56 protein-coding genes and 1 other RNA gene (1 of these 57 cut by a window edge) are annotated in these 56,101 nt (G+C 68.2%); 31 read left to right on the forward strand and 26 right to left on the reverse strand.

The window, feature by feature from the left end; genetic code table 11:
• From O7R11_RS13975 to O7R11_RS13990, 4 genes are all read right to left on the reverse strand, one after another.
• The coding region (locus O7R11_RS13975; RefSeq protein WP_337998151.1) for an SLC13 family permease at positions 1–581 on the reverse strand (581 nt) is incomplete at its 3' end.
• A gap of 561 nt (positions 582–1,142) precedes the next feature.
• Positions 1,143–4,199 (reverse strand): efflux RND transporter permease subunit, encoded by a 3,057-nt coding sequence (locus tag O7R11_RS13980; protein ID WP_337998152.1) that lies wholly within the window; start codon positions 4,197–4,199, stop codon positions 1,143–1,145.
• 12 nt (positions 4,200–4,211) lie between these two features.
• Positions 4,212–5,318, reverse strand: coding sequence for an efflux RND transporter periplasmic adaptor subunit (locus O7R11_RS13985; RefSeq protein ID WP_337998153.1), 1,107 nt, complete (start codon positions 5,316–5,318; stop codon positions 4,212–4,214).
• A gap of 135 nt (positions 5,319–5,453) precedes the next feature.
• On the reverse strand, positions 5,454–6,785 hold the full coding sequence (locus O7R11_RS13990; protein ID WP_337998154.1) for a cryptochrome/photolyase family protein: 1,332 nt from the start codon (positions 6,783–6,785) through the stop codon (positions 5,454–5,456).
• Positions 6,786–7,042: 257 nt separating this feature from the next.
• On the opposite strand from O7R11_RS13990, the gene O7R11_RS13995 reads away from it, so the two are divergent.
• From O7R11_RS13995 to O7R11_RS14015, 5 genes are all read left to right on the forward strand, one after another.
• The gene (locus O7R11_RS13995) at positions 7,043–7,717 is read left to right on the forward strand and encodes an energy-coupling factor ABC transporter permease (protein ID WP_337998155.1); all 675 of its coding nucleotides are present in this window, start codon (positions 7,043–7,045) and stop codon (positions 7,715–7,717) included.
• Positions 7,714–8,016 (forward strand): energy-coupling factor ABC transporter substrate-binding protein, encoded by a 303-nt coding sequence (locus O7R11_RS14000; protein WP_337998156.1) that lies wholly within the window; start codon positions 7,714–7,716, stop codon positions 8,014–8,016. Before O7R11_RS13995 ends, O7R11_RS14000 begins: the two co-directional genes overlap by 4 nt.
• A 103-nt stretch (positions 8,017–8,119) precedes the next feature.
• Positions 8,120–8,878, forward strand: a complete 759-nt coding sequence (gene cbiQ / locus O7R11_RS14005) for a cobalt ECF transporter T component CbiQ (protein WP_337998157.1) — start codon at positions 8,120–8,122, stop codon at positions 8,876–8,878.
• Complete coding sequence (locus O7R11_RS14010; protein WP_337998158.1) at positions 8,871–9,707, forward strand: energy-coupling factor ABC transporter ATP-binding protein; 837 nt, start codon at positions 8,871–8,873, stop codon at positions 9,705–9,707. The genes cbiQ and O7R11_RS14010 overlap by 8 nt, the downstream gene beginning before the upstream one ends.
• The gene (locus O7R11_RS14015) at positions 9,704–10,528 is read left to right on the forward strand and encodes an ABC transporter substrate-binding protein (protein ID WP_337998159.1); all 825 of its coding nucleotides are present in this window, start codon (positions 9,704–9,706) and stop codon (positions 10,526–10,528) included. The genes O7R11_RS14010 and O7R11_RS14015 overlap by 4 nt, the downstream gene beginning before the upstream one ends.
• On the opposite strand, the gene O7R11_RS14020 is transcribed toward O7R11_RS14015, so the two are convergent.
• The 16 genes from O7R11_RS14020 to O7R11_RS14095 all read right to left on the reverse strand — a co-directional run bounded on the left by O7R11_RS14020 (position 10,513) and on the right by O7R11_RS14095 (position 25,624).
• Complete coding sequence (locus tag O7R11_RS14020; RefSeq protein WP_337998160.1) at positions 10,513–11,157, reverse strand: GntR family transcriptional regulator; 645 nt, start codon at positions 11,155–11,157, stop codon at positions 10,513–10,515. The genes O7R11_RS14015 and O7R11_RS14020 overlap by 16 nt on opposite strands.
• A 2-nt stretch (positions 11,158–11,159) precedes the next feature.
• On the reverse strand, positions 11,160–12,566 hold the full coding sequence (locus O7R11_RS14025) for a tetratricopeptide repeat protein (protein WP_337998161.1): 1,407 nt from the start codon (positions 12,564–12,566) through the stop codon (positions 11,160–11,162).
• Entirely contained in the window at positions 12,563–14,452 is a 1,890-nt protein-coding gene (locus O7R11_RS14030; RefSeq protein WP_337998162.1) for a Crp/Fnr family transcriptional regulator, read from the reverse strand. The genes O7R11_RS14025 and O7R11_RS14030 overlap by 4 nt, the downstream gene beginning before the upstream one ends.
• Before the next feature lie 95 nt (positions 14,453–14,547).
• Positions 14,548–14,790 (reverse strand): hypothetical protein, encoded by a 243-nt coding sequence (locus O7R11_RS14035; protein ID WP_337998163.1) that lies wholly within the window; start codon positions 14,788–14,790, stop codon positions 14,548–14,550.
• A 28-nt stretch (positions 14,791–14,818) separates the two neighbouring features.
• A complete protein-coding gene (gene panC / locus O7R11_RS14040; protein ID WP_337998164.1) occupies positions 14,819–15,682 on the reverse strand; it encodes a pantoate--beta-alanine ligase in 864 nt (287 codons plus the stop codon).
• Between the two features lie 21 nt (positions 15,683–15,703).
• Positions 15,704–16,528, reverse strand: a complete 825-nt coding sequence (gene panB, locus O7R11_RS14045; RefSeq protein ID WP_337998165.1) for a 3-methyl-2-oxobutanoate hydroxymethyltransferase — start codon at positions 16,526–16,528, stop codon at positions 15,704–15,706.
• Between the two features lie 133 nt (positions 16,529–16,661).
• Positions 16,662–16,817, reverse strand: coding sequence for a cbb3-type cytochrome oxidase assembly protein CcoS (gene ccoS / locus O7R11_RS14050; protein ID WP_337998166.1), 156 nt, complete (start codon positions 16,815–16,817; stop codon positions 16,662–16,664).
• Positions 16,814–19,153, reverse strand: a complete 2,340-nt coding sequence (locus tag O7R11_RS14055; RefSeq protein ID WP_337998167.1) for a heavy metal translocating P-type ATPase metal-binding domain-containing protein — start codon at positions 19,151–19,153, stop codon at positions 16,814–16,816. Before O7R11_RS14055 ends, ccoS begins: the two co-directional genes overlap by 4 nt.
• Before the next feature lie 194 nt (positions 19,154–19,347).
• Positions 19,348–19,848 (reverse strand): FixH family protein, encoded by a 501-nt coding sequence (locus tag O7R11_RS14060; RefSeq protein WP_337998168.1) that lies wholly within the window; start codon positions 19,846–19,848, stop codon positions 19,348–19,350.
• An 8-nt stretch (positions 19,849–19,856) separates the two neighbouring features.
• Positions 19,857–21,284 carry a cytochrome c oxidase accessory protein CcoG gene (gene ccoG, locus O7R11_RS14065; RefSeq protein WP_337998169.1) on the reverse strand — a complete coding sequence of 476 codons (1,428 nt, stop codon included), beginning with the start codon at positions 21,282–21,284 and terminating at the stop codon, positions 19,857–19,859.
• Positions 21,285–21,288: 4 nt separating this feature from the next.
• On the reverse strand, positions 21,289–22,176 hold the full coding sequence (gene ccoP, locus O7R11_RS14070) for a cytochrome-c oxidase, cbb3-type subunit III (RefSeq protein ID WP_337998170.1): 888 nt from the start codon (positions 22,174–22,176) through the stop codon (positions 21,289–21,291).
• A 9-nt stretch (positions 22,177–22,185) separates the two neighbouring features.
• Positions 22,186–22,350, reverse strand: a complete 165-nt coding sequence (locus O7R11_RS14075) for a cbb3-type cytochrome oxidase subunit 3 (RefSeq protein WP_337998171.1) — start codon at positions 22,348–22,350, stop codon at positions 22,186–22,188.
• Positions 22,351–22,360: 10 nt separating this feature from the next.
• On the reverse strand, positions 22,361–23,092 hold the full coding sequence (gene ccoO, locus O7R11_RS14080) for a cytochrome-c oxidase, cbb3-type subunit II (protein WP_337998172.1): 732 nt from the start codon (positions 23,090–23,092) through the stop codon (positions 22,361–22,363).
• A 13-nt stretch (positions 23,093–23,105) separates the two neighbouring features.
• Complete coding sequence (ccoN, locus tag O7R11_RS14085) at positions 23,106–24,557, reverse strand: cytochrome-c oxidase, cbb3-type subunit I (protein ID WP_337998173.1); 1,452 nt, start codon at positions 24,555–24,557, stop codon at positions 23,106–23,108.
• Between the two features lie 67 nt (positions 24,558–24,624).
• Positions 24,625–25,422 (reverse strand): methyltransferase domain-containing protein, encoded by a 798-nt coding sequence (locus tag O7R11_RS14090; RefSeq protein ID WP_337998174.1) that lies wholly within the window; start codon positions 25,420–25,422, stop codon positions 24,625–24,627.
• Between the two features lie 13 nt (positions 25,423–25,435).
• Positions 25,436–25,624, reverse strand: coding sequence for a hypothetical protein (locus O7R11_RS14095; RefSeq protein WP_337998175.1), 189 nt, complete (start codon positions 25,622–25,624; stop codon positions 25,436–25,438).
• Positions 25,625–25,794: 170 nt separating this feature from the next.
• Between O7R11_RS14095 and rpmH the strand changes: the two genes are divergently transcribed.
• The 9 genes from rpmH (at position 25,795) to O7R11_RS14140 (ending at position 33,684) form a co-directional block, all read left to right on the forward strand.
• Positions 25,795–25,929, forward strand: coding sequence for a 50S ribosomal protein L34 (gene rpmH / locus O7R11_RS14100; protein ID WP_337998176.1), 135 nt, complete (start codon positions 25,795–25,797; stop codon positions 25,927–25,929).
• Between the two features lie 28 nt (positions 25,930–25,957).
• Positions 25,958–26,374: a ribonuclease P protein component gene (rnpA, locus tag O7R11_RS14105; RefSeq protein WP_337998177.1), complete on the forward strand. Its 417-nt coding sequence runs from the start codon at positions 25,958–25,960 to the stop codon at positions 26,372–26,374.
• Positions 26,371–26,658, forward strand: a complete 288-nt coding sequence (yidD, locus tag O7R11_RS14110; RefSeq protein ID WP_337998178.1) for a membrane protein insertion efficiency factor YidD — start codon at positions 26,371–26,373, stop codon at positions 26,656–26,658. The genes rnpA and yidD overlap by 4 nt, the downstream gene beginning before the upstream one ends.
• Positions 26,659–26,667: 9 nt before the next feature.
• A complete protein-coding gene (gene yidC / locus O7R11_RS14115) occupies positions 26,668–28,425 on the forward strand; it encodes a membrane protein insertase YidC (RefSeq protein ID WP_337998179.1) in 1,758 nt (585 codons plus the stop codon).
• Entirely contained in the window at positions 28,426–29,082 is a 657-nt protein-coding gene (yihA, locus tag O7R11_RS14120) for a ribosome biogenesis GTP-binding protein YihA/YsxC (protein ID WP_337998180.1), read from the forward strand. It abuts the gene before it with no gap.
• Between the two features lie 42 nt (positions 29,083–29,124).
• A complete protein-coding gene (gene argB, locus O7R11_RS14125; protein WP_337998181.1) occupies positions 29,125–30,033 on the forward strand; it encodes an acetylglutamate kinase in 909 nt (302 codons plus the stop codon).
• A gap of 1 nt (position 30,034) precedes the next feature.
• Positions 30,035–30,823 (forward strand): inositol monophosphatase family protein, encoded by a 789-nt coding sequence (locus O7R11_RS14130; RefSeq protein WP_337998182.1) that lies wholly within the window; start codon positions 30,035–30,037, stop codon positions 30,821–30,823.
• A 206-nt stretch (positions 30,824–31,029) separates the two neighbouring features.
• Positions 31,030–32,832: an extracellular solute-binding protein gene (locus tag O7R11_RS14135; RefSeq protein WP_337998183.1), complete on the forward strand. Its 1,803-nt coding sequence runs from the start codon at positions 31,030–31,032 to the stop codon at positions 32,830–32,832.
• Positions 32,833–33,162: 330 nt separating this feature from the next.
• Entirely contained in the window at positions 33,163–33,684 is a 522-nt protein-coding gene (locus O7R11_RS14140; RefSeq protein ID WP_337998184.1) for a hypothetical protein, read from the forward strand.
• 101 nt (positions 33,685–33,785) lie between these two features.
• Here O7R11_RS14140 and O7R11_RS14145 read toward each other — a convergent pair whose 3' ends face one another.
• Both O7R11_RS14145 and O7R11_RS14150 read right to left on the reverse strand, forming a co-directional pair.
• On the reverse strand, positions 33,786–34,211 hold the full coding sequence (locus O7R11_RS14145; RefSeq protein ID WP_337998185.1) for an STY0301 family protein: 426 nt from the start codon (positions 34,209–34,211) through the stop codon (positions 33,786–33,788).
• Complete coding sequence (locus O7R11_RS14150) at positions 34,205–34,975, reverse strand: BPSL0067 family protein (protein WP_337998186.1); 771 nt, start codon at positions 34,973–34,975, stop codon at positions 34,205–34,207. The genes O7R11_RS14145 and O7R11_RS14150 overlap by 7 nt, the downstream gene beginning before the upstream one ends.
• A gap of 281 nt (positions 34,976–35,256) precedes the next feature.
• Between O7R11_RS14150 and O7R11_RS14155 the strand changes: the two genes are divergently transcribed.
• The 4 genes from O7R11_RS14155 (at position 35,257) to fliN (ending at position 39,728) form a co-directional block, all read left to right on the forward strand.
• A complete protein-coding gene (locus O7R11_RS14155) occupies positions 35,257–36,369 on the forward strand; it encodes a microcin C ABC transporter permease YejB (RefSeq protein ID WP_337998187.1) in 1,113 nt (370 codons plus the stop codon).
• 3 nt (positions 36,370–36,372) lie between these two features.
• Positions 36,373–37,401 carry an ABC transporter permease gene (locus tag O7R11_RS14160; RefSeq protein WP_337998188.1) on the forward strand — a complete coding sequence of 343 codons (1,029 nt, stop codon included), beginning with the start codon at positions 36,373–36,375 and terminating at the stop codon, positions 37,399–37,401.
• 7 nt (positions 37,402–37,408) lie between these two features.
• Positions 37,409–39,007 (forward strand): ABC transporter ATP-binding protein, encoded by a 1,599-nt coding sequence (locus O7R11_RS14165; protein ID WP_337998189.1) that lies wholly within the window; start codon positions 37,409–37,411, stop codon positions 39,005–39,007.
• A 241-nt stretch (positions 39,008–39,248) separates the two neighbouring features.
• Positions 39,249–39,728, forward strand: a complete 480-nt coding sequence (gene fliN / locus O7R11_RS14170; protein ID WP_337998190.1) for a flagellar motor switch protein FliN — start codon at positions 39,249–39,251, stop codon at positions 39,726–39,728.
• Between the two features lie 21 nt (positions 39,729–39,749).
• Here the strand turns inward: fliN and O7R11_RS14175 are convergent, their stop codons facing one another.
• The 3 genes from O7R11_RS14175 to O7R11_RS14185 all read right to left on the reverse strand — a co-directional run bounded on the left by O7R11_RS14175 (position 39,750) and on the right by O7R11_RS14185 (position 42,769).
• The gene (locus O7R11_RS14175; protein WP_337998191.1) at positions 39,750–40,109 is read right to left on the reverse strand and encodes a MarR family winged helix-turn-helix transcriptional regulator; all 360 of its coding nucleotides are present in this window, start codon (positions 40,107–40,109) and stop codon (positions 39,750–39,752) included.
• Between the two features lie 256 nt (positions 40,110–40,365).
• On the reverse strand, positions 40,366–41,415 hold the full coding sequence (locus tag O7R11_RS14180; protein WP_337998192.1) for a TAXI family TRAP transporter solute-binding subunit: 1,050 nt from the start codon (positions 41,413–41,415) through the stop codon (positions 40,366–40,368).
• Positions 41,416–41,446: 31 nt separating this feature from the next.
• Positions 41,447–42,769, reverse strand: a complete 1,323-nt coding sequence (locus O7R11_RS14185; RefSeq protein WP_337998193.1) for an MATE family efflux transporter — start codon at positions 42,767–42,769, stop codon at positions 41,447–41,449.
• A gap of 183 nt (positions 42,770–42,952) precedes the next feature.
• On the opposite strand from O7R11_RS14185, the gene O7R11_RS14190 reads away from it, so the two are divergent.
• From O7R11_RS14190 to O7R11_RS14200, 3 genes are all read left to right on the forward strand, one after another.
• The gene (locus O7R11_RS14190) at positions 42,953–43,618 is read left to right on the forward strand and encodes a MarC family protein (protein ID WP_337998194.1); all 666 of its coding nucleotides are present in this window, start codon (positions 42,953–42,955) and stop codon (positions 43,616–43,618) included.
• Positions 43,619–43,868: 250 nt separating this feature from the next.
• Positions 43,869–45,515: a trypsin-like peptidase domain-containing protein gene (locus O7R11_RS14195; RefSeq protein WP_337998195.1), complete on the forward strand. Its 1,647-nt coding sequence runs from the start codon at positions 43,869–43,871 to the stop codon at positions 45,513–45,515.
• On the forward strand, positions 45,512–46,411 hold the full coding sequence (locus O7R11_RS14200; protein ID WP_337998196.1) for an AbiTii domain-containing protein: 900 nt from the start codon (positions 45,512–45,514) through the stop codon (positions 46,409–46,411). The genes O7R11_RS14195 and O7R11_RS14200 overlap by 4 nt, the downstream gene beginning before the upstream one ends.
• 381 nt (positions 46,412–46,792) lie before the next feature.
• Here O7R11_RS14200 and O7R11_RS14205 read toward each other — a convergent pair whose 3' ends face one another.
• Entirely contained in the window at positions 46,793–47,311 is a 519-nt protein-coding gene (locus O7R11_RS14205) for a c-type cytochrome (RefSeq protein WP_337998197.1), read from the reverse strand.
• Positions 47,312–47,466: 155 nt separating this feature from the next.
• Here O7R11_RS14205 and O7R11_RS14210 point away from each other — a divergent pair, with 155 nt between their 5' ends.
• From O7R11_RS14210 to cysK, 10 genes are all read left to right on the forward strand, one after another.
• On the forward strand, positions 47,467–48,237 hold the full coding sequence (locus tag O7R11_RS14210) for a 3-deoxy-manno-octulosonate cytidylyltransferase (RefSeq protein ID WP_337998198.1): 771 nt from the start codon (positions 47,467–47,469) through the stop codon (positions 48,235–48,237).
• 32 nt (positions 48,238–48,269) lie between these two features.
• Complete coding sequence (locus O7R11_RS14215; RefSeq protein ID WP_337998199.1) at positions 48,270–49,151, forward strand: prephenate dehydratase; 882 nt, start codon at positions 48,270–48,272, stop codon at positions 49,149–49,151.
• A 253-nt stretch (positions 49,152–49,404) separates the two neighbouring features.
• An RNA gene (ffs, locus tag O7R11_RS14220) (signal recognition particle sRNA small type) lies at positions 49,405–49,500 on the forward strand.
• 46 nt (positions 49,501–49,546) lie between these two features.
• Positions 49,547–51,307 carry a DNA polymerase III subunit gamma/tau gene (locus tag O7R11_RS14225; protein ID WP_337998200.1) on the forward strand — a complete coding sequence of 587 codons (1,761 nt, stop codon included), beginning with the start codon at positions 49,547–49,549 and terminating at the stop codon, positions 51,305–51,307.
• Positions 51,304–51,627 (forward strand): YbaB/EbfC family nucleoid-associated protein, encoded by a 324-nt coding sequence (locus O7R11_RS14230; protein ID WP_337998201.1) that lies wholly within the window; start codon positions 51,304–51,306, stop codon positions 51,625–51,627. The genes O7R11_RS14225 and O7R11_RS14230 overlap by 4 nt, the downstream gene beginning before the upstream one ends.
• A gap of 202 nt (positions 51,628–51,829) precedes the next feature.
• Complete coding sequence (recR, locus tag O7R11_RS14235) at positions 51,830–52,426, forward strand: recombination mediator RecR (RefSeq protein WP_337998202.1); 597 nt, start codon at positions 51,830–51,832, stop codon at positions 52,424–52,426.
• Positions 52,427–52,571: 145 nt separating this feature from the next.
• The gene (locus tag O7R11_RS14240; protein WP_337998203.1) at positions 52,572–53,015 is read left to right on the forward strand and encodes a hypothetical protein; all 444 of its coding nucleotides are present in this window, start codon (positions 52,572–52,574) and stop codon (positions 53,013–53,015) included.
• A gap of 40 nt (positions 53,016–53,055) precedes the next feature.
• Positions 53,056–53,988: a hypothetical protein gene (locus O7R11_RS14245; RefSeq protein WP_337998204.1), complete on the forward strand. Its 933-nt coding sequence runs from the start codon at positions 53,056–53,058 to the stop codon at positions 53,986–53,988.
• Positions 53,989–54,299: 311 nt separating this feature from the next.
• Entirely contained in the window at positions 54,300–55,472 is a 1,173-nt protein-coding gene (gene metB, locus O7R11_RS14250; protein ID WP_337998205.1) for a cystathionine gamma-synthase, read from the forward strand.
• A 291-nt stretch (positions 55,473–55,763) separates the two neighbouring features.
• Positions 55,764–56,101 carry the start of a cysteine synthase A gene (gene cysK / locus O7R11_RS14255; protein WP_337998206.1) on the forward strand. It continues 619 nt past the right edge of the window, so 338 of the gene's 957 nt are visible here — the first part of the coding sequence; the start codon lies at positions 55,764–55,766; the stop codon falls past the right edge of the window.

A 56,101-nucleotide genomic window follows, 5' to 3' on the forward strand; every position in this document is an offset into this window, starting at 1 on the left:
ACGCAGATGCCGAAGTTGAGCGCCGCCTTCTTCTCCACCTCGGAGCGGCCCTCGCCCTCCTGCACCATCTTCACCATGGCGAGGCCGATCGGCATCATCAGCGCGGCGCAGGCGGTGTTGGACATCCACGCCGAAAGGAAGGCGGTGGAGAACAGGAAGCCGAGCAGCAGCATCTTCGGGTTGGTGCCGCAGATCTTCAGCGTCCACAGCGAGAAGCGCCGGTGCAGGCCCCACAGTTCCATCGCGTGCGCGATGGTGAAGCCGCCGAAGAACAGCCAGATGGTGTCCTGCGCATAGTTGGGCGCGATCTGGCCCGCGGAGATCACCCCGAACACCGGGAACAGGACCAGCGGCAGCAGCGCGGTGAAGGCGATCGGAATCGCCTCGGTCATCCACCAGATCGCCATCAGCAGGCTGATGCCGATGGTCTTCCAGGCCGGAACGCTCAAGCCCGGAGGCGGAGCCGTGAACAAGGTGTAAAGCAGAACCGCCACACCCAAACACAAACCAATGATTTCCTTCTTGCGGTCGGCGGTATACCCGGCATCCGCCGGGGCGGCCGCGCTGGACGAAGTCGTCATGTTTTCCCCCAACAAAAATTGCACCGACGGGTCCGCCGCGTGGTCATATCCCGCACGGCACGGAGGACCCCGTCACATGACGTGATTACCAGAAAGCGCAGAGTTGACAAGTCATTTAACGGTAAGCTCTTTTAGGCAATAAAGTATATACGGCATAAATATTGACGTTCTTGCGCACATACCCTTGATGGACCTGGGATTTTTTGAAGTCAATATAAGAAAAAGAAAATTATTGCCGCGATGATATAAAGGTTTAGAAACATTCTATCTAGACTAATATACTGTTTTTTAACGAAAAAATATAATGACATGGATAGAAAACGACGAATTGTTCCTTGCCGTCGTTCTCTTTGATGGCGAAGTCATGCGTAAATAAAGGCAAAAAATACCGGATTGTGCGGATCTGTGGCGAAGGCCGCGCACGGCCGCGGTTCGGCTGCCGAAACGCCATGACTTCCGGCCGCCGCCACCGCCGCCGCACCAGTGTGGCCGCACATGGAAAACCCCGCCCGGATCGCTCCGGGCGGGGTTGGGAAGGTTGTGCCGCCGGGCGGGGAGGCCTCAGTCCGGCACCTTGGGCCGCGCCAGGAACTTGGCGCGATGGTCGTCGGCGAGGAAGGTGTAGATCACCGGCAGCACGAACAGGGTGAACAGCGTGCCCACCGACAGCCCGCAGGCGATGATGATGCCGATGGCGAAGCGGCTCTCCGCGCCCGCGCCGGTGGCGAAGGTCAGCGGCAGCACGCCCGCCACCATCGCCGCGGTGGTCATCAGGATCGGCCGCAGCCGCAGCGACGCGGCGTGCGCCACCGCCTCGGCCTTGGACTTGCCGCCCTCCTGCTCCACCTTGGCGACCTCGCAGATGAGGATGCCGTGCTTGGTGATCAGGCCGATCAGGGTGACCAGGCCGATCTCGGAATAGATGTTGAGGGTGGTCATCCCCAGGACGATCGGCGTCATCGCGCCGACGATCGACAGCGGCACCGAGGTCATGATCACCAGCGGGTCGCGCACGCTTTCGTACTGCGCGGCGAGCACCAGGAAGATCACGATCAGCGCGAAGACGAAGGTGGCGACCAGCGCGCTGCCTTCCTGCTTGTACTGCCGCGACTGCCCGGCGTAGTCGAAGTAGAAGCCCTTGGGCAGCACCTCGGCGGAGATCTTGTCGAGGAACTGCACCGCCGTGCCCAGCGAGACGCCGGGCATCGGCACCGCATTCAGGGTGAAGGCGTTGAGCTGGTTGAACTGGTTGAGCTGCTGCGGCTGCGGCGTCACCTCCGCCGAGACGACGCTGGACAGCGGCACCACGCCGCCCGAACGCGTCGGCACGTAGGCCCGGTCGATCAGGCCGGGGTCGAGACGGTAGGCGCGCGGCGCCTGCGGGATCACCTTGTAGCTCTTGTTCATGATGTCGGTGCGGTTGACGTAGCCGTCGGCATAAAGCGCCGACAGCGTCGTGCCGATGTCCTTCATCGTCACGCCGTAGGCGCCCGCCTTGTCGCGGTCCACGGTGACGGCAAGCTCCGGACGGTTGAACTTCAGGTCGAAGTCGTAGAACACGAAGAGGCCGGAGGCCTTGACCTGCTTTTCCACGTCCTGCATCACGCCGTAGAGGGTGCGGTAGTCCGAGGTGGTGGTCACCGCGTACTGCACCGGCATGCCGTCGGTGCCGGGCAGCGGCGGCAGCTGGAAGGCCGACATCTTGAGGCCGGGGATGCGGTTGAGCTTCGCCTGCATGTCGTTCTGGATCTGCGTGGCGTTGCGCGAGCGCTCGCTCCACGGCTTCAGCACCAGGCCGCCGATGCCCTTGTAGGTGGCGTCCATGCCGGTGACGAAGAAGAACATCTGCTTCTCCGGCAGCTCGTCGATCAGCCGCGTCGTCTCCGGCGCGTAGGAGACCATGTAATCGACGTTGGCCGAGGCCGGGCCGGTGACGTCGGCGATGACGAAGCCCTTGTCCTCGGTGGGCGCAAGCTCGCTGGCGCTGAAGCGGAAGAACAGGGGCAGCGACAGCAGCACCATCGCCGCCAGCACCAGGGTGCTGGCGGGCGTGGCGAGCGATTTCGCCAGCGTGCGCTCGTAGGCCGCGGCAAGGCGGCCGAAGGAGGCGTCCACCAGCTTCACCAGGCGTTCCTCGCCGGTCTGCGGCTTGAGGATCTTCGAGCACATCATCGGCGACAGGGTGAGCGCGACGACGCCCGAGACCATCACCGCGGAGGCCAGGGTCAGCGCGAACTCCAGGAACAGCGCGCCGGTGAGGCCGCCGAGGAAGGCGATCGGCGCGTACACCGCGGCCAGGGTGATGGTCATGGTGATCACCGGCCCGGCGATCTCGCGGGTGCCGAGAATCGCCGCGTCGAACGGGGTGTGGCCCTCCTCGATGTGGCGGTGGACGTTTTCCACCACCACGATCGCGTCGTCCACCACCAGGCCGATGGCGAGAACGAAGGCGAGCAGCGTCATCAGGTTGAGGGTGAAGCCGAGCGCCAGCATGACGATGCCGACGCCGATCAGCGACAGCGGAATGGTGACGATGGGGATGATCACCGAGCGGAACGACGCCATGAACATCAGGATCACCAGGATCACGATGATCGCCGCCTCGGCGAGGGTCTTGATCACCTCCTGGATCGACTCCTGGATGAAACGCGTGGAGTCGTAGTTGACGTTCATCTTGATCGCGGGCGGCAGGTTGGCCCGCACGTCGGGCAGCACCTTGTAGATGCCCTGCACCACGTCCAGCGAGTTGGAATCCGGCGTGCCGTCGATGGCGACGAACAGCGCCTGCTCGCCGTTGGCGATGACGCGGGTGTTGGTGCTCTCCGCCCCCAGCGTCACCTTGGCGATGTCCTTGAGGCGCACCGGCCCGGCATCGGTGGTGCGGATCACCAGGTTCTCGAAGGCGGGCACGTCGCCCACCGTGGTGCCCGCCTTGATGTCGATGGCGTCGTAGTAGCCCTTCAGCGCGCCGGCGGCGGCCTGGTAGTTGTTGGCGGTGAGCGCCGCGGTGACCTCGGCGGCGGTCATGCCGCGCTGCGCCATCGCCTCGGGGTCGAGCCACACCCGCATCGCGAAGGTCTGCGCGCCCAGAAGCGTCACCGAGGCGACGCCCGGCACGGTGGCGAGCTTGGGGCGCACCACGCGGTCCACATAATCGGTGATCTGCGGACCGGCGAGCTCCGGGCTGGTGAAGGAGAGGTACATCAGCGCGGTGCCGCGGCCCGCCTGCTTGACGATCACCGGCTCTTCGGACTCCGCCGGAAGCTCCGACTTCACCGCCGAGACCTGGCTCATCACCTCGGTCATCGCGGTGTTGGGGTTGAAGTTGAGGCGCACCCGCGCGGTCACCACGCTGGTGCCGCCGCGGCTGGTGGAGGTGATGTAGTCGATGCCGTCGGCCTTGGCCACCGCCTTCTGGATCGGGTCGGTGACGAAACCCTGGATCAGCGCCGCGTCCGCCCCCGAATAGGTGGTGGTCACGGTGATCACCGTGGTGTCGATCTTGGGGTACTGGCGCACCTGCATGCCGGTGAGGGCCTTGAGACCCAAAAGCAGGATCAGCAGGCTGACCACCGATGCGAGGACCGGCCGCTTGATGAAGATATCGGTGAAACGCATGTGCGGGCGTCCTCAGTCCAGGCCGACGTCGGGCTTGGATCGCAGAACCGTCTTTTCCGCAACCTTCACCTTCGAACCGTTGGAGAGGCGCACCGCGCCGGAGGAGACGATCTCCTCCCCGGCCTTCACGCCGCCCTCGATCTGCGCCAGATTGTCGTGGCGGTCGATCACCTTCACCACCACCTGGTGGGCGCGCGGCTCGCCCTTGTCGTCCGGGCGCACCACGTAGATGAAATCGCCGTAGAGCGAATAGCTCACCGCGGTCTGCGGCACCACCAGGCGGTTCTCCTCCACCGGCAGCACGGCGCGCACCTTGGCGTACATGCCCGGCCGCAGCAGCCCGTCGGCATTGGGGAAGGACGCCTGCACCGCGATCAGGCCGCTCGCCTGGTCCACCTTCGGCTCGATGGCGGAAAGCCGCCCGCTGAAGGTGCGCTCCGGATAGGCATCGACGGTGATCTCCACCGCCTGCCCCACCGAGATCTGCGGCAGGTACTTCTGCGACACCGAGAAGTCCATCAACATCGCCGAAAGGTCCTGCAGCGTCGTCACCTGGGCGCCCGCGGTGACGTACTGGCCGATGTCGAGGCGGTTGATGCCGAGAACGCCGGCGAACGGCGCCTTGATGTCCTTTTTCTCTATGGTGCGTTCGAGGCGGCTGACCTCCGCCTCGGACATCGAGAGGTTGGCCTCCGCCTCGTCCAGCTTCGCCTGCGAGGCGGCGTCGGTGCGCCGCAGGCTGCGGTAGCGCTCGGCGGTGAGCTTGCTGAGGCGCACCTGGGCGCGCGCCGATTGCAGCTGCGCGCGCTCCACATCCGTATCCAGCCGCGCGAGAGAGGTCCCCGCCGTCACCGCCTGGCCGGAGGTGAAGCCGATGGCGACGACGCGGCCCGCCACCTCGGCGGCCACGTCCACGCCGTTCACCGCTTCCAGCCGTCCGGTGGCGGGGATCGCCCGCGCCCAGGAGCGGGCCTCCACCTTCACCACATCGACGGAGACCACGGGCTCGGGGCGGTTCTTCAGGTAGGCGTTGACCGCGCGCTCCTTGAACATCGCAAACCCGAACAACCCCGCCAGCGCCACGGCCACACCGGACACCACCACGACACCGCGCTTCATGACCCCTCCGTCGCAACTGCGATACCCAAACCCCGGCCCGCGCGCGGGCACAGAACTCCTCACATAAGACGCCGCATGGCGCCGCGCCAGACCGGAGGAGGCGGCAGTTTCTCCGGAGTCGCGGAAAAACACAACCTAGTTATGTGAATTTTTTGCAAGGCCGCGCCAGGCGTCGAGCGCCGCCGCCCGCGCCGCGCCGTGCTCCACCATCGGCGGCGGTCCCGCAACCGCGCCCCAGCGCGCCCGGTAGGCCCCCTCGGGGTCGAACTTCTGCGCCTGGAGGACCGGGTTGAAGATGCGGAAATAGGGCGCGGCGTCTGCGCCGGAGCCCGCCACCCACTGCCAGCCGAAGGGGTCGAGCGCCGGGTCGGCGTCCACCAGGGCATCGTCGAACCAGGCGAGCCCGGCGCGCCAGTCGCAGCGCAGGTGCTTGACCAGGAAGGAGGCGGCGACCATGCGCCCGCGGTTGTGCATCCAGCCGGTGGCCCACAGCTCGCGCATCGCCGCGTCCACCAGGGGGTAGCCGGTCTCTCCCCGCGTCCAGCGGGCGAACGCCGCCGCGTCCTCGACCCAGGGGAAGGCGTCGAAGCCGGGTTTGATGTTCTCGCACGCCATCTGCGGGTGCGCGGCGAGCACGTGGTGGGCGAACTCCCGCCAGGCGAGTTGCCGCAGGAAGGCCCAGCCGCCGGGTTGCGCCGCCGGGTCGGCGTCCATCGCCGCGCGCACCCGCCGCCACACCCGGTGGGGGGAGAGGTGGCCCCAGCGCAGGTGCGGCGACAGCCGCGAGGTGGCGGAAAGGTCCGGGCGGTCGCGGCCGCGCGCGTAGGCCGCCAGCCCCTCCGCCACGAAATCCTCCAGGCGGCGCTCCGCCGCCGCCTCCCCCACCTTCCAGCGGGCGGCGAGCTTGTCCCCCCAGGGGTGGTCCGGCAGCAGGCCGAGGTCATCCAACGCCAGGCCCTGCGGCCCCGGCGCGAAGCGCGGCTCCGCCGCCGCCGGGGCGGACAGCCACGCCTCCTCCCGCGCCGCAAAGGCGCGCCAGAACGGCGTGAACACCGCGTACGGCGTGCCCGCGCCGCTGCGCAGGGAGGCCGGGTCGTGCAGCAGCGCGCCCGCGTGCAGCACCAGGCGCACGCCATGCGCGGCGAGAACCCGGCGGGCTTCCTCCTGCGCCGCGCGCTCCGCCGGGATGCGCGCGGCATGGGCGTGCACCGCATCCGCCCCGGCCGCGGCGGCGATCTCCGCCAGCGCCGCGCCCGCCTCGCCGCGCGCCAGGACCAGCCGCCCGCCGCGCGCCGCGATGTCGGCGGCGAGCGCCGCCAGCCCATGGTGCAGCCACCACTTCGCCGCGCCGCCGAGGCCGGCGAACCCCGCATCCAGCACGAACGCGGGCGCCGCCCGCCCCGCCGCCGCCAGGGCGGCATGGCCGGACAGGCGCAAGTCGTCGCGGAACCACACCACTGCCGTCATCGCGCCTTCTCCTCGTCTCTTCGGGCATGTGGGGCCATCCCGAGTCGGCGGCAAGGGGCCGGAACGGCGGCCGCGGCGCGGCGCGGCGGAGGTAAAAATGTTATAAGATTACATGCATAACGCTATTGCGTAACAAAACTGTTGACCCGCCGCCGCCGCCGAGACTACACAGATGCCGTTTTCTGGGGGAGGGCGCGCGCCACCGGCGGGGAGCGGGCGGCGCGAGACCCTCGAGCAAGCAAGAGGGGCTGTTTTCTATGCACATCATGGAAGGTTTCCTGCCCGCGGCGCACTGCGTGGGCTGGGCCGCGGCGTCCGCGCCGGTGGTCGCCTACGGCGCCTGGCGGGTCAAGAAGATCGTCGAGGAGCACCCCAACGCCAAGCTGCTGCTGGCCTCCAGCGGCGCTTTCGCCTTCGTGCTCTCGGCGCTCAAGATGCCTTCGGTCACCGGAAGCTGCTCGCATCCCACCGGCACCGGCCTCGGCGCGGTGCTGTTCGGCCCGTCGGTGATGGCGGTGATGGGCACCATCGTTCTTCTCTTCCAGGCGCTGCTGCTCGCCCACGGCGGGCTGACCACGCTGGGGGCCAACGTCTTCTCCATGGGCATCGTCGGGCCCTTCGTCTCCTACGGCATCTACAAGGCGGTGCGCGGCGCGGGCGGCAGCCTTCAGGCCGCGGTGTTCCTCGCCGCGACGCTCGGCGACTTCGCCACCTATTGCACCACCGCCCTCCAGCTTGCGCTCGCCTTCCCCGATCCGGCGGGCGGCATCGCCGGTTCGGCGGCCAAGTTCCTCGGCATCTTCGCGATGACCCAGGTGCCGCTCGCCATCGCCGAGGGCCTGCTCACCGTCGTGGTGATGAACCTGCTGACCCGCTACAGCGAAGGCGAACTCAAGAGCCTCAACGTGATCAACCAGGGAGCCTCGGCATGAATCTCCTGCGCAACAACACCTTCCTGATCGCCCTGGTGGCGCTGATCGTGGTGGTGCCGCTCGCCCTGCCGATCGCGGAATCCATGGACGAGCCCTTCGGCGGCTCCGACGACAAGGCGGAGGGCGTGATCGCCGAGGTCGCCCCCGACTACAAGCCCTGGTTCTCCTCGATCTGGGAGCCGCCGAGCGGCGAGATCGAGAGCCTGCTGTTCGCCCTGCAGGCCTCTCTCGGCACCGGCATTCTCGCCTACTACATCGGCCTGCGCCGCGGCATGGCCAGGGGCGCGAAAAAGGACTGATCCTTTCCTCCTCGTGGCTCCGCCCCGGTCCCGCCGGGGCGGTTTTTTCGCCCGGACGCCGGATAGACCTTGCGCGCCGCCGCGGGAAACCGGAAAAAGTGCCATGCATCTGATCGACCGCATCGCCCATACCAGCCGCTGGTCGCGGCGCCCGACGACGGAGAAGCTTCTGCTCTGCCTCGGCGGGCTCGCCGTCTGCCTCGCCGGGCCTGCGCCGTTTTCCGGCGTGCTCGCCTTCGCCGCCGCCTGCGCCCTGGCGCTCGCCGCGGCGCGCCTGCCCGCGCGGGCGTTCTTCGGCGTGCTCGCCCTGCCGCTCGGCTTTCTCGCCGCCAGCCTGCCGATGCTGATGATCTCCGTGGGGTTCGCGCCCGGCGTCACAGTCTCCTGGCGGCCGGACCAGGCCCCGGTCGCCGCCGCGCTGTTCGCCCGCGCCGCCGGGGCCACCGCGTGGCTCGCGCTCCTCATCCTCACCACCCCGGCGCACGCGATGATCCCGCAGCTCAGGCGCATCGGCGTGCCCGCCTTCCTGGTCGAGATCATGCTGCTCACCTACCGCCTGATCTTCGTCTTCGCCGAGACCGCCGCCGCCGGATACCACGCCCAGGCGGCGCGCCTCGGCCATGCCGGGTGGCGGCGCGCCGTGCATTCCCTCGGCGAGCTGGCCGCCGCCCTGTTCGCCCGCGCGATGACCCGCGCCCGCAGGATGGAGACCGGGCTCGCCGCGCGCGGCTTCGAGGGCGACCTGCCGGTGCTGCCGGAAGACGACGCCCCCGCCGCGGCGGCGCGCCTGGCCCTGATCGCCGCGGGACTTCTTCTCCTTCTTGCATGCGGTTTCGCCGCGGAGCGCCTGATCCATGTCTGAGCCGATCCTCGAAGCGCGCGGCCTCTCCTACGATTATCCCGGCGGCATCGCCGCGCTTTCCGGCCTCGACCTCACCGTCGCGCGCGGCCGCAGGCTCGCCATCCTCGGCCCCAACGGCGCGGGCAAGACCACCCTGCTGCTGCACTTGAACGGCACGCTGCGGCCCAAGGCGGGCGAGGTGCGGCTCGACGGCGCCGCCGCGGGCTACACCCGGGCCGCCCTGCGCGCCTGGCGCGCCGCGGTGGGCCTGGTGTTGCAGGAGGCGGACGACCAGCTGTTCTCCGCCAGCGTGCGCCAGGACATCTCCTTCGGCCCGCTCAACCTCGGCCTTTCCGAGGAGGAGGCGCGCGCCCGGGTTTCCGAGGCGATCGCCGCGATGCGGCTTTCCCACGTCGTCGAGCGGCCCACCCACATGCTGAGCTTCGGCCAGAAGAAGCGCGTCGCCATCGCCGGGATCGTGGCGATGCGCCCGAGCGTCATCGTCCTCGACGAGCCCACCGCCGGGCTCGACCCTTCCGGCGAGCGCCACCTGCTCTACGCGCTCGCCGACCTGCACGCCGCGGGCACCACCCTGGTGTTCTCCACCCACGACATCGACTTCGCCTGGGCGTGGGCCGACGACGTGGCGCTGTTCCAGGAAGGCAAGGTGGTGCGCCAGGGCACGGCGGAGGAAATTCTGCTGGATGCGGCGCTGCTGAAGCCGCTCGGCCTCGCGCCCCCCCTGATCGCCGAGGTGGCGCGCCGCCTGCCGGGGTATGCGCCGGGCGCGCCCTTGCCGCGCGACCGCGCCGCGCTTCTCGCCCGGCTGAACGGGGAGGAAGCGCGATGAACTTCGACGACTTCAAGGAACCCGGCCGGTTCAAGGGCTACGGCCGCGGCGCCGTGGTGCTGGCCGCGGTCGGCATTCTCGCCGTCATCGCATCGCGCTTTTCGCCCGACCCGGGCGTTCTGGTCGAGCCGGGCAAGCCCGCGCCGGCGGACACCGCGCCGGGCTGCGCCGCGGCGGCGAGCGTGCCCGGTCCCGCCGCCTTCGCCTCCGCCCCCGACCCGCGCGGCATCGCCGTCCGCCACGTGTTCGACCGTCTGGTGGAGTACGACCGCCGCAGCGGCCGCATCGTGCCCGGCCTCGCCACCCGTTGGGAGGTTTCGGACGAAGGCACCACCTACACCTTCATCCTGCGCCACGGCGTCGCCTTCCACGCCGCGCCGGGGTTCTCGCCGAGGCGCTATTTCGACGCGCGCGACGTGCTCCACACCTTCGGCGCGCTGATGAAGGAAAACCGGAACCGCACCGACACCGACTACGCCAGGGCGGGCATGGGCGATCTGCTGGAAATGGTGTCGAAGACCGAGACCGACCGCGTGGTGTTCCATCTCTCGGTGGCCTACCCCAGGTTCCTCGCCAACCTCAGCATGGATTTCGCCTCGATCCGCTCCGCCGAATACGCCGACGCCATGGAGGCGGCGGGCACGCCGCAGCGCATCGCCGCGCACCCGGTGGGCACCGGCCCCCTGGTGGTGGCGGAGACCGGCAAGCGCGGCGTGCTCTACGCCGCCAACCCGCGCTACTGGGGCGACGTGGTGCCGGGCAAGGTGGATGCGCCCACGCCCAGGCAGGTGGTGCCGCCGTCGATCTACGGCATCGACTGAGCCGCGACCATGCGGTCGGCGGCCTGGCCCTGGTGGTTCACATGGGCGCGGGTCAGGCGCTCGGCCTGGGGGCTGTCGCCGTCGCGGATCGCCGTGACGATCGCCTCGTGCTCGCCGTAGGACGCCTCGATCCGCCCCGCCGAATAGAACTGCAACCGCCGCCAGGGTTTGAGCAGGCGGCGCACCGCGAGCGTCTGCTCGATCAGGATGTCGTTGCGGCAGCCTTCCAGGATCAGGCGGTGGAAGATCATGTCCGCCGCGTCGTAGCGCAGGTAGTCCCCGGCGGAGGCGGGCGCGCGGCAGCGCCGGTGCGCGTCGTGCAGGGCGAGGCGTTCCTCCGCGGTCATCCGCAGCGCCGCGTAATAGGCGCACAGCCCTTCCAGCCCCGCCAGAGCCTCGAAGCGCTGCGTCATCACCTCTTCCGACACCCCGGCGACCACCGCGCCGCGCCGCGGGCGCAGCTCCACCAGGCCGCACACCGCAAGGCGGTTGAGCGCCTCGCGCACCGGCGTGCGCGAGGTGCCGAAGCGCGCCGCCAGGCTGCCCTCGTCGAGGTGCAGCCCGGGCGCAAGGTCTCCGAGAACGATCTCCCGCTCCAGGGCGGCGCTGACGTGATCGGCAAGCGACATGGCTAGTCTTTCTTCTCCTGCTTCGGCTTCGGCTTTTCCTGCGGCGGCTGCGGGCGCGGCGCGATCATCGCCATCACCCGCGCCATCGCGCCCGCCCAGTCGCCCTGGCGCGGCTGCCGCGCGAGGCGCAGCGAGGCGTACCAGGGGGTGGCGGCGCCGTCGGCGCCCCAGCGCCAGTCCACCGCCTGCGGCATCGCCACGATGGTGGGCAGGCCGAGGCTGCCCGCGAGGTGCGCCGTGCCGGTATCCACCGCCACCAGAAGGTCGAGGTGGCGCAGGTGCGCCGCGGTGTCGAGAAAGTCCGCAAGCCGCCCCGAAAGATCGGTGAGCAGCGCGCCGAGGCCGCTCTTCCCGAGATCGGCGGCGCGCTCCCCCACCTGTAGGGCGTAGAGATCCACCCCCGGATGGGCGAACAGCGGCAGAAAGGTCTTGGGCTCGGTGGAGCGGTTGCGGTCGTTGCGGTGCCCCGGGCTGCCCGCCCACACCAGGCCCACCCGCTTGCGCCCGCCGCGCGGCGGAAACGCCGCGGCGGCGGCGGTCACCATTTCCTCCGGCAGCGCGAAGGAGAGCGGCGGCGGCAGGGTTTCGGGCCGCGCGGCAAGCGCCAGCGGCAGGCTGCCCACCGGGATCGCCAGGTCGTGGTCCGGTATCGGCGCATCCTCGGAGACGATCTCCACCGCGGACAGCGCCGGGGCCAGAGCGAACAGGCGCAGCAGCGGCTTGCGCAGGCGCAAGAGGATGCGCCCGCCGTCCGGCTCGATCAGCGGGATGAAGCGGGCAAACTGGATGACGTCGCCCATGCCCTGCTCGCCGAGGATGAGGAGGGTGCGCCCGGCCAGCGCCTCGCCGCCCCAGCGCGGTTTGTCGGAAGGCGGCGGGGGCACGCCGGGAAGCCGCCAGCGCGCCTCGTAATCGGCGAAACCCTGCGCCCAGTCGCCGAGTTGCAGGCGCATCAGGGAATAATCCCAGCGGTACTGCGCGTTGCCGGGGTCCGCCGCGACGATCGGGCCGAGCAGCGCCGCGGCCTCCTCCACCCGGTTCATGTCGCGCAGCAGCAGGGAATAGTTGTAGCGGGTGCCGGGGCTGTCGCCCTTGGCGCGGGCCTGCTTGAAGGCGGCCTCCGCCTGGGCGAAGCGGCCGCCGTCGCGCAGCGCGTTGCCGAGGTTCGACCACGCCGATTCGGCATCGCCGCCGGGCAGCGCGATGCCGCGGGCGAAGGCCGCCTCCGCCGCATCCCAGCGGCGCAGGCGGCGCAGCGCCACGCCGAGGTTGTTCCACCCCTGGGCATGGCCCGGCGCGGCGCGCAGCAGGCGCTGCAGCGCCGCCGCCGCCTCGGCGTTGCGCCCGGCGGAAAGCGCCGCCGTCGCGTCGTCCCACAGCTTCTGCATCTCCGGCGGCAACTTGCTCACGGCACGTCCTCCCGTGGCGCGCCGTCCGCCCACTCCGGCTGGGCGCGCTTTTCATCGCGGCGCGCGCGGCCGCGGCAGGCCTCCTCGGCGCGCGCCAGGTTCTTCTCCACGATCGCCGCGGGGCGCGCCTGGCCGTTGACCTGGTACGCCCCGAGCGCGGCGCGGAAGGCATCCGCCGCCGCCTGGAAGTTCTCCGCATCGTCGCGGCGCTTCGCCAGCAGGAACAGCGCGGAGCCGAGGGTGTTCTGCGTCGCCGCCCAGAGCAGCGGCGCGGACTCCTCGGTGCGCACCTCGAGCGCGGCGCGCGACAGCTCCACCGCGCGCTCCAGCGCCGGAACGCTGGCGAGCAGGTTGCCGTAGACCTGTAGCGCCTGGGCGAGGGCGGAAACGATGTCCGCCCACTTCTGCGGGAATTCGGCCCGCGTGTAGACCTGGATCGCCGCCTGGTAGTGCGCCAGCGCCGCCTTGAAGTGCGCCTCGTCGCCGGAGGCGAGCGCCTGGCGGTAGGCGATGAGGCCGAGGCGTTCGTTCAACAGCGCCCAGTCCCAGGGCCGTTCCTCCCGCCGCACCCCTTCCAGCGCCAGGCGCAGGCCGTCGGCGGGGCCGTCCCACGGCGTGGCGGGCGGCGGGGGCGCCGCGCCGCCGCGCTCGGCATGGGCGCACTCCAGGAGCGCGCGGCCGATGAACACGTCGGCCCAGTCGTGGCGCGCGGTGCGCGGCAGGCGGCGCGCCGCCTCGTCGAAGGTCTTGGCGGCGAGCGCCCAGAGGTCCTCCGGCACTTCCGGGCCGCCCGCGGCGAGCGCCGCGGCGCAGCCCCAGGCGACCATCGCCGCCGCCTGCTCCGCCGCGGCGAGGCCCGCGACCGCGCGCTTCAGCCCCTCGGCGGCGGCGAGCACGTCGTCGGCGAGGCAGGCGAAGATCTCCGCGTCGCGGCGGCCGCCCTCGGCCAGCGCCGCGGCCACCGTCATCGCGCGGATCAGCGCGGGCAGCGGCTCCACCATCGCCTCCATCGGCACGAACACCCCGCCCACCGGCGGCACCCGCCCGAGGCGCAGTTCGTGCGGCGCGGCGGCCGCGGCGACGCGCACCTCCAGCAGATGGCCGATGGTCTCGTAGCGGCCCCACACCAGCACGTCGCCGCCGCGCGACGCCAGCAGCGCCGCCGCGGCCTGCGCGGCGGCGAGGCGCGCCGCCTCCGGATCGGTGACGCCCTCGGGCCAGGCCACCGCCTCGTCGAGGCGGCGCACCAGCGCGCCGGGGATGAGTTGCAGGGTGGCGGACAGGGTTTCGAGCAGGGCCGCGGCCTCCGGCGGCGCATCGGAGAAACGCGCGATCAGCACCTTGAGCGGCCCTTGCGGCGGCGGCGGCTCCGCCGCCTCGCCCTTGTTCCGCCCGAACAGCCGGGTGAGCAGCCCGGCCTTCGCCGGGGCGTCGCGGCGGGCATCCTCCGCCGCATCGGCGGGCGCGGGGTCCGGCGCGGACGCGGGGGGATCGGGCTCCGCAGTCACCGCCTGCGGCAGGGCGTCCGGCGGCGCGGCGCGGGCCAGGCGCTCGTCGGCGGCGCGCAGGCGCTCCACCAGTTTCAGCATCACCCGGTAGGCGAGATCCGGCTCCTTCTGCAGCCGGTCGAGAAAATCGCGGCGCGGCACCACGGCGGCGGAAACCGCGCCCTCGGCCACCGCCGTGGCGGTGCGCCCGACGCCGTCGAGAATGCCCATCTCGCCGAACATTTCGTCCTTGCCCAGCGTCGCCAGCACCACGCCGCCGCCCGCGCCGGACTTGACCAGGCGCACCCGCCCCTTGCGCACGACGAACACCGCGAGGCTGGCATCCCCCTCGCGGAAGATCACCTCGCCGTCCCGATACTGCCGCGTCGTGTCCTTCACCGTACCGCCCTCGCCGCCACGCCCCTCCGATTCAACGGATGCGCCGCGAAAACGCAAGCCATATCACGCCGCTGCATGCACTTTCGGAAAAACCGTCAGGAATGCTTCCTGGCCTTGGCGTCCATTTCCACCTTGGCGCCGCCGGGGTAGACCACCGCCACCTTGCCGCGGAAGGTCGCCTTGATGTACTTGTCGCCCGCCGCGTCGATGCCGAGCTCGATGGTCATCGAGCCGTTCTCCACCGCGCGCGCCGCCTCCGTGCCCTCGATGTCGTAGGCCTTCGCCAGGCTGCCGACCAGGGTGTTGATCTCGTCGTGCATCTCGCCTTCGGTACTCACGCTCTACCCTCCGCGCGCAAATGGTGCCTCACGCCGCCACCGCGACGTTGTCGATCAGCCGCGTCCGCCCCAGGCGCGCCGCAGCCAGCAACCGGCCCGGCCGCCCGGTGGTCTCCATCGGCGCGAGGCCGTCCGCCGCGCGCAGCTCCAGATAATCGATGGCGGCGAACCCGGCCGAAAGGATCGCCTGCCGCCCCGCCGCCAGCGCGTCCGCCACCGCCATGCCGCCTTCGATCGCGGCGGCGGCATCCTTGAGCGCACGGTAGAGCGCCGGGGCTGCGGCGCGTTCCTCCGCCGACAGATAGGCATTGCGCGACGACATCGCCAGACCGTCTTCCTCGCGCACCGTGGGCACGCCGAGGACGGTCACCGGAATGTCGAGGTCGCGCACCAGGCGGCGGATCACCTGCAACTGCTGATAGTCCTTCTCGCCGAAGGCCGCGACATCGGGCGTCACCTGCAACAGAAGCTTGCCCACCACCGTCGCCACCCCGGCGAAGTGGCCGGGACGCGACGCGCCGCACAGCCCCTCGGAAACCCCGGAAACCGAGATCGCGGTGGAAAAGCCGCGGGGATACATCTCCTCCACCGTCGGCACGAAGGCGAGCGCCGCGCCCGCCGAGGCGAGCTTCGCGCGGTCTTCCTCCTCGCGGCGGGGATAGGCGGCGAGGTCCTCGCTCGGGCCGAACTGCGTGGGGTTGACGAAGATCGACACCACCACCCTGTTCACCACCTTCTGCGCCGCGCGCACCAGCGAGAGATGCCCCTCGTGCAGCGCCCCCATGGTCGGCACCAGGCCCACAGACTGCCCCTTGGCGCGCCAGTCGGCGATGCGCGCCCGCAGCTCGGCGACGCGGCGGACCGCCGGGGTCGGTGCGAGGTTTCCGTTCATCGGCGATCTCCTCGAATCGCGTTATCGCGGCTTGGCGCCGAAGCAGTGCTCCGGGCCCGGGAAGGTCCGCGCCTTCACCTCCGCCGCGTAGCGCGCCGCCGCGTCGGAAACCAGCGGCGCAAGCTCGGCGAAGCGCTTCACGAACTTCGGCTGGAACTCGGTGAACATCCCCAGGATGTCGTCGATCACCAGCACCTGGCCGTCGCAGGCGGGCGACGCGCCGATGCCGATCACCGGCACCGCCAGTTCCTCGGCGATGCGCCGCGCCAGCGGCTCCTGCGTGCCTTCCAGCACCACGGAGAACGCCCCGGCATCCGCCACCGCGTGGGCGTCGGCGAGAATCTTGCCCGCCTCGCCCTCGCTTTTGCCGCGCGCGCGGAAGCCGCCGAAGGCGTGCACCGACTGCGGCGTCAGCCCGACGTGCGCCATCACCGGAATGCCGCGCTCCACCAGGAAGCGGACGGTCGCCGCCATTTCCTCGCCGCCTTCCAGCTTCACCGCCGCGCAGCCGGTTTCCATCATCAGGCGCGCCGCGTTGCGGAAGGCCTGCTCCGGGCTTTCCTGATAGCTGCCGAACGGCAGGTCCACCACCACGCAGGCCCGCGCCGAACCGCGCATCACCGCCTGGCCGTGCGCGATCATCATCTCCAGGGTCACGCCGATCGTCGTCGGCAGACCGTACACCACCATGCCCAGGGAATCGCCGACCAGCAGCAGGTCCACGTGCGGGTCGAGAAGCCGCGCCATCGGCGCGGTGTATGCGGTGAGACACACCACCGGCTCCGCCCCCTTGCGGGCGCGGATATCCCGCGTCGTCACCGGCCTTGCCGCGATTGCAACGCTCATCAGGTTCGCCCTCCTGTGGTCGCCGCCGCCCGCTTTTGCCCAAATCCGCCCGGGCGGCCGCACTTCCCTCTTCGCGGGGAAGCCGCCTTCTTATCGCTTTTTGCACGGCAATGAAAGGGAAACCGCCAATTTCTCAGGCACGCGGCGGCTCGTCGTCGTCGAAGAGGATGCGGTGCGCCGCCCCCTCCAGGTCGTCGAACTGCCCGCTCCTCAGCGCCCACAGAAACGCCGCGAGGCCGCACCCGCCGAGAAACAGCGCCAACGGTATCAGCAGCAACAGGCTCGTCATCGGCTCCGCCCCTTCGCCAGACGCATCGCATTGACCATCACCACAAGAGAAGATGTGGACATCGCCGCCGCGGCGATCAACGGCGTCACCAGCCCCGCCATCGCCAACGGCACGGTGACCAGGTTGTAGCCGACGGCGAAGGCGAAGTTGAGCCGCACCAGCCGCCCGGCGCGCCGCGCCACGCCGATCGCCTCCGCCACCGGGGAAAGCCGCCCGCCCTGGAACACCACGTCCGCCGCGGTCTGCGCCAGGTCCGCCGCCGACGCCGGGGAGAGCGAAACCTCCGCCGCGGCGAGCGCGGGCGCATCGTTCAGCCCGTCGCCGACCATCGCCACATGCCGCCCTTCCGCCCGCAGCGCGGCCAGCCGCGCCACCTTGTCCGCCGGGCGGCACGCGGCCCGCCAGTCGGAAATCCCCGCCTGCCGCGCCGCGCCTTCCACCGCCGCTTCGCGGTCGCCGGAGAGGATGGACACCGCAATCCCCATCGCCCGCAGCGCCGCCACCGCCGCCGCCGCATCCGGCCGCAGTTCCTGGGTGAAGGCGAAGCGCACCGGCGCGGCGGCTTCATCCGCGCGCCACCACAGCTCCGGCCCCTCGGCGGGCGGCGGCTCCCCCGCGCCCCCGGCGAAGGCATGGCGCCCCAGCCGCGCCGCGCCCGCGGCCAGGCCCTCGCCCGGCGCTTCGCGCACATCTTCGCGCGGCCGCGTCACCCCCGCGGCGGCGGCCAAGGCGCGGGCGAGCGGGTGGCGGCTGCCCGCCGCAAGCTCCGCCGCCGCCGCGAGGTCGGCCTCCGTCCAATCCCCCGGCGCGAGCTGCGGCGTGCCGGTGGTGAGCGTGCCGGTCTTGTCGAACACCACGGTGTCCACCCGCTCCAGGCGCTCCAGCGCGGTGCCGGACTTCACCAGGATGCCGCCCTTGAACAGCCGCCCCGAGGCGATCACCTGCACCGCCGGAACCGCCAGCGCCAAAGCGCACGGACAGGTGACGATGAGCACGCTGATCGCGGTGAGCAGGGACTCCTGCCAGCCCGCGCCCATCGCCCAGAACCACCAGAGAAAGGCGGCCAGCGCCAGGGCATGCACCACCGGCGCATAGAGCCGCGCCGCGCGGTCCGCCAGGGCCACCGCCTTGGCGCGGCCCTGCTCCGCCGCCTCCATCAGGCGGACGATCTCCGCCAGCAGCGTCGCCTCCCCCGCCGCGGTGACGCGGATGCGCAACGGCCCGCTGAGGTTGAGCGTGCCCGCATGCACCGCGCTGCCTTCCGCCACCGCCACCGGCGTGGTCTCGCCGCTGATCGCCTGGGCGTCCACATCCGAACGCCCGCTCTCCACCACGCCGTCGATGCCGATGCGGTCCCCCGGCGCAACGCGCGCCACCTCCCCCGCCGCCACCCGCTCCGGCGGCAGGGTCACCAGGCCGCCGTCCGGGCGCTCCACCGTCACCGCCACGGCGGAGAGGGTCAGCAGGTTCTCCGCCCCCGCGCGCGCCCGGCCGCGCGCCAACGCATCGAGATAGCGACCGATCAGCAGGAAGAACAACAGCGCGCAGGCGGAATCGAAATAGGCGTGCACGCCGGAGGCCGCGGTCTCCCACAGCGACATCCCCGCCGCCAGCGCCACGGCAAGAACGATCGGCACGTCCATGTTCATCCGCCCGTGGCGCAGCGCGCCCCACGCGCCGCCGAGGAACGGACGGATCGCATAGGCGATGGCGGGAAGCGCGATGAGAGCGGAAATCCAGTGCAGGAAATCCCGCGTCGCCGGGCCCATGTCGCTGCCCGACCACACCGCGACGGAGAGCAGCATCACGTTCGCCGCGGCGAACCCCGCCACCGCCATGGCGCGCAGCAGCGCCCTCTGCCGCGTCTGCGCCGCCCCCTGCAAACACGACGGGTCGAACGGCAGCAGCCGGTAGCCCACCTCCCGCACCGGGCGGGTGATCTCCGCCGCCAGATCCGGCCCGCCGCGCCACACCAGGCGCAGCCGCCGCGTCGTCATGTTCAGCCGCGCCGAAACCACCGCCGGGTGGCGCTTCAACAGCGTCTCGACCAGCCACACGCACGCCGCGCAGTGCAGCCCGTCCACCACCACATGCAACGCCGAAGTCCCCGCCTCCGGACCGGGGCGCACCTCCGGCGAAAGGTCGAGCTCCGCCGCGTCCTCCGGTTTCAACGGACGCACGTTGGGGTCGGTCACCCGCCGCTCGTAATACGCATCCAGCCCCAGACCGTGCAGCAGGTCGAACGCCGCCCGGCACCCGGCGCAGCAGAACTCCGAACCCCCGAGAGAGTCCGGCGGCACCGGCAGGCCACAGTGACGGCAAACGGGCTCGGCCATGCGTGTCTCCAGAAAACCAAAACTTTGCGAGGGGACTCGGTCCCCTCGCGCACCCCCTAACTTTTTTCGCCGCGCAGCGGCAGGCAATATGCGACGGCAACCAACGCAAATCTTATGGCGCTTTGCGCGAAAACCAAAACTTACGGGGTCCGGGGCCCGCGGCCCCGGCGGGTGTGGGCAGAGCCCACGTAATCCTATGGAATCTGCACGCGTTCGCGCAGGCGGAAGGGGGGCGTGCCGGGGCGGGTGGCGGTCAGGCGGGCCTCCCACTGGCCCTTGAGCGGCAGGGAGGATTCCGCCGCGTAGCGGCCGTTGCCGGTGGGCGCGAGGGCGATCTCGTGGTCGAAGCCCTTGACCGTCGGGCGTTGCAGGCGCACCGCGACGGCGAGGCCGGAGACCGGGCCGCCTTTCGCGTCGGTCATGGTGAGCCGCCAGCGCACGGTGCGGCTGTCGTCGATTTCGATGCGGGTGGCGGCGACGCCGAAGTCGGCTTTCCAGCCGAGCGCCGCCTGCGCCTTATCGGCGGCGATTTCGGCGTTGTAGGCGTTGCCTTTTTCGAAGGCGTGCTCCACCGACAGGCCGGAGAAGGTGGAGGTGGCGGCGAGCAGCATGATCATGTTGACGCCGATCACCACGACGAATCCGAGGACGAAGATCCAGGGGTACCACCAGCCGTCGGGGCGACGCCGGGCCATCGCCGCGCTCACTTCGCCGGAGCCGCGAACAGGCTTTCCTGCGTCATGAAGGCGCCGCCGGAAAGACCGGTGAAGACGAAGTCCACGTCGGTGCGTCCGCCGACCTTGGCGCCCTTGGGCACGGTGACGTAGACGCGGAAGACGCCCACCGCGTCGCCGGGGACCGGCAGCTTGACGCTGTCCACCGGCTCGTCGGTATAGCCGATGACGGTAAGCTGCGCGCCGTCGAGACCGGCCAGGGTGAGCTGGTAGTCCTGCGGCTTGCGCTGCATGTTGAGGATCTTGACGGTATAGCCGTTGCGGATCGAGCCGTCGGAGAGGCGCACGTAGAGCGGGCTGCGCTCGTGCAGGATGTTCACCGTCTGGCGGGCGCGGGTGGTGAGCACGGCGGCCAGGCCGATCATCACCGCGAGCAGGATCGCCGCGTAGATCGCGGTGCGCGGGCGCACCAGGCGCAGGCGCGTCGGCAGGCCCTTGGCGCGCGCCACCTGGTTGGTGACGGAATCGTAGGAGATGAGGTTGCCCGGGCGGCCGATCTTTTCCATCACGCCGTTGCAGGCGTCGATGCAGAGAGCGCAGCCGATGCAGGCGAGCTGGGAACCGTTGCGGATGTCGATGCCGGTGGGGCAGACCTGCACGCACAGGCCGCAGTCGATGCAGTCGCCGCGGCCTGCGAAGTCGCCGTCCTTGGGGGCCTTGCCGCGCGGTTCGCCGCGCCACGCCTCGTAGGTGACGATCAGCGAGTCCTCGTCGAACATCGCCGACTGGAAGCGCGGCCACGGGCACATGTAGATGCACACCTGCTCGCGCGCGTAGCCCGCGAAGAGGAAGGTGGAGGCGGTGAACACCACCCACATCGACAGCATCCAGACGCTGGTGCGGCCGTGGAAGAGATCGGCGGTGGACTGGACCGCATCGGAGAAATAGATCAGCCAGGTCCAACTGGTGAGGAGCGCGATGACGAGCCAGACGGCGTTCTTGAGGAGCTTCCTGCGCAGCTTGGCGGCGGAGAGCGGCTGGGCGTCGAACTTGATGCGGGCGTTGCGGTCGCCTTCGATGGCGCGCTCCACCGCGACGAAGATGTCGGTGAACACCGTCTGGATGCAGGTGAAGCCGCACCACACCCGGCCGAACAGGGCGGTGGCGAAGAACAGGCCGATCGCGCCGAGCACCAGCAGCCCGGTGAGGTAGTAGACCTCCTGCGGCCAGATCTCGATGCCGAAGAAGTAGCCGCGGCGGCCCGACATATCCAGCAGGATCGCCTGGTCGGCGGCCCCCGGCCCGCGGTGCCAGCGAATCCACGGCGCGACGAAGTAGAGCGTCAGCAGCACCGCGTTGACGCGGTTTTTCAGGACACGGAAACGCCCGGAGGCGGCGCGCGGATAGACCTTGCGCGATGCGGCGAACAGCGACCGGCCCTGGGAGGAAACCGTCATGCGCCTACTGCCCGCCGCCGAGGGCGTGGACGTAGACCGCCACCTGCTTGATGTCCACGTCCGAGAGGCGGCCCGCCCAGGCGGGCATCACGCCGTGCTTCGGGTTGGTCACCTGCGCCATGATGTCGGCGCGGGCGCCGCCGTAGAGCCAGATCTGGTTGTTCAAGGGCGGCGCGCCGGTATCCTTCACCGCCTGGCCTTTGTCGCCATGGCAGACCGCGCAGTTGTCGGCGAACACCTTGGCCCCGTCCGCCGGGCCGGGCCTGCCGTCGGCGAGCGCCAGCACGAAGTCGGCCACCGATGCGATCTCGGCGCGGGTGAGGATGGCGTCGCGGCCGAAGGCGGGCATTTCCGCGATGCGGGTGTCCGCGTCCTCGGAGCGGATGCCGTGCAGGATGGTCCGGCGGATTTCCGCAAGCGTGCCGCCCCAGATCCATTCGTCGTCCACCAGGGCGGGGTAGCCCTTGGCCCCCGCGCCGCCGACCATGTGGCAGGCCGCGCAGTTTTCCTTGAAGATCACCTCGCCGCCGCGCATCGCGTATTGCCGCAGCTCCGGACTGGCGGCGATCTCCTCCACCGAGGCGGACTGCATCGGGGTGAGCCACTTGCCGCGCGCCACCGCCACCTCGGCGAGCCGTTCGCGCCCCGCCTCGCGCGCGCTGAACCCGGCGAGGCCGTGGAAGAAGCTCTTCGCGCCCGGCACCGAGGGCATCACCAGGGCGTAGCCCACCGCCCAGACGATGCACACCATGAACACGATCACCCACCAGCGCGGCAGCGGGTTGTTGAACTCGGCGATGCCGTCCCACTCGTGACCCATGGTCTTCGGGCCCTTGGGCGGGGTTTCCGGAGTTTCCGGGGTCGCGGTCCGATCCTTGTCGTCGTCCACCATCCTTGCCCCCTACCCCTTCTTGTCCGCCGGCGGGTCGTCGTTGAGCGGGATCATCGCCGCCGCGTCGAAGCGCGCGCGGTTGCGCGGCCAGTAGGCCCACACCACCGCGGCGACGAACAGGCCCATCAGCCACAGTCCCCAGATCGACCGGAAGAAGCTTACGACTTCGTGCATCGCGCCCTCCCTACCTGTCCGCCGCGGCGGGGTCGAAGGTGGTGAAGTCCACCATCCGCCCCAGCACTTGCAGATAGGCGATCACCGCGTCCATTTCGGTCAGGCGGCCCGGCTTGCCGTCGAAGTCGCCCACCGCCGCCTTGGGGTAGCGTTTCAACAGGGCGTCCACCTCCGCCTCCGGCGTCGCCTGCGCCGCGATGTCGGACCGCGCCGCGGCGATCATCCCGTCGGTGTAGGGGTCGCCGAGGAACTTCAGGGTCTTCAGGTGCTCGGCGATGTCGTCCACCTTCAAGGGGGTTTCCGCGAGGTGCGGATACCCCGGCATCACCGAGCCCGGCACCACCGAGCGCGGGTCGATCAGGTGGCGGACGTGCCACTCGTTGGAATACTTGCCGCCGACGCGCGCGAGGTCCGGGCCGGTGCGCTTGGACCCCCACTGGAAGGGCCGGTCGTAGAGGCTCTCCGCCGCCAGCGAGTAATGGCCGTAGCGTTCCGCCTCGTCGCGGAAGGGGCGGATCATCTGGCTGTGGCAGAGGTAGCAGCCCTCGCGCACGTAGATGTTGCGCCCGGCCAGCTCCAGCGGCGAATAGGGGCGCACCCCCTGCACCTTCTCGATCGTCGATTCGATGGTGAACAGGGGCAGCACCTCGACGATGCCGCCGATCGAGACGGTGATGAAGATGCCGAGGATGAGGAACAGCAGGTTGCGTTCCAGCTTGGCGTGTTGCTTGAGGATGTTCATCCGCGCCGCTCCCCTACTCGGCCGCCGCAACGCCGGGCGCGGCCTCGAACGGGCGCTCCACCCGCACGTCGCCCCGCACCGTGCGGTACATGTTGTAGGCCATGATCGCCGCCCCGGTGAGGAACAGCACGCCGCCCAGGGCGCGCACCACGTAGTAGGGGTGCATCGCCTCGACCGTCTCGATGAACGAATATTGCAGGAAGCCCCACTCGTCGTAGGCGCGCCACATCAGGCCCTGCATGATGCCGGAGATCCACATCGAGGTGATGTAGAGGACGATGCCGACGGTGCCGATCCAGAAGTGATAGCTGACCAGGCGCATCGAGTAGAGGCCTTTGCGCTTCCACAGCACCGGCACCAGGTGGTAGAGCGCGCCGAAGGAGATGAACGCCACCCAGCCGAGCGCGCCGGAGTGCACGTGGCCGATCGTCCAGTCGGTGTAGTGCGACAGGCTGTTCACCGACTTGATCGACATCAGCGGCCCCTCGAAGGTGCTCATGCCGTAGAACGCCACCGAGGTGACGAGGAAGCGCAGCACCGGGTCGGTGCGCAGCTTCTCCCACGCGCCGGAGAGCGTCATGATGCCGTTGATCATGCCGCCCCACGACGGCATCCACAGCATCACCGAGAACACCATGCCCAGCGTCTGCGCCCAGTCCGGCAGCGCGGTGTAGTGCAGGTGGTGCGGCCCGGCCCAGATGTAGAGGAAGATCAGCGCCCAGAAGTGGACGATGGAGAGGCGGTAGGAATAGACCGGCCGCTCCGCCCGCTTCGGCACGAAGTAGTACATGATCGCGAGGAACCCGGCGGTGAGGAAGAAGCCCACCGCGTTGTGGCCGTACCACCACTGGGTCATCGCATCCTGCACGCCGGAATAGGCGGAATAGCTCTTCGCGCCGAAGACCGACACCGGCACCGCCAGGTTGTTGCCGATGTGCAGCAGCGCGATGGTGATGATGAAGGCGAGGTAGAACCAGTTGGCCACGTAGATGTGGGGTTCGGTGCGCTTGAGGATGGTGCCGGCGAAGGCGGCGAGGTAGGCCACCCAGACGATGGTCAGCCAGATATCGACGAACCATTCCGGCTCGGCGTATTCGCGGCTCTGCGTCACCCCCATGACGTAGCCGAGCGCCGCCATCACGATGAACAGCTGATAGCCCCAGAAGACGAAGCGCGCCAGCGTCTCGCCGCCGAACAGGCGCGCCCGGCAGGTGCGCTGCACCACGAAGAAGGAGGTGCCGATCAGGACGTTGCCGCCGAAGGCGAAGATCACCGCCGAGGTGTGCACCGGGCGCAGGCGGCCGAAGGTGGTCCACGGCAGGTCGAGGTTGAGCGCCGGGAACGCCAGCTCGAAGGCGATGTAGACGCCGACGAGGAAGCCCACCAGCCCCCAGAACACCGCGGCGACGGTGAACTTCTTGACGATGTCCTCGAGATAGGCTTCGGCGTGGCGGCTTGCGGTCATGAGGTCTGCCCTGTTGCCTGGCAAGAATGCGGTCCGATCAGAGACGTAGGCACGGCCCGTGCGGTCGTCATCCCTTCACCGCGACGAAAAACACCCGGCGGAACGGGAAGAGAGTAACCCCGTCGGCGCGCGGCGGATAGGCGGCGCGCATCTTTTCCGCATAGGCGGCCTCGAAGGCGGCGCGCTCCGCATCGGTGGCGAGCGCGGCCAAGAGCGGGCGCAGCGCCGTGCCCTTGACCCAGGCGAGCACCGGGTCCGGCCCGGAGAGATGGTGGAAATAGACCGTCTCCCACACTTCGACATGGCGGCACAAGGGCGCGAGCAGCGCGTCGTAGACCGCGGGCGCGGCCACCGGGCCGGGGCGCAGGTGCGCAGAGAGGCGCGCCGCCCAGCGCGGGTCGGCGGCGAGATCGGCCATCGCGGCATGCGACGCCTCGCCGTGGTTGCGCGGCATCTGCACCGCCAGCACGCCGCCCGGCGCGAGCAGGCCGACGAGGCGCGGCAGCAGGGTCTCGTGATGATCCAGCCACTGCAAAAGCGCGTTGGAATAGATCGCGTCCGGCGGGGTCTGCGGCCGCCAGTCCGCGGCGTCGGCATGGGCGAGGGTCACCCGCGCCGCATCCGCCGGGGCAAGCTCCGCCGCCAGCGTGCGCTCCGCCGCGGCGAGCATCTCCGGCGAGGAATCCACCCCTTCCACCCGCGCCGTCGGGAAGCGCCGCGCCAGCGCCGCCACCTGATGGCCCGGGCCGCAGCCGAGGTCCGCCACGTGCGCCGCCTCGGCAAGGGGAATGCGCGCCATCAGGTCCCACGCCGGGCGCGCGCGCTCGTCGGCGAAGGCGGCGTATTGCCGGGGGTCCCATGCCATGACGTTCGTCTCTCTAGTCCCGATGTTCCGCCTGGTCGAAGCCCTGCTTGAGAAGACTCATCACGAACAGGCCGCAGGCCACCGCGACGATCAGGCCGATGCCGTAGACGTAATCGTCCGCCGCGCGCGAGGAAACGAACAGCGCCAGGAGCCCGAGTCCGCCGGCGAGGCACCCCATCATCCAGTTGCCGATCTTTTGCATCCGCCTTATGTCCTCCCGCATCCGCCCTCGTCGAAACGTGGGGGCGATTTCGTTTCCGGCAAGGGGCGGCGGCAAGGCCGGAACGCGCGAATTCGCATTGACTTGCCGCCCGCCACACTCTATAAGGCGGCTCCTTCGCAAGAAAGCGCCGTGATAGAGGAGTTGGAAGCGTGAAACGCACCTATCAACCCAGCAAATTGGTCCGGGCGCGTCGGCATGGTTTCCGCTCCCGGATGGCCACCGTCGGCGGTCGCCGCATCATCGCCAATCGCCGCCGTCAGGGCCGCAAGCGCCTGTCCGCTTGAGCCTTCCCCCTTGGCCGGGACTTCGGGCATGGCTCTGGTCCTGAAATTGACGCGCCGCGCCGAATTTCTCCGCGCGGCGCGCATCGGCCGCAAGTGGGCCACGCCCGGCCTGGTCCTGCAGGCGGTGGCGACTCCGCATCCCATCCGTTCCGAAAGCGCCGCCCGTCTCGGATTCACCGCCAGCCGCAGGGTCGGCGGCGCGGTTGTGCGCAATCGCGTCAAACGGCGTTTGCGTGCCGCCGCCGACTTGGTTATCAAGGACCACGCGGAAGCCGGATACGACTACGTGCTGATCGGACGCGCCGAGACCGCGCAGCGTCCGTTCACTGCGCTGTTGCAAGATTTGGAAACCGCTTTAAAACGTCTGGGGCGCTTTTCCTCCGCAGTGGCGGCGGGAAGCCGCGCCGCTTTGGAATCGTCGGGCAACGGAACGCCTTCGTCATGACCTCTTCTCGGCACAGCATCTTCGCGTCGGTCTCCGGCGCCGCGGCCTGGGTCTTGCGGCTGCCGATCCATGCCTACCGCCTGGTGCTGTCGCCCTACCTCGGCGGGCACTGCCGGTTTCAGCCCACGTGTTCCGTCTATGCGCTGGAAGCCCTGGAAAAACACGGCCCGATTCGCGGCCTCTGGCTCACCGCGCGGCGTCTTGCGCGCTGCCATCCGCTCGGCGGGTTCGGATACGATCCGGTGCCCGATCCTTCCTCCACCCGCTCTCGCAAACTGGGATAGACCCTCACGATGTCCGATCAGCGTAACGTCATCCTCGCGGTGGTCCTGTCGATCGCCATTCTGCTCGGCTACCAGTTCTTCTTCCTGAAGGCTTCGCCGAAGCAGAACGTGCCGCCCACCCCCACCGCCGCAGAGGCCGTCAAGCCGGAACCGCCCAAGGACGTCTCCTCCGGCGCCGAGACGCAGGGCCGCACCATGCGCCCGCGCGCCGCGGTGCTCGCCGAGAGCGGCCGCGTCACCGTCAAGACGCCGCGCCTCACCGGCTCGATCGCGCTTACCGGCGCGCGCATCGACGACGTGACGCTCGCCGCCTACCGCCAGACCGAGGCGCCCGACAGCCCCAACGTCACCCTTCTCTCGCCCTCGGGCACCGAGAAGCCCTATTTCATCGAACTCGGCTGGAGCGTCGCCGCGGGCACCGGCATCAAGGTGCCCACCGCCGCCACCCAGTGGTCGGCCAACGGCAAGACCCTGACCCCCGACACCCCGGTGGAGCTGTGGTGGGACAACGGCGAGGGGCTCACCTTCATCCGCACCATTGCGGTGGACGACCGCTACGTCTTCACCGTCACCCAGCGGGTGGAGAACCACTCCGGGGCGGACGTGACGCTCTATCCCTACGGCCTGATCGCGCGCATCGGCCTGCCGAAGCTCGAGGGCTATTCGGTGCTGCACGAGGGCCCGCTCGGCGTGCTCGGCGGCACCCTGGAAGAGGTCACCTACAAGAAGCTCGCGGACAAGCCCTTCGGCACCGACTCCACCGGCGGCTGGCTCGGCATCACCGACAAGTACTGGCTCGCCGCGCTCCTGCCCGACCAGAAGACGCCGCTGCACGCCAAGTTCAGCCGCAACGACGCGGGCGGCACCGAGCGCTATCAGGTGGACTATCTGATGAGCGGCCTCGCCGTCGCCGCGGGCCAGACCAAGGAGATCACCAACCGGGTGTTCGTCGGCGCGAAGGAGGTGAAGACCATCTCCGCCTACGAGGAGAAGCTCGGCATCGACAAGTTCGACCGCGCCATCGACTTCGGCTGGTTCTATTTCCTCACCAAGCCGTTCTTCTACATCATCGACTACTGCTATCACCTGTTCGGCAACTTCGGCCTCGCCATCCTCGCCTTCGTCGTGCTGCTGCGCCTCGCGATGTTCCCGCTCGCCAACAAGTCCTACCGCTCGATGAACGCGATGAAGCGCGTCCAGCCCGAGGTCAAGATCCTGCAGGACCGCTACAAGGACGACAAGCCGCGCCTGCAGAAGGAGATGATGGCCCTCTACAAGAAGGAAAAGGCCAACCCGATGTCGGGCTGCCTGCCGATGCTGATCCAGATTCCGGTGTTCTTCGCCCTCTACAAGGTGCTGTTCATCACCATCGAGATGCGCCATGCGCCGTTCTACGGCTGGATCACCGACCTCTCGGCGCCGGACCCGACCAACATCTTCACCGTCTTCGGCCTGATCCCGTGGACGCCGCCGGAGATGCTGCACATGGGCATCTGGCCCCTGGTCATGGGCCTGACGATGTGGCTGTTGCAGAAGATGTCGCCCGCGCCGCCGGACCCGACCCAGGCGAAGATCATGCAGATGCTGCCGATCGTCTTCACCTTCATGATGGCGAAGTTCGCGGCGGGCCTGGTGATCTACTGGTCGTTCTCCAACGTGCTGTCGATCCTGCAACAGTGGGTGCTGCTGAAGACCGACGCCCACGCCCGCGCCGCCAAGGCCGCCGCCAAGGCCGCCCATGCGCTCGAGCACGCGAAGAAGAAATAGATGACGGAGACCGTCATCCCCACCGACGACGAAAGGACGCGCCTGGAGGCCGGGCGCGTCCTTTTCGCGCAGGCGTGCGCCTTCATGCTCGGCGTGGCGCGGCGCGACCAGCTGCCCCACCCCCAACTGCCGGAGATCGCCTTCTGCGGCCGCTCCAACGTCGGCAAGTCGAGCCTGGTCAACGCCCTCACCGGCCGCAAGACGCTCGCCAAGATCTCCAACACCCCGGGGCGCACCCAGCAGCTCAACTTCTTCAATCTCGGCGGCGCGCTCATCCTCGTCGATCTGCCGGGCTACGGTTTCGCCAAGGTGCCGAAGTCCCAGGTGGACGGCTGGACCGAGTTGATCATGGACTACCTGCGCGGCCGCAGGGAGCTTTCCCGCGCCATGCTGCTGATTGACGCGCGCCACGGCCTGAAGGATAAAGACCGCACCGTGATGTCAACGCTGGACACCGCCGCCGTCAACTACCAGATCGTCCTCACCAAGGCCGACAAGATCGGCCCCGGCGCTTTGGCGGACACCGTCGCCGCCGTCATCGCCGAGGCCGCAACCCATGTCGCCGCGCACCCGGAAGTTCTGGTGACGAGTTCGGAAACCGGCCTCGGCATCCCCGAACTCCGCGCCGTCCTCGCCGAGATCGCGGCGCGCCGCTGACCGACCCAGGAGCCCCCGCCGATGACCGCCACGGAGCCGCCCATGTTCACCCTTCCCCCCGAAGACCCGGAAGACATGCTCGTCAAGGCGCGTACCCTCTCCGAGGCCCTGCCCTACATGCGCAAGTACTCGGGCAAGACCTTCGTCATCAAGTACGGCGGGCACGCCATGGGCGACCCGGAACTCGCGATGCAGTTCGCCCGCGACGTGGTGCTGCTGAAAAAGGTGGGGATCAACCCGATCGTGGTGCACGGCGGCGGGCCGCAGATCGGCCAGTTGCTGGAGCGCCTGCGCATCCAGAGCTCGTTCATCGACGGCCTGCGCGTCACCGACGCGGCGACCATCGATGTGGTCGAGATGGTCCTCTCCGGCAAGATCAACAAGGAAATCGTCACCTGGGTCAACGATGCGGGCGGCGTCGCCATCGGCCTTTCCGGCAAGGACGGCGACATGATCCGCGCGCGCAAGCTCACCCGCACCGCCCGCGACCCGGACTCCAACATCGAGAAGGAACTCGACCTCGGCTTCGTCGGCGAGCCCTATGCGGTGGACCCCACCATCCTGCAAACCCTTGCCAAGTCCGACATGATCCCGGTGATCGCGCCGATCGGCATCGGCGATGCCGGCGAAACCTTCAACATCAACGCCGATACCGTGGCGGGCGCGGTGGCGAGCGCGGTGCACGCGGCGCGCCTCTACATGCTCACCGACGTCTCCGGCGTGATGGACGGCAAGGGCAACCGCCTCACCGACCTCACCGGGCCGGAGGTGGAGGAGCTGATCGCCGAGGGCACCATCTCGGGCGGCATGATCCCCAAGGTGGAAACCTGCCTCGCCGCGGTGAAGAACGGGGTGGAGGCCGCGGTCATCCTCAACGGCAAGGTGCCGCACACCATCCTTCTGGAAATCTATACGCCGCAGGGCGCGGGCACCCTGATCCGGGCGCGCTGAGATGGGCGCGCTCGACCGCTCGCTGATCGGCCTCGCCCTCGACCTGGCGCAGGCTGCGGCGCCGGTGGCGAAAAAATACTTCCGCCAACCGATCCCGGTGGACGACAAGGCGGACGCCAGCCCGGTCACCATCGCCGACCGCGAGATCGAGCAGACCCTGCGCAAGATTCTCGCCGAGCGCCGCCCGATGGACGGCGTGATCGGCGAGGAATTCGCCGCCACCCGGCCCGGCGCGGCGCATACCTGGGTGATCGACCCGATCGACGGCACCAAAAGCTTCATCACCGGCAAGCCCAGCTTCGGCACCCTGATCGCCCTGCTGCACCAGGGCGAGGCGGTGCTCGGCATAATCGCCCAGCCGATCACCGGCGAAACCTGGCTCGGCGCGAAAGGCCACGCCAGCACCCTCAACGGCGCGGAAATCCGCACCCGCGGCGGGCGCAGCCTGCCCCAGGCCTACCTCTATTCCACCGCGCCGGAAATGTTCCACCCCGGCGCGGAAACCGAAGCCTTTTCCCGGCTGCGCCAACAGGTCAAAGGCACCCGCTACGGCGCGGACTGCTACGCCTACGGCCTCCTCGCCATGGGCTGCATCGACCTCGTCTGCGAGGCCGACCTCAAACTCTACGACTACGCCGCGCTGATCCCGGTGATCGAAGGCGCGGGCGGCAAAGTCGCCGGCTGGTCCGGCGAACCTCCGCCGCTCACCACACAGGCCGTCACCGGCCGCATCCTCGCCGCCGGATCGCCCGAACTCTTCGCCGAGGCCCAGGCCGTCCTCGCTCCGTGATTGGGAGGGAAAGCCTAATGCGGTTGATTCAAAAACGTTGCGGGGGGACTCGGTCCCCCCACGCCCCCCATAACTTTTCGGTTTTTGCGCGAAGCGCCATAAGACCATCACGCGGCGTGACGGTCGATGGCCGCTACGCGGCGAAAAACCAATGGGGGTCCGGGGCCTCCAGGCCCCGGCGGGTCCAGGGCGGAGCCCTGGCCTGGTTGTTGGTTTTCCTCACCCTCCTCGCCGCGCCCGCCAACGCCGCCGCGCCGCAGCCGGTGCACGGCATGGCGATGCACGGCGCGCCGAAGTATGCGGCCGGGTTCGGCCATTTCGACTATGCGAATCCGGATGCGCCGAAGGGGGGCGCGTTGCGGCTGCACGCCATCGGCGGCTTCGACACGCTCAACCCGTACACCCTGAAGGGGATGTCGGCGGCGGGATTGGGGCTGACCTACGACACCCTGATGGCGTCTTCGATGGACGAGGCGTTCAGCGAATACGGGCTGGTGGCGAAGACGATCACGGTGCCGGAGGACCGTTCCTGGGCGCGTTTCGATTTGCGGCCCGAGGCGCGCTGGCACGACGGCAAGCCGATCGCCCCGGCGGACGTGATTTTTTCCTTCAACGTGCTGAAGGAGAAGGGCGACCCCTTCTACCGCAGCTATTACGCCGGGGTGGCGAAGGTGGAAGAGAGCGGGCCGCACGCCGTGACCTTCACCTTCCGCGAGGCGGGCAACCGCGAACTGCCGCTGATCGTCGGGCAGATGCCGATCGTGCCCGAGCATTACTGGAAGAACCGCGACTTCGCCGCCACCACCCTGGAACCGCCCTTGGGCAGCGGGCCGTACCGCATCTCCGGGGCGGAGGCCGGGCGCTTCATCACCTATGAACGGGTGAAGGACTACTGGGGCCGCGACCTGCCGGTGAACAAAGGGCGCTACAACGCCGATTCCCTGCGCTACGACTATTACCGCGACACCACGGTGGCGCTGGAGGCGTTCAAGGCCGGGGCGTTCGACATGATCGCCGAGTACGAGGCGAAGAAGTGGGCCACCGCCTACGACTTCCCCGCGGTGAAGGACGGCCGGGTGATCCGCGCGGAGATTCCGCATCACACGCCTTCCGGCATGCAGGGCTTCGGCTTCAACACCCGGCGGCCGGTGTTCGCCGACCCGCGGGTGCGCGAGGCGCTGGCCTATGCCTTCGACTTCGAGTGGACCAACGCCGCGCTGTTCCACGGCGCCTACCGCCGTATCGAGAGCTATTTCGACAATTCGGAGCTGGCCGCCGCCGCGCTGCCGGACGCGCGGGAACTCGCCATCCTCGAACCCTTCCGCAAGGACCTGCCGCCCGAGGTGTTCACCAAGGTCTACCGCGCGCCCAAGGTGGTGGGGGAGAACGGCCTGCGCGCCAACCTGCGCACCGCGGTGGCCAAGCTCAGGGCCGCGGGGTGGGAGATCGAAAACGGCACGATGACCGAGGCAGCGACCGGGCGGCCGCTGGCCTTCGAGATCATGCTCAACGGCACCCAGGGCGCGGCGTTCGAACGCATCGCCCTGCCCTTCATCCAGAACCTCAAGCGCATCGGCGTGGCCGCAAGCCTGCGCACCGTGGACGTCAACCAGTTCCAGAACCGCATGCAGCAGTTCGACTTCGACATGATGGTGGTCTCGTTCCCCCAGTCGCTCTCGCCCGGCAACGAACAGGAAAGCTTCTTCGGCGCGGCGATGGCGGAACGCCCCGGTTCGCGCAACCTGCTGGGGGTGACATCGCCGGTGGTGGACGCGCTGATCCGTCATATCGTCATGGCCAAGGACCGCGAAGACCTGGTCGCCGCCACCCGCGCGCTGGACCGCGTGCTGCTGTGGTCGTTCTACGTCATCCCGCAGTGGTACCTGCCCTACGACCGCCTCGCCTACTGGAACCGCTTCGGCATGCCGAAAACCCTGACCATCCGCGGCGCCGATACCTGGACCTGGTGGATCGACCCGGCCAAGGACGCGGCGCTGAAGCGGGAGTAAAAACCAAAACCTTGCGGGGATCGAAGCCGACCGCCAAAGGCGGTGGGAACGCCCAGTGGGCGTTCCCAAGGCTGAGATCGGTCCCCCCACACCCCCCATAACTTGTTTTTCGCCGCGCAGCGGCAGGCAACCGTCACGCCGCGTGATGGTCTTATGGCGCTGCGCGCAAAATCAAAACTTATGGGATCAAAGGGTCCGCGACCCTTTGCGGGGTCCGGGGCGGAGCCCCGGCCTGGTTTTTCCCCGATATCCGGCAGGGACGGTCATTTGTTCCCGTCTTGTTCCTTTTTCCGGAATCGCCTATGCTGCCCGGAGGCAGGGAGAGACGCCATGCGGATGTGGGGAACGGTTGCTGCGGGTCTGATCGCGCTGTGCGGCGGCGTCGCGCGGGCGGGAGAGACTTTCCCCTCCGATGTCCGCACCATCACCGCCACCGGGGCCACTTCCTCCTGCATCGGCGACCCCAAGACTCCAGTTTGTGCGGTGGAAACTCTGCTCGCATGTTTCGCCCGAAGGGCGGCACCGCTCTGCCGGTCCGTCACTGCTCGGCCTTTCTCCGCCGATGCCGCGCCGCCGCGGACGGTCTCCTACCGGCTGTTGTGGCTGCTGACATCCCGGGCGAAGGATGACCGCTCGGGAACCGTCTACGCGACCCTTGCAGTGGAACGGTTGTCCGGCTCCTGGACGGATATCTACGTGCATTTTCTGGAATCGGTGGGCTCCGGCTGGCGGATCGAAGAGTGGGGGACCCCGGGCGAAATCGGCCTGCCCCTGAGGATCGATCCCAGGAAGACGGAAATCCTGGAGAAGTACGGCTCCGTCCCCCTGGTCACCGCGTACGCGGTGCAATAGAGCCATCACGCGGCGTGACGGGTGATAGCCGCTGCGCGGCGAGAACCATCGGGCGTCCAGGCCCCAGACTGGTTTTGCCTTCATGCGAAAGGACGATTGTTCTATTCGCAGGAAACGCGGTGGACGTGGTTCTTCGGGCCATAGTGGACCCGGCACTCCTTCACCGAGAGGGGGAGTTCCCTGCCCACGATCAGGTCGGTTTCCGAATAGCGGCAGCCGATCCAGACGTGTCTCTCCCCCGGCGAAAACGTCCAGACGGCGATTTCCTCGGAATTCATGGCGAATTCCCGGTCCGGAGCCAGGCTGGCGTTATGCGTAGGTTCTCCGAGAAAAATCAAAACGTTATCGAAGAAGAAGGTTGTCAATGGCGTGAAGGCGTTCCATCCCTCCGGCAGAGAGCCGGTCACCTTCGGGCTTTGCGCCATAACTGAGGGGGGGCAGGCATAATCCTCGGCCTTTGCCGACAGTGGTTGGCAGAGCATGGCCAAGAGCGGCACCACGGCGACAATTCCATGCATCTTCACCATTCGATCACCGAAAAAGCCTGAGGATCGTTGCTGGGAGTGGTTTTGGGCGAGTTCCAATAGATGGTCCTTTCGGAAACCCTTCCCTTGCTTTTCCACTGGTCGAGCACTTGAATGCCATCTTCGTTCTGGCCGAGGTAGATCGCGGCGTGCTTGCCGGTGTTTCCGGTCTGAGGATATTCCCCGTCAACGAAGGTGGCAATCGCCGTGCCCCTGGCGATCGGGTCGGGTTCGCCGGGAGCAAGTTTGCGGATTTTGGTTCCTTCCCGCCATTCGGAAGTATGCGGCGCATGCAGCGATTGCCGGATGAATTCGACACATTCCGCGTTACCCTTGCCGTTAAGGTAAGGTCTTTTATCGTGACCTTTCAGGTCGCCAAGAACATGAGGGCGCCGTTTACCCTCATGCGCCTTGTGTCCGCCACCGCCGGGGGCGGAGCGGTCGTAGGCGGAGACGTGGACGTCTCCGTCCCGGGTGTGGGCGCGCACATGCACCGTGCCGCTGCTTCCCGCATCGCCGCCGGTGCCGTCGAGGGCGGCGGAGAGCGCGTGTTCCTCCGCTCCGCCGGGGCGGATGCTGCCGGAGGCCTCCACCCCGAGGGCGCTTTGCAGTTTCTTCACCCCGTCGAACATCGCCTCGTCGGGATACGGCGTCATGCCGTAGCGCGGCACCTCGTACAGGCTCATGCGGTAAAGCGCGGTTTTGATCGCTGTGGTGTCGGCCTCCGAAACCGCGATGTCGGAACCCACCCGCCGGGACAGACGCATATTTTCCTCCTCCCTTGGATATGAGGAGGCGACATTACTATATTCGTTATAGTATGTCGAGATATAATCACGTATATCGGTATTTTTCTTGTTTCTGCGCGCAGCGCCATAAGACCACCACGCCACGTGACGGTTGCCTGCCGTTACGCGTTGGAAGACAAGTCATGGGGTCAAGGGGCCTTCCGGCCCCTTGCGGGTCCGGGCAGCGCCCGGCCTGGTTTTCCAGGCTTGCACTTTCCGGAAAAAGGCCAGACATAGGAGGGGCTTGTCTGGGAGCCGCGATGTTCGCCTATATCGTCCGCCGCTTGGTTTTGATACCGCTGACCCTTTTGGGGATCATCGGCGTCAACTTTCTGTTCGTGCAGTTGGCCCCCGGCGGGCCGATCGAGCAGATTCTGGCGCGGCTGGAGGGGCAGGCGACGGATGCGACGGCGCGGATTTCCGGCTCCGGCGCGGCGGAGACGGCGCGGCCCGGCCTGCGGCCTGCGGCGGGCACCGGCAACGCCGCGTCGAAGTACCGCGGCGCGCAGGGGCTGGACCCCGCCTTCATCGCCGACCTGGAAAGGCAGATGGGCTTCGACAAGCCGCCGCTGACGCGCTTCTGGCTGATGGTGAAGTCGTATGCCCGCTTCGACCTGGGGAAGAGCTATTTCCGCGACGCCAAGGTGACGGAGCTGATTCTGGAGAAGCTGCCGGTGTCCGCCTCGCTCGGCATCTGGAGCACGCTGCTGATCTATCTGATCTCCATTCCCTTAGGGGTGAAGAAGGCGGTGAAGGACGGCTCGCGCTTCGACGTCGCCTCGAGCTGGGCGATCATCGTCGGGCATGCGATCCCGAGTTTCCTCTTCGCCATTCTGCTGATCGTGGTGTTCGCGGGCGGGCGGTACCTGCACTGGTTCCCGTTGCGGGGGCTGACCTCCGACAACTGGGATGCGCTGTCGTGGCCCGCGCGCATCGCCGACTATGCCTGGCACATGGCGCTGCCGGTGACTGCGATGGTGATCGGCGGCTTCGCCGGGCTGACCATGCTGACCAAGAACGCCTTCCTCGAGGAGATCAACAAGCAGTACGTGCTGACCGCGCGGGCCAAGGGCCTGCCGGAGCGGCGCGTGCTCTACGGGCACGTGTTCCGCAACGCGATGCTGGTGGTGATCGCGGGCTTTCCCGCCACTCTGGTCGGCATGCTGTTCACCGGGTCGGTGCTGATCGAGGTGATCTTCTCGCTGGACGGCATCGGCCTCTTGGGCTTCGAGGCGGCGATGAACCGCGACTACCCGGTGATGTTCGGCACGCTTTATGCCTTTTCCCTGCTCGGGCTGGTGCTGGGGCTGCTGAGCGACCTCACCTACCACTTCGTCGATCCGCGCATCGACTTCGAATCGCGGGGGGCCTGAGCGATGCGCCTCGACCTTTCCCCGATGACGCGCCGCCGCCTCGCCGCCTTCCGCGCCAACCGGCGGGGATTCTGGTCGCTGATCGGTTTTCTCGTGCTGTTCGGGGTCAGCCTGTTCGCCGAGTTCCTCGCCAACGACCGGCCCCTGCTGGTTTCCTACGACGGGCGGCTCTATGCGCCTGTCGTGGCGGATTATCCGGAGACGACCTTCGGCGGCGACTTCCCCACCCCGGCGGATTACCGCGACCCCTACATCGCGGGGAAGATCGCCGCGCACGGCTGGGTGGTGTGGCCGCCGGTGCGCTTTTCCTACGACACCGTCAACTACGACCTCGGGCGGCCCACCCCGGCCCCGCCCTCGGCGGTCAACTGGCTGGGCACCGACGACCAGGGGCGCGACGTGGTGGCGCGGCTGATCTACGGCTTCCGCATTTCCGTGCTGTTCGGCCTGGCGCTCACCCTCTCCTCCTCGGCGATCGGCGTCGCCGCGGGCGCGGTGCAGGGGTATCTGGGCGGCAAGGTGGACCTGATCTTCCAGCGCTTCCTGGAAATCTGGGGCGGCCTGCCGCAGCTCTTCATCCTGATCATCGTCACCTCGATGATCGTGCCCGGCTTCTGGACTCTGCTGATCATCCTGCTGCTGTTCGGCTGGACGACGCTGATCGGCGTGGTGCGCGCGGAATTCCTGCGCGCCCGCAATTTCGAATACGTGCGCGCCGCCCGCGCGCTCGGCCTTTCCGACGTGCGCATCGTGGTGCGCCACGTGCTGCCCAACGCGATGGTGGCGACGATCACCTTTCTGCCGTTCGTGCTCTCCGGCGCGGTGGTGGCGCTGACCAGCCTCGACTTCCTCGGCCTCGGCCTGCCGCCGGGCTCGCCCTCGCTCGGCGACCTGCTGCGCCAGGGCAAGGAGAACCTGCAAGCGCCGTGGCTCGGCTTGTCCGGCTTTCTGGTGGTGGCGGTGCTGCTGAGCCTGTTGGTGTTCGTCGGCGAGGCGGTGCGCGACGCCTTCGACCCCCGGAAGACGCGGTGAGGATGCGATGACCGACACCCCGCTGCTTTCGGTCGAAAACCTCTCCGTCGCCTTCGGCGATGCGCCGCCGGTGGTGGAGGGAGCCTCCTTCACGCTGAAGCGCGGCGAGACCCTGGCGCTGGTCGGGGAAAGCGGCTCCGGCAAGTCGGTGAGCGCGCTGTCGGTGCTGCGCCTGCTGCCGCCGCTCGGCCGCTGCCCGGCGGGGAGGATTCTCTTCGACGGGGCGGACGTGCTCGAAATGCCCGAGGCGGAGCTGCGGGCGCTGCGCGGCGGGCGGGTCGGCATGGTCTTCCAGGAGCCGATGACCTCGTTGAATCCGCTGCACGGCATCGGCCGCCAGGTGGGGGAAAGCCTCGCCCTGCACACCGGGATTTCCGGCGATGCGTTGCGCGCCCGCGTGGTGGACCTGCTGGACATGGTCGGCCTGCCGCAGCCGGGAAAGCGCCTCAATGCCCTGCCGCACGAGCTTTCCGGCGGGCAGCGCCAGCGCGTGATGATCGCCATGGCGCTCGCCAACCAGCCGGACCTGTTGATCGCCGACGAGCCGACCACGGCGCTCGACGTCACCATCCAGGCGCAGATTCTCGACCTGCTGAAGGACTTGCAGACCCGCCTCGGCATGGCGGTGCTGTTCATCACCCACGACCTCGGCATCGTGCGCCGCCTCGCCGACCGGGTGTGCGTGATGCACCAGGGGCGCATCGTCGAGGCGGCGGCCACCGCCGACCTCTTCGCCGCGCCGCAGCACGCCTACACCCGGCGCCTGCTCGCCGCGCGGCCCGCGCCGCGCCCGCCGCGCGAAGGCGAGGCCGCCACCGTGATGACGGCGGACGATATGAAGGTGTGGTTCCCGCTCAAGGGCGGCCTGCTGCGCCGCACCCGGGGCTACGTGAAGGCGGTGGACGGGGTTTCGGTGGAACTCAAGGCCGGGCGGACGCTCGGCGTGGTGGGGGAAAGCGGCTCCGGCAAATCGACGCTGGGGCTTGCGCTGTTGCGCCTCACCGCCGCCGAGGGGCGCATCGCCTTCGCCGGGGAGGAGATTTCCGCCCTGCCCGCGAAACGCCTGCGGCCGCTGCGCCGCGACATGCAGATCGTCTTCCAGGACCCTTACGGCTCGCTCAGCCCGCGCCTCTCGGTGGGGGAGATCGTCGGCGAAGGGCTTTCCATCCACGCGCCCGGCCTCGACCGGGCGGAACGGCGGCGGCGCATCGGCGCGGCGCTGGCCGAGGTGGGCCTGGAACCCGGCATGCAGGACCGCTACCCCCACGAGTTCTCCGGCGGGCAGCGCCAGCGCATCGCCATCGCCCGGGCCTTGATCCTCCACCCCAAGGTGCTGATCCTCGACGAGCCGACCTCGGCCCTCGACGTTTCGGTGCAGGCGCAGATCGTCGATCTGCTGCGCGGCATCCAGGAACGCCAGGGCATCGCCTACCTGTTCATCAGCCACGACCTCGCGGTGGTGCGCGCGCTCGCCGACGAGATCGCGGTGATGAAGGACGGCCGCATCGTCGAGACCGGCCCGGCGGAGCGGGTGTTCTCCGCCCCCGAGCACCCCTACACCCGGGCGCTGCTCGCCGCGGCGCTGCACGACGACCGGGTTCCGTAAAAACAAAAACTTTCCGGAGGGTCGTGGACCCTCCGGGCCTCCCATATGTTTGGTTTTCACCGCGTAGCGGGATAGACCCATGCTGGCCATACGCACGGTCTTATGGCGCTTCGCGCAAGAACGAAAAGTATCGGGGGGCGCGGGGGGGCCGCGGTCCCCCGTAAGTTTTTTGGAGAATCATTTTAAGACTTCGGCAACCGGAAGCGTCTAGACTGGTTCGGTTCACGAGCGAGGACCGCCCATGGCCGACGAAAACCAACCCGACGACGACGGCGAGATGGACATGGCCGCCGCGATGGCCGAGATCGAAGCCGAAGAGGCCGCCAAACGCGCCAAGAGCGCGGAGGCGGACGACGGCGGCGAGATGGACATGGCCGCCGCAATGGCGGAGATCGAGGCCGGGGAAACGGCGAAGCGCGCCGCGCCCGCAGCCGCGGCTGCCGTGGGCGGCGCGCCCGGCCGTTCCGGCAGCAAGGAAGCGATCTACGACGTTCCGGTGGAGATTTCCGTGGTGCTCGGCAAGGCGGACCTGCGGGTGCACCAGTTGCTGAAGCTCGGCCGCGGCGCGGTGGTGGAACTGGACCGCAAGACCGACGAGCCGGTGGACGTGTTCGCCGACAACATCCTGATCGCCCGCGGCGAGGTGACCGTCACCGACGACGACAAGCTCGGAGTCAGTCTCTCCGAGATCGTGCGCTCGCTGTTCACCCGCGTCTCGTAACGCGGGCGGAACCTTTCAACTTCAATCGGAGTTGGAATCGCCGTCGGCGCTCGCCGCGACGATGGTGTCGCCGAATTCCCGCAGGAACACCGAGCCCTTCACCGTGCGCTGGATCAGCACGCTGCGGCGGTCGTGCTCGTCCACCTTGCGCTTCACCATGCCGAGTTCGGACAGACGGTCCACCGCGCGGGTCACCGCAGGCTTGGAAATCCGCAGCAGTTCGGCGAGGCCGCGCACCGTGTGCGGCGGCTGGGTCAGATAGACGGTGAGAAGAAGCGCCATCTGGCGGGCCGAAAGATCCGGAACGTCCTGGCGAACGCTCGCCACGCTGACCCTCTGCCACAGATCGAGGGCCTCGACGGGAGAAAGTTTCGGAGACATCAGCATCCTCGAACCGGAGCACCCCACCCTTCGACGTCGCGCCGGAGGATTTTGTTTCAGTATCGTATCTATTTACCCGACCGCAGCGCCCGCCGCAATCCCCAACTCCTGGAAATCTTCGGCAAAAGACCCGCCGCCCTACCGCAACGCCACAGCCGGGGCGGTTTTGCGCCGCGGCGGCGGCCGACCGAATATTTTTCGCAGAACCCAACCCTGGGTTTCCCTTCCGGAACGGGAGGAGAACGCGCGTTGCGACTCAGCGCATGCCGGGCATCGCCGAGTCCTGCCGCGCCAGGGCGTCGCGGAAGGCCTGCGCCGCCGGGTGCAGCGGCACGCCGCGGCGCTTGATCTGCGCGGTGGCGAAGGCCGCATCGTCCAGCGGATGGGTGTCGTCGGCCTTCATCGCCAGCCACAGCGCGCGGGAAAGCGCGGTGACCAGGTCCGCGTCCATCTCGCGGCGGACCAGCAGCACCGGCACCGTGGCGAGCGAGGGAATCGGGTCCGCCGTGCCGTAGGCGGCGGACGGAATGATGCTCGGCGAGAGGAAGGGGTTGGCCTCCACCGCCGCGGCCACCCGCGCCGCGGCAAGCGGCAAGAGCACGCCGCCGTGGTCCTGCATCATCTGGCGCGCCACCGCCGAGGGCGGCCGCGCGAGGAAGATCATCGCATCCACTCTTCCCTCGGCCAGCGCGCCGGCCGCGGCCTCGGGGTCGAGCGCCACCGCCTTGTAGGCGCGGCGCGCGATGCCGTGCAGCCGCAGCACCAGGGCGGCCAGCGCCGCGGGGTCCGAGGCCGCCGCGCCGATGGCGACGCGCTTGCCCTTCAAGTCCGCCACCTTGCGGATGCCGCCGCCACGGCGCACCAGGATGTGCAGGCTCTCCGGCGCCAGCGCGGTCACCGCGCACAGCTCGGGGAACGGCCCGGCGGCCTTGAATCCCCCCTTCCCGGCGAGCGCGTCGTGCGCCATGTCGGCATAGGCGATGCCCGCGTCCAGGGAGCGCTCGCGCAGCGCCTTGAGGTTGGCGAAGCCGCCCTCGGTGGACTGCGCCAGCGCGATCATCCCCGGCACGCCGCAACTGCCGTTCTTCTCGCACGGGCGGGAGCCGGGCGGGTTGCTCACCGCCGCGCAGATCCACCCGGCGGAGCGGAACAGGGTGCCGCCCGCAGGGCCCGCGCCGATGCGGAAGAACCGCACCTGCTGCGCCAGAGCGGCCATGCCCGGGCACGCCGCGGCCCCCGCCAGAGCCAATGCCGAGGCGAGAAGGGCGCGGCGACCGACGCCGCCGTTCCGGCCGGATGCGGCCATGGATCGGGTTCCTCAACGATAGGTGAGCGGCCTACGTGCCCGCCCCTTCGGTTCTAGCATAATCGCGCCGCGCCAACCACCGGAAGCGCGCCGACAACAACGTCGCGGAGATCACGCTCGCCACCGCCACCGCGGCGAACAAGCCCCCCACCCCCATCCCCATGCGGGCGGAGAACCCCCAGGCGCAGGGCATCATCACCAGAAGATAGGCGCACCCCTGCAACACCATCGGCGCCCAGGTCTCGCCGCGGCCGCGCAGCGCGTTGGCCATCACCGCCTGCGCGCCGTCGAAGGGCAGGATCACCGCGATCCACGCCACCAGCAGACCGGCCAGCGCCAGCACCGCCGGGTCGCCGGTGTAGACCGCCGCGAACGCCTGCGGCGCCAGGACGAACGCCGCCACCAGCGGCAGCACCAGAAGCGTGTTCACCCCGAGCCCGGTCCAGCCCGCCACCTCGGCGTCGCGCCAGTCGCCGCGCCCCACCGCATGGCCGACCCGCACGCTGGCGGCGCTGCCCACCCCCAGCGCCAGCATGAACACCATGCCCAGCAGGTTGATGCCGATCGCATAGGCGGCGAGCGAATCCGCGCCGAACCAGCCGGACATCACGTTGAGCGAGGAAAACGCGAACGCCTCCACCCCGATGCTCGCCCCCGCCGCATAGCCGAGCCTGCGCTGCAACCGCCATGCCTCGGTGTCGCGCCAAGGACCGCGCCGCACCGAGAACCGATCCCCATCGCGCAAGAACCACACCCACGCCGCGGCGGCAAGGCACATCAGCCAGCGCGCCGCGCCGGTCGCCCAGGCCGCCCCCACCGCGCCGTGCTCGGGAATCCACGCCGCGTTCAACGCCGCGTTCGCCAGGTTGCCCGCCAGCATGATCCAGGTGCCGGGCCAGGGGCGCTTCAACCCCTCGAGGAAATAGCCGGAGGCGAGATACCCGAGATACCCCGGAATCCCCACCCCGAGAACGAAGGTCACATCCGCCGCGCCCTGCGCCAGGGCCTCCTCCTGGCCGAGCAGGCGGTACATCCCCGGACCCGCGGCGGAGACCGCGACCACCACCGCGCCGATCGCCATGGCATACGGCAGGGAGCGCCGCCACACCCCGCCGCAGCGCGCATCCCGCCCCGCGCCGTGCAACTGCGAGGTCACCACCAGGGTGCCCATCAACAGGCCGAGCGAGGTCAGCAGCAAGGTGGAAACCGGCCCCATCGCCAGGCTGTAGAACGCCAGCTCGCGCGACGACGCATGGCCGAGCATCGCGATATCGACCATCAGCATCACCAGCGCGCCGCTGCGCGTCACCACCGTCGGCACCGCCAGACGCAACAGCTCCCGTACATGCGACAAAACCGACGACCGCACCGCAACCCCCTCCACCGAACCGCGCGCCACCCTGGCACGGGCACGGGGGAAAGGCAATGGGCCGGGGCTAAGCCCCTGGCCTCAAACTTTTTCGTGGCTATATTCGACGGGACGCGCACCCACGGGCTTCACGCGGCCGGTCGCCGCCGAATTCAGAGAAGAACCTCCATGCCGGTCTTCAATACCTTCCTGCTCGCACTCGCGGCGATTTTCCCGGTGGTCAACCCGCCGGGCGCGGCGCTGATCTTTCTCGGCCTGACGCAGGATACGCCGCCGAAAATCCGCGATATCCTCGCATGGCGCATCGCACGGAATTCCTTCTTCGTGCTGATCTGCGCGCTGCTGCTGGGGGCGTTGATTCTACAGTTCTATGGAATCTCGGTGCCGATCCTGCGCGTCGCGGGCGGCATCATCGTCGCGGTGGCCGGGTGGAAGCTCCTCAACGAAGGCAGCCACAAAGGCGCGGCGGCCGAGGCCAGCGAGGCATCCGACGCGAAAATCCTCAATCAGGCGTTCTATCCCCTCACCCTGCCGCTCACCACCGGGCCGGGCACCATCTCGGTGGTGATCAGCCTGGGCCTTTCCAACGGGTTCTCCGCCAAGCTGATGGACTCCCTGATCTTCGTCATCGCCTGCCTGCTCGCCATCGTCGTCGTTTCGCTGATCATCTACTTCTGCTTCAAATACGCCCACCGCCTGCAAACCCTGCTCGGCCACGGCGGCACCGATATCGCCGTCCGCCTGTTCGCGTTCATCCTGTTCTGCCTCGGCATCCAGATTTTCTGGTCGGGCGCGAGCGAACTCCTCCGCTCGGCGCTCACCGCTCCGGGCTGAGGCCGGGGGAAAGGTTAAAGGAAGCGAAAAACCAGGCCGGGCTCCGCCCGGACCCGGCAAGGGCCGGAAGGCCCTTGCATCCCGTGACTGAATGGGGGGCCGGAAGCGGACGGACGGGTTTGGGAGACGGGGGCGGTAAAGCGGTCCTTCGAATTAAGTGCAGAGGCACCGCAACCTTGCTCGATTGCCAGTCAGCACAATCAGCAGTAACTTATAAGGCCGCAATTAAGGCCGCTGGCTGGTTGGCTTCATGACGACAGGCGACACCATTTTCCGCTGTTCCGCACTGGTCATTCTCTCGGTCATGCTGACCGGCTGCCAAACGGCCTCGCAGTTTCGTCCCACCTACACGGCCTCGACGTTCACACCATATTCGCCACCCGCCCCGGCAGGTGCTTGCAAGAACGTGAACTTCGTCAAATGCAAGGCGGAAGATGTGGAGGATTGCGAACGGCGCGCTGCCAATGGCGACACCGACGCCATGGTTCAACTGGGGAATCTCTACAAGACCGATTTCACCGGCTGCACCAAATACCGAGACGGGCAGAAGGCCGCCGATATCCTTCGCAAGGCCAGCGACCAGGGCAATCAAGAGGCTCTCCGCCAGCTACGCCAGCTTTATTCGTTTGGCCAAGCCGTTCCCAAGAATGCGCGCCTCGCCTCTTCCTACCTGAAAGAAGGAACGGAAAAAGGCTACGACTGGGCTCTCGCGGCCAACATCTACGAGAAGGATAAGGCTGGCGACCCAACTGCGGTCAATGATCTGCGCACATCTGCGATCAGCGGAAATTGCCACAGCCAGATATCTCTGGCCCAGTTCTACAGAACAGGCATCATCGCCACCGCCAACTCCCCAGCACTTCTTATCTCGTCCGAGAAAAAGCCATATCCGGTCGCGCAGAACATGACGAAAGCCTACTTCTGGTCGTTGGTTTCCGTTTCGTCAACCGCGACCATTCCCAAGAAGAAATACTGGGACATTTTTGGCATTTCGGAAGCGACCTGTCCCATCGACCACGCACCAAGCTGGTATAACGTGGAAAAGCAGCTTGGACCCGATCTGGTGGCCAAAGCGCAGGATGCCGCCGTCACCTGGAAAATGGGATCGCCCGAGCCAGACCTCCCGGCACCAAAGGGGCAGGATCGGAAGAAGTCTAACCCGCCACGAATCGCGGCTCCAGCCCTACCCGCTCCCGAGCCGCAGCTTCCGAAGCCGCAAGCTAAAATCGCTTCACCAAGCCTGAGCGACCTCGGTCTGCCCGCTGAACTACCCAAGGCCACCACTTGGTCCTGGACACCCGTATCCTTGCCACAGACATCTGCTGGTGGTGGCACCAGATTGGAGGGGGCCGCCGTCTTCGAAAAGGTAAACAAGTCCGTTTGGCGCGTCATTGCCGCTCGGTCCCTGAGCGATCTGCGTAACGGCGGCAACGTGGTCCAGGGATCGGCAGTGGCCGTCACCAAGGACACCCTGCTCACCAACTGCCATGTCGCCTCGGGGATGAATGTGATCGTGGTGAAACACGGCGACGCCTTTGAAGAGGCAAGGGTTGTCTCGGGCAGCCAAAAGCGCGATCAATGTGTCCTGAAGATCGGCAAGCAAATGCTGGAGCCGGTCAGCGGCGTTCGCAGCTACGACAGCCTGAAGGTTGGCGAGAAGGTCTACACGGTTGGCTCGCCCAGCGGCTTGGAAAACACCTTGGGCGAAGGCATCGTCTCCGGCCTGCGCAAGAAGGATGGCCAGCACCTCGTTCAGACGTCAGCGCCGATCTCCCCAGGCTCATCCGGCGGCGGCCTGTTCGACACCTCGGGCAACGCCATCGGCATCACCACGTTCCTGCTCCGGGATGCCCAAGCACTGAATTTTGCTATCGCCGTGGAGGAATTCGGCAAGTGACCACCCCGATCGTGATCCAGCTTCAATCCGATGTTTTGGACCCGAAAACCAGCATCGCGGATCTCCTCCGCAAGGTCAAACTCGTCGCCGTGAAGCTCAACCTGAACGAAGTCTTGGAATGGGTTGAGCGTGAGTTGAACGGCTACCCGGATGACGCCACCCTTCCCGACTACAGGGAATTGACCGGACAGGTAAAATTCTTCAACCCGTACCACGGCTGGCGTCCTGTTATCTGCGAAGACAACAAGATGGAAGAAATAATTTCGAGATGCCCTGTTTACCAGACAATCGCTTCCATTGAAGAGGTGCTGGCTCGCAGCACAGAAACCAATTACCTCGTTTGCCCATTCCCTGGACAGAAGCAAGCCATCTTATCCAAGATGATGGGATTTCGGACTGAATTCCAAGCCCATGTCAGTCCGGCAGCATTCTTTAGCATCCTAGACAGCGTTCGGAATCGTGTCCTGGACTGGGCCATCTCCCTGGAGAAAGCTGGGATTCTGGGCGACGGCCTGACATTCACACCGAAGGAAAAGGAGGCGGCGAAGGTCATGACCACCGGGAATGTCTATCACATTCAGGGAAATGTCGGCGTCTTGGGCGACGTGGCTCACTCCACGGTCACCAACACCCAGTCGGCCACCTATAGCGCCGACCAACTCGATTCCCTGCGCAACGCGATTGAGCAAATCAGCGCGGCGGTCGATCAGATTGAGGCAGACCTCAAGGAGCCGGTCACGGCTGCCATCGGTGAAATCCAAGAGGAACTGAAAGAAGCGCAGCCGAACTCCGGCAAGCTACGAACGGCGATTGCCTCTATCCGCGCGACCTGCGAAGGGGCCGCCGGAAACCTGACCGCCTCCGGCATTCTAGGGCTGCTTGCAGCTTTCCAATGAGCCAGCATTGCGTAATCAATACGCTGGAGACATTTCGGACCTGCTGAAATGCGCGCTGCAGCTAGAACTTGCCACCGATGGCCGCTCGCTCGGTTTGGCTTGGTACTACAATGCAGACCATGACGGTCGCGCGGATGGCCACCATGTCGAATATCTCGGATTACGGTGACGCGACGCTGCACTTAACTGCGATGTCCGTTTTCAGGCGTGGCTGCGTTATCCCCACACGGCCAACATGGGCACTTAGCGGACGGTTCTGGTTTTTGCGCGCAGCGCCATAAGCCCATGCGGTCGCCGCAAAGGTATTGCCTGCCGCTTGCGCGGCGAAAAACAAGTTATGGGGAGCGCGAGGGGTCCGCGACCCCTCGTAACGTTTTGGCCTTACGGCGCTGGGAAAGGCGGTGGGGATTTGGTCAGGGAGGCGAGGTAGGCGATCACCGCGGCGCGGTCTTTCGCTTTCGGCAGGCCGGCGAAGGTCATTTTGGTGCCGGGGGCGAAGGCCGAAGGCTTGGTGAGGAAGGTATCGAGGTCCTGATAGGTCCAGGTGCCCGAGAGCTTGGCGAACGCGGCGGAGTAGACGAAGCCGGATTTTTTGCCTTTTTGCGCGCCCACGGTTTCGGTGAGGTTGGGGCCGATCTTGTGCGGCGCGCCGGGGTCGAAGACGTGGCAGGAGAGGCACTTCTTGGCGACCTTCTTGCCGTCCTCGGGGGTGGCCGCGGCGAGGAGTTCGCCCAGGCTCGCCACCTTGACCGGGCCGGTGTCCTTTTCCGCCAGGCCGACCGGGCCGACCGCATCCCTGGCGCCGACGCGGATCAGAAGATCGCCATAGAGGTTCACCCCCACGATCACGACAAGCGCCACGATCAGCCCTGCCGCGCTTTTGACTATGGTCCTCAACATGGATATCCGCCCGCCCCGGTTCTTCCGTGGATGATCGCTCTGAGACATGGGCAGTCTACCGGAAAAATCCAGTATGGAGAAAGCGCTCTCCGTTTGCCCGGGCCGGAAGGCGGGGCTACAGTGCGGGTCCGGTTCCACTCCAGGGAAGTCCATCGATGTCCGCCGCACACCCCGCCGCCGCGCTCGACCCGATCGTCTTGATCCCCGCGCGCATGGCCTCCGAGCGCCTGCCCGGCAAACCGCTGGCCGACATTCTCGGCAAGCCGATGATCGTGCGGGTGTGGGAGCGCGCCATGGCGGCGAACCTCGGCCCGGTGGTGGTGGCCGCGGCGGAGCCCGAGATCGTGGCGGCGGTGGAGGCTGCGGGGGGCGCCGCGGTGCTCACCCGGCCGGACCATCCCTCCGGCTCCGACCGCATCTTCGAGGCGCTTTCCATCATCGACCCGCAGCGCCGCCACGGCGCGGTGATCAACGTCCAGGGCGACCTGCCGACCATCGACCCGGCGTTGATCGCCGCGGCGGTGAAGCCGCTTTCCCGCGGCTACGACATCGCCACCCTGGTGGCGGAGATCTCCCGCGAGGCGGAAAAGACCGACCCCAACGTGGTCAAGGCGGCAGTGGGCTTCGACCCCGCGGACGCCGACCCCTGGCCGGTGGCCCGCGCGCTCTATTTCAGCCGCGCCACCGTGCCCGCCAACGCCGGGCCGCTCTATCACCACATCGGGCTTTACGCCTATCGCCGCGAGGCGCTGGAAAAGTTCGTCTCGTGGCCGCCCGGCCTCCTGGAAAAACGGGAGAAGCTGGAACAGCTGCGCGCCCTGGAACACGGCCTTTCCTTCGCCGCGGTGCGCGTTGACACGGTGCCGCTCGGCGTCGATACTGCCGCCGATCTCAACCGCGCGCGGGATATCCTGGCGGGACTCTAAGCCGCCGCGCGCCCCAGCAGGAAGCAGACCGCATGTACGAAGCGATCGCGGAAAAATATCAGGGCGGCAGGATCGCCTTCCAGGGCCAGCCCGGCTCGTATTCCCAGATCGCCTGTGCGGAAGTGTTTCCGGGCATGGACACCCTGCCCTGCACCGCCTTCGAGGACGCCTTTTCCGCGGTCAAGGACGGCAGCGCCGCGTTGGCGATGATCCCGATCGACAACTCGGTCGCCGGGCGCGTCGCCGACGTGCACCACCTGCTGCCCAATTCCGGCCTCTACATCGTCGGCGAGCACTACGAGGAAATCCACCACCAACTGCTCGCCGCGCCCGGCGCGACGCTCAAGACCATCCGCCGCGTGCGCAGCCACGTGCACGCGCTGTCGCAATGCCGCAAGCTGATCCGCCGCCTCAAGCTCACCCCGATGGTCACCGCCGACACCGCGGGCGGCGCCGCCGAGGTGGCGAAGCTCAACGACCCGGCGGAGGCCGCGCTCGCCTCCAGCCTTTCGGCGGAGATCCACGGCCTCACCCCGCTGATGACCAACGTCGAGGACGCCGCCACCAACACCACCCGCTTCCTCATCATGGCGCGCGAGCCGATGCCGGTGCCGCCGAACAACGGCATGACCGTCACCAGCTTCGTCTTCCGCGTGCGCAACGTCCCCGCCGCGCTCTACAAGGCGCTCGGCGGCTTCGCCACCAACGGCGTCAACATCACCAAGCTGGAAAGCTACCTGGTGGACGGCAGCTTCGTCGCCGCGCAGTTCTTCGCCGAAATCGAAGGCCACCCGGACAACCGCCTGGTCGGCCTCGCCTTCGACGAGTTGCAGTTCTTCACCGAAAAACTGCGCATCCTCGGCACCTACGCCGCGCCGCCCTACCGCTACGACGAACGCAAGCGCTCGCTGTAAAACCAGGCCGGGCTCCGCCCGGACCCGCAAGGGGCCGGGAGGCCCCTTGACCCCATGACCTTTTTACGCCGCGTTAGCGGCCATCAACCGTCACGCCGCGTGATGGCTTTACGGCGCTACGCGCAAAAACAAAACCTTATGGGATCAAAGGGGCCGCGCCCCTTTGCGGGGTCCGGGGGCGGCGCCCCCGGCCTGGGTTTTACCCGGGATTTGCCGCTTGCGTCGGGGGGCAAAACCGCCGATATATGGGGGCGGAGGCTGGTGGCGGGCAGGCCCGTCGCCAACCCGGTCAGGTCCGGAAGGAAGCAGCCGTAACGATTTCCGGTCTGGGTCGCTGCCAGTCTCTCCCTTGATGCTTCTCTTCCGCCGGGCACGGCGATCTGACGGGGCCTGGCTTGAGCGACATTCCCACACACGTTGAAACCGCGCTCCCGGCCGAGACCAAGGCCGAGCCCTATCGCGTGCTCGCCCGCAAGTACCGCCCCACCCGTTTCGAGGACCTGATCGGCCAGGCCGCCCTGGTCCGCACCCTGCGCAACGCCATCGCCTCGGGGCGGCTGGCTTCCGCCTACATTCTCACCGGGGTGCGCGGCATCGGCAAGACCACCACGGCGCGGATCATCGCGCGCGCCTTCACCTGCACCGGGGCCGACGGCACGCTGACCCAGCCCACGGCGGAGCCCTGCGGGGTGTGCCCCAACTGCCGCGCCATCGCCGAGGACCGGCATGTGGACGTGCTGGAGATGGACGCCGCCTCGCGCACCGGGGTGAACGACATCCGCGAGATTCTGGAGGGCGTGCGCTACCGCCCGACCATGGCGCGGGCGAAGATCTACATCATCGACGAAGTGCACATGCTCTCCACCGCCGCCTTCAACGCGCTGTTGAAGACCCTGGAGGAGCCGCCGGAGCACGTGAAGTTCATCTTCGCCACCACCGAGATCCGCAAGGTGCCGGTGACCGTGCTGTCGCGCTGCCAGCGCTTCGACCTGCGCCGGGTGGATGCGGAGGAGCTTTCCGCCCACTTCGCCGGGCTCGCCGCCAAGGAGGGCGCGTCCCTGGAGGACGAGGCGCTGAAGCTGATCGCCCGCGCCGCCGACGGCTCGGTGCGCGACGGTCTTTCCCTGCTCGACCAGGCGATCGCCCACGGCCACGGCACGGTGACCGCCGACCAGGTGCGCGACATGCTGGGCCTGGCCGACCGCGGGCTGATCTTCGACCTGTTCGAGGCGGCGATGAGCGGCCGCGCCGCCGAGGCGCTGGACCTGCTGGCGCGGCAATACGCCATGGGCGCGGACCCGGCGACCATCGTCACCGACCTCTTGGAACTCGCCCACTGGCTGACCCGGGTGCGCATCGTGCCCGCCTCCGCCGACGACCCGACGATGCCGGAGGCCGAGCGCGTGCGCGGCAAGGCGATGGCCGAGCGCCTCTCCATGGCGGTGCTCACCCGCACCTGGCAGATTCTGCTGAAGGGGCTGGACGAGGTGCGGCTTGCGCCCGCGCCGCTCTCCGCCGCCGAGATGGTGCTGATCCGCCTGATCTACGCCCAGGACCTGCCCACCCCCGGCGAGGCGCTGAAGGCGCTCGCCTCCGGCCGCAGCGTCCCCGCGGGCGGCGGTGCGCCCGCCCCCGGCGGCGCGCCTTCCGGCGGGGCGCGCATGGCGGTGGGCGAGACCGCGGTCTTTTCATCCGCGCCGCCCGCACCCGTGCCGCAGGCCGAACCCACCGCAAGCGCGGTGATCCTGCCCGCCAGCTTTCCCGCCCTCGTCGCCTTCCTCTCCGAGCAGAATGAAGCCCGGATGGCGATGCACCTGCACCAGGACGTGCACCTGATCTCCTACGAGCCGGGCAAGCTGATCTTCCGCCCCCTGCCGAACCTGGAGCGCGACTTCCCGCACCGCCTCGCCCAGCGCCTGGAGGCGCTCACCCAGCGCCGCTGGGCCGTGGCGCCCTCCGCCGACGAGGAGGGGGAACCCACCCTCCGCCGGCAGGAGGAGGAAACGGAACGCCGCCGCGAGGCGGACGCCGCCAAGCACCCGCTGATCCGCGCGGTGGTCGAAACCTTCCCCGGCACCACCATCACCCGGGTGCGCATGCGCGAAGCCGCAGATGACGCCCCGGACGCCGCCGACTATGGAGACCCGGAAGAATGAAGAACCTCGGCAGCCTGATGAAACAGGCGCAGCAGATGCAAACCCGCATGACCGAAATGCAGCAGAAACTCGCGGAGGCCGAGTTCACCGGCAGCGCCGCGGGCGGCATGGTCACGGTCACGATGAACGGCAAGACCGAACTCAAGGGCATCAAGATCGACCCCTCGCTGGTCAACCCCGACGAGGCGGAAATCCTCGAAGACCTGATCATCGCCGCGCACAACGACGCCAAGGCGAAGATCGAGGAAGCCACGGCGGAGCAGATGAAGGCGCTGACCGGCGGCCTCAAACTGCCGCCGGGGATGTCGCTGCCGTTCTGAGGGAGAACAAGGCGGGGCTCCGCCCGGACCCGCTGGGGCCGTGGGCCCCAGACCCCATGACTGGTTTTTCGCCGCGTCGCGGCAAACAACACGCAGGTTGCAGCCGCCGCAGTCTTATGGCGCTGCGCGCAAAACCAAAAGTTTAGGGGAGATGCGGAGGGACCGAGTCCCTCCGCGAAGTTTTATCTTTTAGAGCATCCGCATGAGCAGTCTGGAGATCGAGCGTCTGGTTGCGTTGCTGGCGAAGCTGCCCGGGTTGGGGCCGCGCTCCGCCCGGCGCGCGGTTTTGCACATTCTGCGCAAGCGCGAGGTCTTGGGCGACCCGCTGTTGCGCAGCCTGGACGAGGTGCTGACCGCGGTGCGGCCGTGTTCGGTATGCGGCAACTACGACACCTCCGACCCCTGCGAGATCTGCGCCGACCCGCGCCGCGACGATGCGGTGCTGTGCGTGGTGCCCGACGTGGCGGACATCTGGGCGCTGGAGCGCACCGCCGCCTTCCGCGGGCGCTACCACGTGCTCGGCGGCCTGCTCTCGCCGTTGGACGGCATCGGGCCGGAGGAACTGGACTTCCCGCGCCTCGCGAAGCGCATCCGCGGCGGCAGGGTCAAGGAGGTGATCCTGGCGCTGCCCGCCACCGTGGACGGCCAGACCACCGCGCATTACGCCGCCGACCGCCTCGCCGGCCTCGGGGTGAGACTCACCGCCCCGGCGCACGGCCTGCCGGTGGGCGGCGAACTGGAATTCCTCGACGACGGCACCATCGCCGCCGCCCTGCGCGCGCGGCGCAGCGTCGAGTAGGCTGGGCCGGAGCACCGGTAAGGGAGAACGCAACAGGGCCGCCTAGCGGCCCTTTTTGTTGCAGTCGCAAAAATTGTTCATGACCGTATGGACTCCCCAATTCAGGGCATTATCATGGGTACGCACTTCATACGGGGGAACGCCCATGTCCGAAGATACGCTCATCAACAGCAAGTGCGGCCACACTGAAAAACTCGACGAACCCGCGGAGCTCTCCGAACGAACCGGGTCCGTCTATACGAAGAACGACTGGGGGACCGACATGGCCTCCCTCACCGTGCGCCACCGTTGCGGCAACGATCCCGACAAGCAGGAAGAGACGACCTATTACAACGTCGCCACCGGCAGCACGGTCGGCCCCTTCTCCATCGGCTACGAGACCGGGGCCGGATCGCCGTTCGATTACTGGTGGATCAAGTTCATGCTCAACAACGGCAAGGTCTACACCATCAAGGACAACTTCTACTGCTACATCAGTTCCTCGGACAGCGGGAGGGTGGACCTGCGGATCGACGGGGCGGAGTCCAAACTGTTCGTAAAATTCTCGAGTTCGAGCTCCTGCAAGGTCAGCATCGACCCCACCGACTGAACCGGAAGAACATCCGGATAGCCGAAAGGGAGAGATATTCATGCTGCGCATCGTGATCGACGTGTTCTCGGGGCGGGACGACCCGTTCTGGGAGATCGGTGGGCCCGCCGCCCGTACCTTTCTGGAGCGGGCGGCCGCCGCGCCGCGGGCGCTGAACACCGGGCCTGCGCCGTCCCTCCTCGGCTTCCGGGGGCTCGCCGTGGAGATTGCCGACCCGGCCGTTGCCGCGGCGTTCGGCCTGCCCGCCGCCTTCCGACTCGCCGACGGGCAGGCGGAGGACGCCGAGGCCAGCCGCGGGTTCGCCGCCGACCTCCTGGCACTGGCCCCGCCCCTGGACGGCCTGCGCGACCACGCCCTGGCCGAACTTCCCAACGTGCCCGCTTGGCGGCCCGACCCGGAGGACCGGAACCGCGGCGAACCCCAGGCCACGGGCAGCCGCGACGCCTGGCCCGACAACGCCTCCACCATCGCCGATGGCTCCTGCGAAATCGAGACCGGCAGGTACAACCCCGTCTTCTGGAACGGCTGCGCGTTCTGGCTGAGGAACAACAACTGCTATGCCTATGCCTGCAACATGCGGGTCCAGGTCGCCTCACCGCACGAGTACACGCCGCAGCCCGGCGCCTATTCCCACAAGACCCTGCTCCCCTCGCTGGAATCCGTCCGCGCCTGCGCCCTCGCCGACGGCGCCGTGCCACGCACCTCGTGCCGCCCCGCGGCGGAACGGCCCCGCTGGCTCGTCGCCCTCGTCTTCTGGCCGCCGGCAGCATCGTCCGCTTTGTGGGACTACCACTGGTACCGCCTACAGGAGGGCGGCGCCTGGGCGCACAAACCCGGGAAGACCATGACCACGACGCGGGACAACTCCGGCGCGGTCATCACCAACCCGGAAACCTGCGACCGTGGGCGGTACACCGTCTGGGGAGGCTATCTCTACGTCCCCGTCACCATGAACATCGCCTACCCGTCGTAGAAGCGGCTCCGGAGCACACGCAGAAGGGCCGCCCCGCGGGCGTGGCGGCGGGGACCGGCCAAGTGAAACCCGCCTTGACAGCGGCGGAGAAATTTGAGAATTATCAATTCAACGGCATGGCCCACCGCAACGGGCTCGCGGGATTTGATGGGTGCAGCTTGCGACCGCGTGATCAATCGCTAAAGCGCCACGGAGCCTTTCCGGCGATGTGGTCCCCTGCGGCCGCGTCGTTGTGGAAGGCTCGAATTGTTTGGGCGGCTCCCCATATGCGGTCTCCGGGCGACGACAGCGCCACCTTTCGGAGAACCGCCATGACGCAGACCACCCGACGTTCCTCCCGCACCATTGCCGCGCGCGCCGGAATCGATGCCGACGCCGCCTATGGCGCGATCACCCCGCCGATCGTCACCTCCAGCAACTTTTCCTTCGCCGGATTCGACGCCAAGCGCACCTACGACTACACCCGCAGCGGCAACCCGACGCGCGACGCCCTGGCCGGGGCCCTGGCGGAGCTGGAGGGCGGCGCGGGCGCGGTGATCACCGCAACCGGCATGTCGGCGCTGGACCTGGCGTTCGGGCTCTTGTCCGCCGGGGATCTGGTGCTGGCGCCGCACGATTGCTATGGCGGCACCCACCGGCTGCTTTGCACCCGCGCCGCCAAGGGGCACATCCGCGTCGTCTTCGCCGACCTCACCGATCCCGGGAATCTGGACGCCGCCTTCGCCGAGCCGCCGAAACTGGTGCTGATCGAAACCCCGAGCAACCCGCTCCTGCGCATCACCGACATCGCGGCGGTGGCGGCGCGGGCCAAGGCGGCGGGCGCGCTGGTGGTGGCGGACAACACCTTCCTCTCCCCCGCCTTGCAGCAGCCGCTCGGCCTGGGGGCGGACATCGTGGTCCACTCGCTGACCAAATACGTCAACGGCCACTCCGACGTGGTCGGCGGCGCGGTGGTCGCCAAGACCGCCGCCCTCTCCGAGGTACTGGCGGCGCTGGCCAACGCCACCGGCGTCACCGGCGCGCCGTTCGACAGTTGGCTGGTGCTGCGCGGCCTGCGCACCCTCGACCTGCGCATCGCCGCGCAGTGCAAGAGCGCCGCGGCGATCGCCAAGTTCCTCTCCACCCAGCCCGCCGTGGGCAAGGTCTATTACCCCGGCCTGGCGGACCACCCCGGCCACGCCCTGGCGAAGCGCCAGCAGAAGGATTTCGGCGCCATGCTCTCCTTCGAACTCGCCGACGCCGCCGCGGTGGAGCCCTTCGTCGATGCGCTCACCCGCCCCGGCGCGCCGTTCAGCCTCGCCGAATCCCTCGGCGGTTTCGAAAGCCTGATCGCCCATCCCGCCACCATGACCCACGCCGCCATGGACCCCGAGGCGCGCAAGACCGCAGGCATCACCGACGGCCTGCTCCGCGTCTCCACCGGCCTGGAGGATGTGGCGGACCTGAAAAAGGCGCTGAAATCCGCCTTCCACGCCATCGGTTGAACACAAAAACTTTCCGGAGGGACTCGGTCCCTCCGGACCTCCCATAACTTGTTTTTCGCCGCGCAGCGGCAAGCAACATCTCCCATTGCCGTTATAGCGCTACGCGCAAAAACCAAAGTTATCGGGTGCGCGAGGGGGCCGAGCCCCCTCGCAAGGTTTTCCCCTTTGGTTTTCCCCTGCCCCATATTAACATATATAAACTGTATAATAATTTTATTTCTATTGACTAAGTGTGGAATAGTTCATATCTACGGCCTTAGACACTGAAACCGGCAGCAAGGACGGCATGCCATGACCCGTATCTATTCCGACAACGCGCAATCCATCGGCCGCACGCCTCTGGTCCGGCTCAACCGCGTCGCCCCCGGCGGGGCGGTGGTTCTCGCCAAGATCGAGGGCCGCAACCCGGCCTATTCGGTGAAGTGCCGGTTGGGCGCGGCGCTGGTCTGGGATGCGGAGAAGAAGGGCCTGCTCGGCCCGGGGGTGGAGATCGTCGAGCCCACCTCCGGCAACACCGGCATTGCGCTGGCCTATGTGGCGGCGGCCAGGGGCTACAAGCTCACCCTGCTGATGCCCGAGACGATGAGCCTGGAGCGCCGCCGGGTGCTGAAGTTCCTCGGCGCGAACCT

The organism is Oleispirillum naphthae (assembly GCA_027864655.1).
GTDB lineage: Bacteria > Pseudomonadota > Alphaproteobacteria > Rhodospirillales > Rhodospirillaceae > Oleispirillum > Oleispirillum naphthae.

Coding starts and splice junctions, on each gene's coding strand:
- O7R11_RS13980 (WP_337998152.1), bottom strand. CDS start 4,199: ATGCGTTTCACCGATATCTTCATCAAGCGGCCGGTCCTCGCATCGGTG.
- O7R11_RS13985 (WP_337998153.1), bottom strand. CDS start 5,318: ATGAAGCGCGGTGTCGTGGTGGTGTCCGGTGTGGCCGTGGCGCTGGCG.
- O7R11_RS13990 (WP_337998154.1), bottom strand. CDS start 6,785: ATGACGGCAGTGGTGTGGTTCCGCGACGACTTGCGCCTGTCCGGCCAT.
- O7R11_RS13995 (WP_337998155.1), top strand. CDS start 7,043: ATGCACATCATGGAAGGTTTCCTGCCCGCGGCGCACTGCGTGGGCTGG.
- O7R11_RS14000 (WP_337998156.1), top strand. CDS start 7,714: ATGAATCTCCTGCGCAACAACACCTTCCTGATCGCCCTGGTGGCGCTG.
- cbiQ (WP_337998157.1), top strand. CDS start 8,120: ATGCATCTGATCGACCGCATCGCCCATACCAGCCGCTGGTCGCGGCGC.
- O7R11_RS14010 (WP_337998158.1), top strand. CDS start 8,871: ATGTCTGAGCCGATCCTCGAAGCGCGCGGCCTCTCCTACGATTATCCC.
- O7R11_RS14015 (WP_337998159.1), top strand. CDS start 9,704: ATGAACTTCGACGACTTCAAGGAACCCGGCCGGTTCAAGGGCTACGGC.
- O7R11_RS14020 (WP_337998160.1), bottom strand. CDS start 11,157: ATGTCGCTTGCCGATCACGTCAGCGCCGCCCTGGAGCGGGAGATCGTT.
- panC (WP_337998164.1), bottom strand. CDS start 15,682: ATGAACGGAAACCTCGCACCGACCCCGGCGGTCCGCCGCGTCGCCGAG.
- panB (WP_337998165.1), bottom strand. CDS start 16,528: ATGAGCGTTGCAATCGCGGCAAGGCCGGTGACGACGCGGGATATCCGC.
- ccoS (WP_337998166.1), bottom strand. CDS start 16,817: ATGACGAGCCTGTTGCTGCTGATACCGTTGGCGCTGTTTCTCGGCGGG.
- O7R11_RS14055 (WP_337998167.1), bottom strand. CDS start 19,153: ATGGCCGAGCCCGTTTGCCGTCACTGTGGCCTGCCGGTGCCGCCGGAC.
- O7R11_RS14060 (WP_337998168.1), bottom strand. CDS start 19,848: ATGGCCCGGCGTCGCCCCGACGGCTGGTGGTACCCCTGGATCTTCGTC.
- ccoG (WP_337998169.1), bottom strand. CDS start 21,284: ATGACGGTTTCCTCCCAGGGCCGGTCGCTGTTCGCCGCATCGCGCAAG.
- ccoP (WP_337998170.1), bottom strand. CDS start 22,176: ATGGTGGACGACGACAAGGATCGGACCGCGACCCCGGAAACTCCGGAA.
- O7R11_RS14075 (WP_337998171.1), bottom strand. CDS start 22,350: ATGCACGAAGTCGTAAGCTTCTTCCGGTCGATCTGGGGACTGTGGCTG.
- ccoO (WP_337998172.1), bottom strand. CDS start 23,092: ATGAACATCCTCAAGCAACACGCCAAGCTGGAACGCAACCTGCTGTTC.
- ccoN (WP_337998173.1), bottom strand. CDS start 24,557: ATGACCGCAAGCCGCCACGCCGAAGCCTATCTCGAGGACATCGTCAAG.
- O7R11_RS14090 (WP_337998174.1), bottom strand. CDS start 25,422: ATGGCATGGGACCCCCGGCAATACGCCGCCTTCGCCGACGAGCGCGCG.
- O7R11_RS14095 (WP_337998175.1), bottom strand. CDS start 25,624: ATGCAAAAGATCGGCAACTGGATGATGGGGTGCCTCGCCGGCGGACTC.
- rnpA (WP_337998177.1), top strand. CDS start 25,958: ATGGCTCTGGTCCTGAAATTGACGCGCCGCGCCGAATTTCTCCGCGCG.
- yidD (WP_337998178.1), top strand. CDS start 26,371: ATGACCTCTTCTCGGCACAGCATCTTCGCGTCGGTCTCCGGCGCCGCG.
- yidC (WP_337998179.1), top strand. CDS start 26,668: ATGTCCGATCAGCGTAACGTCATCCTCGCGGTGGTCCTGTCGATCGCC.
- yihA (WP_337998180.1), top strand. CDS start 28,426: ATGACGGAGACCGTCATCCCCACCGACGACGAAAGGACGCGCCTGGAG.
- argB (WP_337998181.1), top strand. CDS start 29,125: ATGTTCACCCTTCCCCCCGAAGACCCGGAAGACATGCTCGTCAAGGCG.
- O7R11_RS14130 (WP_337998182.1), top strand. CDS start 30,035: ATGGGCGCGCTCGACCGCTCGCTGATCGGCCTCGCCCTCGACCTGGCG.
- O7R11_RS14140 (WP_337998184.1), top strand. CDS start 33,163: ATGCGGATGTGGGGAACGGTTGCTGCGGGTCTGATCGCGCTGTGCGGC.
- O7R11_RS14145 (WP_337998185.1), bottom strand. CDS start 34,211: ATGGTGAAGATGCATGGAATTGTCGCCGTGGTGCCGCTCTTGGCCATG.
- O7R11_RS14150 (WP_337998186.1), bottom strand. CDS start 34,975: ATGCGTCTGTCCCGGCGGGTGGGTTCCGACATCGCGGTTTCGGAGGCC.
- O7R11_RS14155 (WP_337998187.1), top strand. CDS start 35,257: ATGTTCGCCTATATCGTCCGCCGCTTGGTTTTGATACCGCTGACCCTT.
- O7R11_RS14160 (WP_337998188.1), top strand. CDS start 36,373: ATGCGCCTCGACCTTTCCCCGATGACGCGCCGCCGCCTCGCCGCCTTC.
- O7R11_RS14165 (WP_337998189.1), top strand. CDS start 37,409: ATGACCGACACCCCGCTGCTTTCGGTCGAAAACCTCTCCGTCGCCTTC.
- fliN (WP_337998190.1), top strand. CDS start 39,249: ATGGCCGACGAAAACCAACCCGACGACGACGGCGAGATGGACATGGCC.
- O7R11_RS14175 (WP_337998191.1), bottom strand. CDS start 40,109: ATGTCTCCGAAACTTTCTCCCGTCGAGGCCCTCGATCTGTGGCAGAGG.
- O7R11_RS14180 (WP_337998192.1), bottom strand. CDS start 41,415: ATGGCCGCATCCGGCCGGAACGGCGGCGTCGGTCGCCGCGCCCTTCTC.
- O7R11_RS14190 (WP_337998194.1), top strand. CDS start 42,953: ATGCCGGTCTTCAATACCTTCCTGCTCGCACTCGCGGCGATTTTCCCG.
- O7R11_RS14195 (WP_337998195.1), top strand. CDS start 43,869: ATGACGACAGGCGACACCATTTTCCGCTGTTCCGCACTGGTCATTCTC.
- O7R11_RS14205 (WP_337998197.1), bottom strand. CDS start 47,311: ATGTTGAGGACCATAGTCAAAAGCGCGGCAGGGCTGATCGTGGCGCTT.
- O7R11_RS14210 (WP_337998198.1), top strand. CDS start 47,467: ATGTCCGCCGCACACCCCGCCGCCGCGCTCGACCCGATCGTCTTGATC.
- O7R11_RS14215 (WP_337998199.1), top strand. CDS start 48,270: ATGTACGAAGCGATCGCGGAAAAATATCAGGGCGGCAGGATCGCCTTC.
- O7R11_RS14230 (WP_337998201.1), top strand. CDS start 51,304: ATGAAGAACCTCGGCAGCCTGATGAAACAGGCGCAGCAGATGCAAACC.
- recR (WP_337998202.1), top strand. CDS start 51,830: ATGAGCAGTCTGGAGATCGAGCGTCTGGTTGCGTTGCTGGCGAAGCTG.
- O7R11_RS14240 (WP_337998203.1), top strand. CDS start 52,572: ATGTCCGAAGATACGCTCATCAACAGCAAGTGCGGCCACACTGAAAAA.
- O7R11_RS14245 (WP_337998204.1), top strand. CDS start 53,056: ATGCTGCGCATCGTGATCGACGTGTTCTCGGGGCGGGACGACCCGTTC.
- metB (WP_337998205.1), top strand. CDS start 54,300: ATGACGCAGACCACCCGACGTTCCTCCCGCACCATTGCCGCGCGCGCC.